Source organism: Streptomyces sp. NPDC002623 (genome assembly GCF_053592635.1).
In genome coordinates this window covers 57,672-113,545 of the sequence record NZ_JBSFWB010000006.1, presented here as the reverse complement: position 1 = coordinate 113,545, position 55,874 = coordinate 57,672, and the positions used below count along the sequence as shown (strand labels likewise).

The 55,874-nt window shown below is 71.7% G+C and carries 53 protein-coding genes (2 of these 53 cut by a window edge); 15 read left to right on the top strand and 38 right to left on the bottom strand.

The features are described from left to right. Positions 1-165: the 5' end (the start) of a DNA repair protein RecO gene (gene recO, locus ACWD4O_RS12875; RefSeq protein ID WP_351914985.1), read on the bottom strand. 585 nt of this gene lie to the left of the window's left edge; only the first 165 of its 750 coding nucleotides appear in the window; its start codon is at positions 163-165; its stop codon lies off the left edge, out of view. Between the two features lie 109 nt (positions 166-274). Between recO and ACWD4O_RS12870 the strand changes: the two genes are divergently transcribed. Together ACWD4O_RS12870 and bla are read left to right on the top strand one after the other, a co-directional pair. Further along, positions 275-1,630: an MFS transporter gene (locus ACWD4O_RS12870; RefSeq protein ID WP_451279729.1), complete on the top strand. Its 1,356-nt coding sequence runs from the start codon at positions 275-277 to the stop codon at positions 1,628-1,630. Then, the gene (gene bla / locus ACWD4O_RS12865) at positions 1,624-2,553 is read left to right on the top strand and encodes a class A beta-lactamase (RefSeq protein ID WP_451279969.1); all 930 of its coding nucleotides are present in this window, start codon (positions 1,624-1,626) and stop codon (positions 2,551-2,553) included. Before ACWD4O_RS12870 ends, bla begins: the two co-directional genes overlap by 7 nt. Here the strand turns inward: bla and ACWD4O_RS12860 are convergent. From ACWD4O_RS12860 to ACWD4O_RS12830, 7 genes are all read right to left on the bottom strand, one after another. Further along, on the bottom strand, positions 2,550-3,392 hold the full coding sequence (locus tag ACWD4O_RS12860; protein WP_451279728.1) for a DUF6879 family protein: 843 nt from the start codon (positions 3,390-3,392) through the stop codon (positions 2,550-2,552). The two genes, bla and ACWD4O_RS12860, sit on opposite strands and share 4 nt — an antisense overlap. Before the next feature lie 61 nt (positions 3,393-3,453). Then, complete coding sequence (locus tag ACWD4O_RS12855) at positions 3,454-4,440, bottom strand: hypothetical protein (protein ID WP_451279727.1); 987 nt, start codon at positions 4,438-4,440, stop codon at positions 3,454-3,456. A gap of 52 nt (positions 4,441-4,492) precedes the next feature. Next, positions 4,493-5,458 (bottom strand): SCO2521 family protein, encoded by a 966-nt coding sequence (locus ACWD4O_RS12850; protein ID WP_451279726.1) that lies wholly within the window; start codon positions 5,456-5,458, stop codon positions 4,493-4,495. A gap of 1 nt (position 5,459) precedes the next feature. Then, a complete protein-coding gene (locus tag ACWD4O_RS12845; protein ID WP_451279968.1) occupies positions 5,460-6,455 on the bottom strand; it encodes an SCO2522 family protein in 996 nt (331 codons plus the stop codon). After that, complete coding sequence (locus ACWD4O_RS12840; RefSeq protein WP_451279725.1) at positions 6,440-7,360, bottom strand: SCO2523 family variant P-loop protein; 921 nt, start codon at positions 7,358-7,360, stop codon at positions 6,440-6,442. Before ACWD4O_RS12840 ends, ACWD4O_RS12845 begins: the two co-directional genes overlap by 16 nt. A 1-nt stretch (position 7,361) precedes the next feature. Further along, entirely contained in the window at positions 7,362-9,224 is a 1,863-nt protein-coding gene (locus ACWD4O_RS12835) for an SCO2524 family protein (protein ID WP_451279724.1), read from the bottom strand. Between the two features lie 11 nt (positions 9,225-9,235). Continuing rightward, complete coding sequence (locus ACWD4O_RS12830) at positions 9,236-10,048, bottom strand: SCO2525 family SAM-dependent methyltransferase (RefSeq protein ID WP_398419133.1); 813 nt, start codon at positions 10,046-10,048, stop codon at positions 9,236-9,238. A 152-nt stretch (positions 10,049-10,200) separates the two neighbouring features. On the opposite strand from ACWD4O_RS12830, the gene ACWD4O_RS12825 reads away from it, so the two are divergent. Further along, positions 10,201-10,665, top strand: coding sequence for a GNAT family N-acetyltransferase (locus ACWD4O_RS12825; RefSeq protein WP_398418970.1), 465 nt, complete (start codon positions 10,201-10,203; stop codon positions 10,663-10,665). On the opposite strand, the gene ACWD4O_RS12820 is transcribed toward ACWD4O_RS12825, so the two are convergent. Continuing rightward, positions 10,646-11,056, bottom strand: coding sequence for a protein-tyrosine phosphatase family protein (locus ACWD4O_RS12820; RefSeq protein WP_451279967.1), 411 nt, complete (start codon positions 11,054-11,056; stop codon positions 10,646-10,648). The two genes, ACWD4O_RS12825 and ACWD4O_RS12820, sit on opposite strands and share 20 nt — an antisense overlap. A gap of 231 nt (positions 11,057-11,287) precedes the next feature. On the opposite strand from ACWD4O_RS12820, the gene ACWD4O_RS12815 reads away from it, so the two are divergent. Both ACWD4O_RS12815 and ACWD4O_RS12810 read left to right on the top strand, forming a co-directional pair. Next, the gene (locus tag ACWD4O_RS12815; protein WP_451279723.1) at positions 11,288-11,830 is read left to right on the top strand and encodes a SigE family RNA polymerase sigma factor; all 543 of its coding nucleotides are present in this window, start codon (positions 11,288-11,290) and stop codon (positions 11,828-11,830) included. Further along, positions 11,827-12,762: a hypothetical protein gene (locus ACWD4O_RS12810; protein WP_451279722.1), complete on the top strand. Its 936-nt coding sequence runs from the start codon at positions 11,827-11,829 to the stop codon at positions 12,760-12,762. Before ACWD4O_RS12815 ends, ACWD4O_RS12810 begins: the two co-directional genes overlap by 4 nt. A 31-nt stretch (positions 12,763-12,793) precedes the next feature. Here ACWD4O_RS12810 and ACWD4O_RS12805 read toward each other — a convergent pair whose 3' ends face one another. The 5 genes from ACWD4O_RS12805 to leuA all read right to left on the bottom strand — a co-directional run bounded on the left by ACWD4O_RS12805 (position 12,794) and on the right by leuA (position 19,609). Beyond that, positions 12,794-13,444 carry a response regulator gene (locus ACWD4O_RS12805; RefSeq protein WP_451279966.1) on the bottom strand — a complete coding sequence of 217 codons (651 nt, stop codon included), beginning with the start codon at positions 13,442-13,444 and terminating at the stop codon, positions 12,794-12,796. A 95-nt stretch (positions 13,445-13,539) separates the two neighbouring features. Next, on the bottom strand, positions 13,540-14,673 hold the full coding sequence (locus ACWD4O_RS12800) for a sensor histidine kinase (RefSeq protein WP_451279721.1): 1,134 nt from the start codon (positions 14,671-14,673) through the stop codon (positions 13,540-13,542). Positions 14,674-14,705: 32 nt separating this feature from the next. Next, positions 14,706-16,808 carry an MMPL family transporter gene (locus tag ACWD4O_RS12795; RefSeq protein WP_451279965.1) on the bottom strand — a complete coding sequence of 701 codons (2,103 nt, stop codon included), beginning with the start codon at positions 16,806-16,808 and terminating at the stop codon, positions 14,706-14,708. A gap of 197 nt (positions 16,809-17,005) precedes the next feature. Further along, positions 17,006-17,701, bottom strand: a complete 696-nt coding sequence (locus ACWD4O_RS12790) for a TerB family tellurite resistance protein (protein WP_451279720.1) — start codon at positions 17,699-17,701, stop codon at positions 17,006-17,008. Positions 17,702-17,887: 186 nt separating this feature from the next. Then, on the bottom strand, positions 17,888-19,609 hold the full coding sequence (leuA, locus tag ACWD4O_RS12785) for a 2-isopropylmalate synthase (RefSeq protein WP_351917734.1): 1,722 nt from the start codon (positions 19,607-19,609) through the stop codon (positions 17,888-17,890). A 333-nt stretch (positions 19,610-19,942) separates the two neighbouring features. Between leuA and ACWD4O_RS12780 the strand changes: the two genes are divergently transcribed. From ACWD4O_RS12780 to ACWD4O_RS12770, 3 genes are all read left to right on the top strand, one after another. Further along, positions 19,943-21,013 carry a M4 family metallopeptidase gene (locus ACWD4O_RS12780; RefSeq protein ID WP_451279719.1) on the top strand — a complete coding sequence of 357 codons (1,071 nt, stop codon included), beginning with the start codon at positions 19,943-19,945 and terminating at the stop codon, positions 21,011-21,013. A 21-nt stretch (positions 21,014-21,034) separates the two neighbouring features. Then, positions 21,035-21,301: a protealysin inhibitor emfourin gene (locus ACWD4O_RS12775; RefSeq protein ID WP_351917731.1), complete on the top strand. Its 267-nt coding sequence runs from the start codon at positions 21,035-21,037 to the stop codon at positions 21,299-21,301. Positions 21,302-21,383: 82 nt separating this feature from the next. Beyond that, a complete protein-coding gene (locus tag ACWD4O_RS12770) occupies positions 21,384-22,712 on the top strand; it encodes a GH1 family beta-glucosidase (protein WP_451279718.1) in 1,329 nt (442 codons plus the stop codon). A 16-nt stretch (positions 22,713-22,728) separates the two neighbouring features. Here ACWD4O_RS12770 and ACWD4O_RS12765 read toward each other — a convergent pair whose 3' ends face one another. Continuing rightward, positions 22,729-23,583: an NAD-dependent epimerase/dehydratase family protein gene (locus ACWD4O_RS12765; protein WP_451279717.1), complete on the bottom strand. Its 855-nt coding sequence runs from the start codon at positions 23,581-23,583 to the stop codon at positions 22,729-22,731. Between the two features lie 137 nt (positions 23,584-23,720). Here ACWD4O_RS12765 and ACWD4O_RS12760 point away from each other — a divergent pair, with 137 nt between their 5' ends. After that, positions 23,721-24,569: a helix-turn-helix transcriptional regulator gene (locus tag ACWD4O_RS12760; RefSeq protein WP_451279716.1), complete on the top strand. Its 849-nt coding sequence runs from the start codon at positions 23,721-23,723 to the stop codon at positions 24,567-24,569. A gap of 178 nt (positions 24,570-24,747) precedes the next feature. Here ACWD4O_RS12760 and era read toward each other — a convergent pair whose 3' ends face one another. Continuing rightward, the gene (gene era / locus ACWD4O_RS12755; protein ID WP_351917721.1) at positions 24,748-25,701 is read right to left on the bottom strand and encodes a GTPase Era; all 954 of its coding nucleotides are present in this window, start codon (positions 25,699-25,701) and stop codon (positions 24,748-24,750) included. Positions 25,702-25,875: 174 nt separating this feature from the next. Between era and ACWD4O_RS12750 the strand changes: the two genes are divergently transcribed. After that, the gene (locus ACWD4O_RS12750) at positions 25,876-27,186 is read left to right on the top strand and encodes an ammonium transporter (protein ID WP_451279715.1); all 1,311 of its coding nucleotides are present in this window, start codon (positions 25,876-25,878) and stop codon (positions 27,184-27,186) included. After that, a complete protein-coding gene (locus ACWD4O_RS12745; protein ID WP_351917717.1) occupies positions 27,183-27,521 on the top strand; it encodes a P-II family nitrogen regulator in 339 nt (112 codons plus the stop codon). The genes ACWD4O_RS12750 and ACWD4O_RS12745 overlap by 4 nt, the downstream gene beginning before the upstream one ends. On the opposite strand, the gene ACWD4O_RS12740 is transcribed toward ACWD4O_RS12745, so the two are convergent. The 4 genes from ACWD4O_RS12740 to ACWD4O_RS12725 form a co-directional block, all read right to left on the bottom strand. Further along, positions 27,415-28,443 (bottom strand): WxL protein peptidoglycan domain-containing protein, encoded by a 1,029-nt coding sequence (locus tag ACWD4O_RS12740; protein ID WP_451279714.1) that lies wholly within the window; start codon positions 28,441-28,443, stop codon positions 27,415-27,417. The genes ACWD4O_RS12745 and ACWD4O_RS12740 overlap by 107 nt on opposite strands. A 120-nt stretch (positions 28,444-28,563) precedes the next feature. Beyond that, positions 28,564-29,886, bottom strand: a complete 1,323-nt coding sequence (locus ACWD4O_RS12735) for a beta-xylosidase (protein ID WP_451279713.1) — start codon at positions 29,884-29,886, stop codon at positions 28,564-28,566. A gap of 173 nt (positions 29,887-30,059) precedes the next feature. Then, on the bottom strand, positions 30,060-30,536 hold the full coding sequence (locus ACWD4O_RS12730) for a hypothetical protein (protein WP_451279712.1): 477 nt from the start codon (positions 30,534-30,536) through the stop codon (positions 30,060-30,062). Between the two features lie 249 nt (positions 30,537-30,785). After that, on the bottom strand, positions 30,786-31,139 hold the full coding sequence (locus tag ACWD4O_RS12725; protein WP_450949521.1) for a cytidine deaminase: 354 nt from the start codon (positions 31,137-31,139) through the stop codon (positions 30,786-30,788). A 140-nt stretch (positions 31,140-31,279) separates the two neighbouring features. On the opposite strand from ACWD4O_RS12725, the gene ACWD4O_RS12720 reads away from it, so the two are divergent. Continuing rightward, positions 31,280-32,329, top strand: a complete 1,050-nt coding sequence (locus ACWD4O_RS12720; RefSeq protein WP_451279711.1) for a ferritin-like domain-containing protein — start codon at positions 31,280-31,282, stop codon at positions 32,327-32,329. A 7-nt stretch (positions 32,330-32,336) separates the two neighbouring features. On the opposite strand, the gene ACWD4O_RS12715 is transcribed toward ACWD4O_RS12720, so the two are convergent. The 7 genes from ACWD4O_RS12715 to ACWD4O_RS12685 all read right to left on the bottom strand — a co-directional run bounded on the left by ACWD4O_RS12715 (position 32,337) and on the right by ACWD4O_RS12685 (position 39,304). After that, positions 32,337-32,696, bottom strand: coding sequence for an MmcQ/YjbR family DNA-binding protein (locus ACWD4O_RS12715; protein WP_451279710.1), 360 nt, complete (start codon positions 32,694-32,696; stop codon positions 32,337-32,339). Beyond that, positions 32,693-33,994, bottom strand: coding sequence for a hemolysin family protein (locus ACWD4O_RS12710; RefSeq protein ID WP_451279709.1), 1,302 nt, complete (start codon positions 33,992-33,994; stop codon positions 32,693-32,695). Before ACWD4O_RS12710 ends, ACWD4O_RS12715 begins: the two co-directional genes overlap by 4 nt. Beyond that, a complete protein-coding gene (ybeY, locus tag ACWD4O_RS12705; RefSeq protein ID WP_450949517.1) occupies positions 33,991-34,488 on the bottom strand; it encodes an rRNA maturation RNase YbeY in 498 nt (165 codons plus the stop codon). Before ybeY ends, ACWD4O_RS12710 begins: the two co-directional genes overlap by 4 nt. Positions 34,489-34,501: 13 nt before the next feature. Beyond that, positions 34,502-35,560: a PhoH family protein gene (locus tag ACWD4O_RS12700; protein ID WP_450949516.1), complete on the bottom strand. Its 1,059-nt coding sequence runs from the start codon at positions 35,558-35,560 to the stop codon at positions 34,502-34,504. A 135-nt stretch (positions 35,561-35,695) separates the two neighbouring features. Beyond that, positions 35,696-36,802: a carbohydrate kinase family protein gene (locus ACWD4O_RS12695; RefSeq protein WP_451279964.1), complete on the bottom strand. Its 1,107-nt coding sequence runs from the start codon at positions 36,800-36,802 to the stop codon at positions 35,696-35,698. A gap of 241 nt (positions 36,803-37,043) precedes the next feature. Beyond that, positions 37,044-38,333: a glucarate dehydratase family protein gene (locus ACWD4O_RS12690; RefSeq protein WP_451279708.1), complete on the bottom strand. Its 1,290-nt coding sequence runs from the start codon at positions 38,331-38,333 to the stop codon at positions 37,044-37,046. Further along, a complete protein-coding gene (locus ACWD4O_RS12685; protein WP_451279707.1) occupies positions 38,330-39,304 on the bottom strand; it encodes a 5-dehydro-4-deoxyglucarate dehydratase in 975 nt (324 codons plus the stop codon). The genes ACWD4O_RS12690 and ACWD4O_RS12685 overlap by 4 nt, the downstream gene beginning before the upstream one ends. Positions 39,305-39,403: 99 nt before the next feature. On the opposite strand from ACWD4O_RS12685, the gene ACWD4O_RS12680 reads away from it, so the two are divergent. Both ACWD4O_RS12680 and ACWD4O_RS12675 read left to right on the top strand, forming a co-directional pair. Further along, complete coding sequence (locus ACWD4O_RS12680; RefSeq protein ID WP_451279706.1) at positions 39,404-40,195, top strand: IclR family transcriptional regulator; 792 nt, start codon at positions 39,404-39,406, stop codon at positions 40,193-40,195. A 193-nt stretch (positions 40,196-40,388) separates the two neighbouring features. After that, positions 40,389-41,648 carry an MFS transporter gene (locus ACWD4O_RS12675; RefSeq protein WP_451279705.1) on the top strand — a complete coding sequence of 420 codons (1,260 nt, stop codon included), beginning with the start codon at positions 40,389-40,391 and terminating at the stop codon, positions 41,646-41,648. A gap of 16 nt (positions 41,649-41,664) precedes the next feature. On the opposite strand, the gene ACWD4O_RS12670 is transcribed toward ACWD4O_RS12675, so the two are convergent. The 4 genes from ACWD4O_RS12670 to ACWD4O_RS12655 form a co-directional block, all read right to left on the bottom strand. Beyond that, a complete protein-coding gene (locus ACWD4O_RS12670) occupies positions 41,665-44,289 on the bottom strand; it encodes an immunoglobulin I-set domain protein (protein WP_451279704.1) in 2,625 nt (874 codons plus the stop codon). 105 nt (positions 44,290-44,394) lie between these two features. Continuing rightward, complete coding sequence (locus ACWD4O_RS12665) at positions 44,395-44,919, bottom strand: hypothetical protein (protein WP_451279703.1); 525 nt, start codon at positions 44,917-44,919, stop codon at positions 44,395-44,397. Between the two features lie 68 nt (positions 44,920-44,987). Next, complete coding sequence (locus tag ACWD4O_RS12660; protein WP_451279702.1) at positions 44,988-45,833, bottom strand: hypothetical protein; 846 nt, start codon at positions 45,831-45,833, stop codon at positions 44,988-44,990. A 32-nt stretch (positions 45,834-45,865) separates the two neighbouring features. After that, the gene (locus ACWD4O_RS12655) at positions 45,866-46,624 is read right to left on the bottom strand and encodes a hypothetical protein (protein ID WP_451279701.1); all 759 of its coding nucleotides are present in this window, start codon (positions 46,622-46,624) and stop codon (positions 45,866-45,868) included. 93 nt (positions 46,625-46,717) lie between these two features. On the opposite strand from ACWD4O_RS12655, the gene ACWD4O_RS12650 reads away from it, so the two are divergent. Beyond that, positions 46,718-47,764, top strand: a complete 1,047-nt coding sequence (locus ACWD4O_RS12650) for a heme/hemin ABC transporter substrate-binding protein (protein ID WP_451279700.1) — start codon at positions 46,718-46,720, stop codon at positions 47,762-47,764. Here ACWD4O_RS12650 and ACWD4O_RS12645 read toward each other — a convergent pair. The 7 genes from ACWD4O_RS12645 to ACWD4O_RS12615 form a co-directional block, all read right to left on the bottom strand. Then, entirely contained in the window at positions 47,761-48,750 is a 990-nt protein-coding gene (locus ACWD4O_RS12645) for an adenosine deaminase (protein WP_451279699.1), read from the bottom strand. The two genes, ACWD4O_RS12650 and ACWD4O_RS12645, sit on opposite strands and share 4 nt — an antisense overlap. Positions 48,751-48,770: 20 nt before the next feature. Further along, the gene (locus tag ACWD4O_RS12640; protein ID WP_351917680.1) at positions 48,771-49,703 is read right to left on the bottom strand and encodes a ribonuclease Z; all 933 of its coding nucleotides are present in this window, start codon (positions 49,701-49,703) and stop codon (positions 48,771-48,773) included. Positions 49,704-49,709: 6 nt separating this feature from the next. After that, positions 49,710-50,063: a histidine triad nucleotide-binding protein gene (locus ACWD4O_RS12635; RefSeq protein WP_351917678.1), complete on the bottom strand. Its 354-nt coding sequence runs from the start codon at positions 50,061-50,063 to the stop codon at positions 49,710-49,712. A gap of 139 nt (positions 50,064-50,202) precedes the next feature. Further along, complete coding sequence (locus tag ACWD4O_RS12630) at positions 50,203-53,406, bottom strand: S41 family peptidase (protein ID WP_451279698.1); 3,204 nt, start codon at positions 53,404-53,406, stop codon at positions 50,203-50,205. 45 nt (positions 53,407-53,451) lie between these two features. After that, entirely contained in the window at positions 53,452-53,943 is a 492-nt protein-coding gene (locus ACWD4O_RS12625) for a hypothetical protein (RefSeq protein ID WP_451279697.1), read from the bottom strand. A 93-nt stretch (positions 53,944-54,036) separates the two neighbouring features. Then, positions 54,037-54,783: a 16S rRNA (uracil(1498)-N(3))-methyltransferase gene (locus ACWD4O_RS12620; protein ID WP_451279696.1), complete on the bottom strand. Its 747-nt coding sequence runs from the start codon at positions 54,781-54,783 to the stop codon at positions 54,037-54,039. Then, a protein-coding gene (locus tag ACWD4O_RS12615; RefSeq protein WP_451279695.1) for a nitronate monooxygenase crosses the window boundary here: on the bottom strand, positions 54,780-55,874 show its 3' portion. 9 nt of this gene lie beyond the right edge of the window; 1,095 of the gene's 1,104 nt are visible here — the last part of the coding sequence; its start codon lies beyond the right edge, outside the window; it ends in the stop codon at positions 54,780-54,782. Before ACWD4O_RS12615 ends, ACWD4O_RS12620 begins: the two co-directional genes overlap by 4 nt.

Genomic DNA, 55,874 nt, shown 5'->3' with positions numbered 1-55,874 from the left:
TGAGAAGGGTTCGAGACGCGCCCCGAACTTGGACTTCGTCCGCCGCACCCCCCGCGCCACGGCCCGCACCCGCCCGTGCCCGCGCGTCAGCAGCGTGATGATGCGATCGGCTTCGCCGAGCTTCTGGGTCCGCAGGACGATGCCGTCGTCCCGAAAGAGACTCATCGCACACCGCCAGCGGACCGCCGGGGGCGGAACAGGCTCATGCCCCCATTCTCGCCTACGCGGGCAGAACCGTGTGCCCCGCCTCCAGTACAGGTCCTAGGATCCCCGGGTGGTGCGGCAGGCGCTGGGGCGCGACTTCGGGTGGTTGTGGGCGGCGTACGCCGTGAGTTCCTTCGGGACGTGGCTCGCGTTCAACGCGTTCCCGATGATCGCCGTGCTGAAGCTGCACGCCGGGCCGTCCGAGGTGGCGGCGCTGGCGGCGGTCGGCCCCGCGGTGGGCGCGCTGCTGGCGCTGCCGCTCGGACCGTGGGTGGAGTTCCGCCGCAAACGGCCCGTGATGATCACCGCGGACCTCGTGCGCTGCGCGGCCATGCTGAGCGTCCCCGCGGCCTATGCCCTCGGCGCACTCGGGCTGGGACAGCTCCTGCTGGTCTCGATGATCGTCGCGGCGGCCGACATCTCGTTCACGGCGGCGAGCGGCGCCCTCCTGAAGAGCCTGCTCCCCCGGGAAGACCTCCTGGTGGCGAACGGCCGCTTCGAGTCCACGACCTGGACGGCGACCATGCTGGGCCCAGCCCTCGGCGGAGCCTCGATCGCCCTGCTGGGCCCGGTGGCGATGATCGCGGCGGACGCGGCGAGCTACCTGCTGTCGGCACTGGGCCTACGGGCGATACGCGCGCAGGAACCGAACCCGAACCCGACTCCGAACCCGACTCCGGACCCGGACCCGGACCCGGATCCGGACCCGGCGAAGACGGTTGCGGGCGGCGGCCGGGTGCCGCGGCTCACCGCCGGGGATCTGGTGGTCGGCTGGCGGCATCTGCTGTCCCACCGTGCGCTCCGGCCGCTCTTCCTCAACACGGCTCTCGTGAACGGGCTGATCATGGCCGGGGCGCCCCTGCTGGCGGTGCTGATGCTCGGGCCGTTGCACCTCGCGCCCTGGCAGTTCACGCTCGCGTTCGCCGTGCCCTGCACCGGCGGGCTGATCGGCTCGCGGCTGGCCCCTCCCCTGGTCGCCCGGTACGGACGGCGCCGCGTGTTGCTGACGTCCGGGACGCTACGCGTCTGCTGGCCGCTCGGGCTGGCCTTCGTGGGGCCGGGCGCGGGCGGCATGGCCCTGGTGATGATCGTGGAGTTCGGCCTGATCACCTGCATCGGCGTCTACAACCCCGTCCTCGCCACGACCCGCCTGGAGCTGACGCCGACGGACCGGGTGGCCCGTACGCTGTCGGCGTGGTCGGTCGGCACCAAGGCGACCACCGCCGTACTGACGGCCCTGTGGGGCGTCCTGGCCTCCCTCACCGACCCGCGCACCGCCCTCGCCGTGGCCGGAGTGGCCCTCCTGGCGACACCGCTGCTGCTCGCAACCGGACGGCAGGACGAGACGTCCGTGACAGGTGAGACCCCGGTCACCGAAGTCACCGAAGTCGCCGAAGTCACCGACGGACGGAGAGAACGATCTTAGGCTCGCCCACCTCCCACACCTCCCCCACCTCCCCCACCACCCCCACCACCCGCCGCACGCTCCTCACGGCGGGCGCGGCCACCGCGGCCGCCCTGCTGACCACCGCCCCGGCCCGTGCGACGACCGCGGCCACCGACCCCGTCACCGCCCGGCTGCGCGACCTCGAAGCCGGTCACGGCGCCCGGCTGGGAGTGTTCGCGCACAACGTCCGCACCCGCCGCTCGGTCAGGTACCGCGCCGACGAACTCTTCCCGGTCTGCTCCCTCTTCAAGCCGCTCGCGGTGGCGGCCGTCCTGCGGGACCTGGACCGGGACGGCGAGGTCCTGGCCCGCCGGATCCACTACACCGCCGACGAGGTGGTGGCGAACTCCCCGGTCACCGAGACCCATGTGGCCGACGGCATGACGATCGCCGAGTTGTCCGCCGCCGCGATCCAGGTGAGCGACAACACGGCCGGCAACCTGCTCCTGCGCGAGCTGGGCGGCCCCACCGCGGTCACCCGCTTCGCCCGCTCCGTCGGCGACCGCGTCACCCGCCTCGACCGCTGGGAACCCGACCTCAACTCGGCCGAGCCGGACCGGATCACGGACACCACCAGCCCGTACGCGATCGGCCGCACCTACGCCCGGCTGATCCTCGGAGACGCCCTGACCGCCCCGGACCGCACCCGGCTGACCGACTGGATGCTCGGCACCGTCACCAGCGCCAACCGCTTCCGCAAGGGCCTGCCCCCGAACTGGACGCTCGCCGACAAGACCGGCGGCGGCTGGTACGGCGCCGACAACGACGCCGGCATCGCCTGGACCCCGGACGGCGCCCCGATCGTCCTGTCCGTCCAACTCACCAAGCCGGACCGGGACGCCGCCTACGACCACGACCTGATCGTGGAAACAGCGGCACTGCTGGCGGAGACGCTGGGCTAGAGCCGGGAATCGTCCTGGGCGGCGGCCTCCTCCCAGAGGATGCCGAATCGGCGGGCCGGCGGCTCGATCTCGTCGGCCCGGACGTTCACCGTGGTCGATGTATTCAGGCTCAGCGGGTCCGCGTGGATCTCGTACATCAGCACCCCGTCGAAGACGATGCAGTCGGTCGTCCTGCCCCGGCGCAGGTGCAGCGGGAGTTGTTCCAGGTCCAGCACCCGGACCTGGATCCCCGTCTCCCGCTGCTCCGCGCAGATCGGTTCGAGGGCGGCGGACTCCTCGGGCCCCCGCACGACGAACAGCCGACGGACCTGGACTCCCCGGTGACGGATCGCCTCGCACTGCGCGGTCAGATAGCGGCCGGCCGCCTCGGTGGCCCAGAACCCGTCGTCGACGACGGCGGTGCTGACGGCATCGATGCTCCCTCTCGCGCACCTGGTGAGAGTCAGCAGCCAGTCGTGGTTCTCGCCCGCGCACTCGGCGCGGCGGTTGGTGAGGTCCTCCATCAGTCCTGCGAGGCGATCGATCTCCACGCACGCGAACTCATGCAGGATGTCGGGCCCCGTGGAGAAGACCTCGGTGGCCCGTGCGGCGAGCCGGGGCACTCCGTCCCCGCGCAGTCTCTCCACCTCGCCGAAGAGCTTCGTCGCCTCGCCCATGTCCGCGAACCGCTGGTCCACCGTGTCCTTGAGGTCGTCCAGCCGCTGTGTCAAGGACACCAGGACCTGAAGGACCAGCAGGAGGCCGGCGCACAGGACGGCCGCCGGGAAGGAGCCCGCGAGCAAGTACGCCACGCCACCTGCCAGGGCGGCGACCATCAGCTGCTGGGCCGCTGCTCTCATCTCCTCGCTCCTCCCGGGCGGCGTGCGGCGTGCAGCGTCTCCGTCTCGGCCACGAGCATCCTCAACGGGGTCCGCGCAGTGGTGGCGTGGGATCCGGTCGGGGACTCGGCTCCGCCGCTGCATCCCAGAGCAGGCCGAAGCTCTCGGCCTCGTCCTGGACGCGGTCGGCGGATGCGTCGAGCCTCGTCTGGACGTGGCTGTCCTGTCGGTCCGTGGTGTACTCCAGATACAGCGCGCGGTCGAAGATCACGATGTCCCTCGTCGCCAGACTGGAGCGCCGCGGCTGGGCCAGGACCATGAAGCGCACCTGGATGCCCAGGTCACGCTGCCCCTGGCAGAGCTCCCTGAATCTCTCCATGAACTCCGAGTCGTCCTCCTCGGTGTCCTTGATCATGAAGAGGCGGCGGATGGTCACGGCGTGATCCCCCATCGCCTTGATCTGCGCCTTCAGATAGGGACCCGCCGGGTCGGTGTCCCAGAACGGCCGGTCGGCGGAGCTGCTCGTGGCGTCGATGGTGCTCCGGGCGCATTCGGTGAGCCTGAGCAGCCACTCGTTGTTGTCCCGCTGCCAGTGGACCGTCATGCCGGTGAGGTCCGTCACGACCGAGGCGAGGCTCTTTATCTCGGCACGGGCGAAGTCCTTCAGGATGTCCGGGCCACGCGATGCCGCCACCTGGGTCGCGCTTCTGATCAGACGCTTGACGTCATGGGTGCTCATGCCCGCCTGATCGAGCTCGCTCAGGAGCCCGGCGGCGTCGCTGAGCCGGGTGTAGTGGTCGTGCAGCTGCCGCGTCTGGGCGTCCTGGCCGGTCTCCACCTTCTCCAGCCGCCGCTCGAAGTCGACCATGTACTGGACGATCAGTGCGGAACCTCCGATGACGATGGACATCGCGAGCTTCCACAGTTCGTCCTGGGACTGGTCGATCAGGTTGGTGACGACGTACGCGACCGTGCCCACGACCACGGTGATCAGTGTCTTGAGCACGACGGGCGCGATGTGCCCTCCGCCCGCCGTGGTCGACCCCGGTGTGCCCGAGTCTCCGTCCATGCCCCCGCCTCTCCCGTCTCTCCCCGACAGGTGTTCGTAGGATGGTTCCCAGTCAGCCCGAGGGCCGCACCTCGTTCCTCGACGAAAGGACCTGGAGCGTGAGTTGGTCCCGGATGCGCTGCGCCAGGGCGTTCCACTGTCTGCTGTAGCCGGCCTGTTCCAGTACCTCCCAGGCGGTGTGCAGGGTGCGGTCGACGCGGGCCAGCGGCATCCACAGGTGCAGCAGATGGTCGACAAGCGGTCGCAGCACCTTCAGGACGGCCCGGTCGTCGTCGGAGCCGACGCGCAGTCCGTCGAGCTTGTCGGCGACGGTCGTCAGCAGCCAGTCGTGCCGCGCGAGGTCCTCGCAGAGCCCGGCCGCGGCGGCGGGTTCGGTGCCGCGCGGCAGCCGCAGTTCGACGATCTTCAGACCCGCGCCGAGGTCGGTGAAGAGAACGGTCGCCGACTCGCCGTCGTCGGCCGGCGCCGCGGTCCAGCGCAGGCTGGTGTCGGTCGTCGTGAGCGGGGTGTCGTGGTCCAGCAGGTCGTACCGCCGGGAGATCCGCGCCAGCAGGCTCTCGGCGATCGAGCCGACGTCCAGCTGTCCCTGCTGATGCCCGGTCAGGAAACCCTCGGTCACCGACTTCTCGGGCAGCCGGCCGACCGGGACCAGCCGGCCGGGCCGGACCAGGTAGTACCCCCAGGGCCGACGCCGGTCGGGGCCGTCGGCCGGGGCGCTGAAGTACGCCGTCGACTGCAGGACGCGGCCCTCGACGAGCCCCGCGTGAGCCGTGACGGTGCCGACCGCCCGGACCTTCGCCCCGGTGGCGGTGGGCAGCCGGCAGTCGACGCCGGTGAGGACGTCCGGGGAGAGGGCGTGCCGGTTGGGCCGCTGGGAGGTCCGCACGGGTTCGTCGGCGCGCAGCCGCAGCAGTTGCACGGCGGTCCGCTCGTCCACCGCCCTGCGGGTGGGCAGCAGACAGGTGCGCACCTCGCCGCAGGCGAGGACGGGACCCCTGGCCGTGCCCAGTCCGCTCATGTCACAGCCCCGGCGGGAACACGTAGGAGGTGCGGTCCACGACACTCGTGGGGACCGCGAAGCCCTCTGCGGCGGACCGCTCGGCGACCTGCACGAGCGTCTCTGTATCGACGTGGACCTGGTCGAGGACGACGCGTACGGCGTGCTCGACGGGCAGGAACCGGCTCGGCAGGACGCTGCACGTGCCGTAGGCGGTGAAGGGCGTCGCGGAGGGGTTGAGTTGGAGGACGGGAGGCAGCGCGTCCCACTCGGCCGGGAACTCCTCGCCCTGCCACCGGGCGGGGGTCAGCACGGCCGCGCCGTTGTCCCGCAGCAGCCCGAGCCGGACCAGTTGCCAGACGGAGGCGAGGAAGGCGCAGGACCAGATGCGCGCGTCCTCGGGCCCGTCCCACAGTTCGACGTCCAGGAACACGGAGTGGCCGCGCGCCTCGGTCTCGCTGGGCGGCTGCCAGGCATCGGCGGGCTCTAGAGCGGCGGAGATGCGCCGGGAGGGGGAGCGGCGGCCGTTGGCGAGCCAGCCGGTGCGGCCGACGGGCGGACGGAAGCCGTTGCTGCCGGGCGGCGGCGACTCCACCAGCCGGTCCAGGACGGCTTCGGCGAGCCCGCCCCGGTCGCGCCGGTCGGGGTCGGCGACGGCGCAGCCCGACTCGCGGGCCAGGTAGTCGATGGTCAGCCCGGCCTCGGCCGCCGCCTCCAGCAGGGGCGGGATCAGCTCGGCGGGGGTGGACGGCCGGGAGAAGTAGTCGTCAATGAGGAAGCAGGTGCTGATCCGGGGCCGGCGGCCCTTGGGCAGCGGGCCGAGGCCGGTCCGAGCCGCGTCCGCCCAGGGCCGTACGGCGGCGAAGTGCCGGCGTAGCCGGGCGGCTCCCTCGGCGAAGTCCTCCATGTACAAGTGACCTAATTCCAGGGAGAGATGGGAGAAGGGCACGGATTCGGTGCGTGGCTCGGCGCTGGACTCCCGGAAGGCGGTTCCCGGCCCGTTCACAACTGCCCCCAGAACCTGTCGTCGGTCAGTCGCTGCGCGAGTTCGCCCATCGCCTGCCAGGTCTCGTTGTTGGCGATGCGCCGGTCGTGCACGTCCTCGTCGGTGATGAGGCGTTCCTGCCACTGCAGTACGGGCTCCAGGGGAATGGACGCCACCACCCTGGTCCGGCCGATCCCGCGGCCGGCCGCGAGTTCCTCGAGATCTTGGTCGCACTGCCGCATCCACGCGTACTGCGCGGGCGACACCGGGGACCACAACGGCGACTCCAGATCGGGCACCGCGGCGCGGACGAACCTGATGGCGCCGGTGAGCTCGTCCGGCATATGGCCCATGGCCGTACCGGCCTGCACGATGCCCTGTTTCCCGAAGACGAGTTCGGCGGCCGCCATGACGTGCTGGCGGGTCCAGCGGTGATAGACCAGCCAGCGGCTCTTGAGACGTCCGAGGCCGCCGCGGGGGCTGGTGGCGGCAATTACGAGGTCCATCGCATAACTGCGTCCGGAGCTCAGGTCGATGACGACGACGTCGAATTCGCGCTGCAGCCGCAGGACGAGGTCCACGCAGCGGTGCAGGTTCTCTTCGTCGGTGACGAATTCGCCGCCCGTGCGGTCCCCCGGCAGCAGCACCAGCCGTCCGGCCCCGCCGGGCCTGCCGCGCAGCACGGGGTGTTCGGTGCGCGCCCAGACGTCGACCCGCAGCGGCTCGCCCGTCCTGCCCTTCAGGTACGAGTGCAGGCCCCGCCCCTCGGCCTCGGCGAGGACGTCGGGGAGGTCGAACACGGCGGCGGCGGTGGGCGAGCCGAAGTCGAAGTCCAGGTAGCAGACGTCGTCCCCGTCCAGTGCACGGTGGTAGGCCAGGTTGGCGCTGGTCACGGAGCGGCCGGTGCCGCCCTTGTCGGAGGCGGCGAAGACGAGCACGTCACACCCCCCTGGAGCCGGCGTCGCCCCGCGCGCGAGCCAGGCCGTGGAGCCGGGCCAGCACGCCGAGGGCGAGCGCATGGGCGGTGCCGGGCTTTCGGTCGACGAGTTGCCGGGCGCGGCGCAGGTCGGCCTCGATGGCCTTGATCTGTTCTCCCGGGGGGCTCTTGGGGCCGGGGGCGGGCTGCTCCATCAGCTCCTGGCCGAAGAGGTGCGCGGCCTCGCTGATCGCGGCCTGGGCGAGGACGGACAACTCGGCGCTGCGGATCGGAGCTTGGGAGTAGAGGGCGTGCGCGGCGACCATGCACTCGACGACCCGTTCGGTGACGTCCCAGGACAACGGGCCCTGTCTGAAGGGCGATTCGGGGTAGACGGCGTGCACATCGTCCCACAGGCCGACCCCCTCGCCGTCGCTGATCCGGCGGGCCCAGAGGTGGTCGAGGATGCCCTCGGCGAGCCGCAGCAGCCGGTCCTGCGAGGCGATGTTCCGTGACAGGGCGCAGAGTTGGACGGTCCGTTTGAGGAGCTGGGCGGAGAAGTCGCCCATCGTCCACTTCATGGCGGGGCCGAGCTGCTCGCTGCCGAGCAGCGGCAGGGCGACACCGGGGTTGTGCAGGCCGACCGCCGGGTCCTCGCGGGTGGGGCGGCTGGTGATGCGGCCGCGGTCGGCGAGGCGTTCCATGACGGCGACGGTGCGGGTGAGGTCGTCATCGGTGGCACGCCGACGGATCAGGTCGTGGACGAGGATGGCGGCGACGCAGAGGGAGAAGTACTCCGACTCCAGCTGCTGAAGGGTGGTGCGCCAGGGGATCTCCTCCAGCGGCCAGGTGGCGTCGTCGAAGCGGGCGATGGCGGACCAGTACTGCTGGGTGATCTCCCAGCGCAGCCGCAGCGCGTCGGCCAGCCGCTGCTGCTCCGGGGTGAGCAGGCCGAGGACGAGGGTGCGCTCGGAGTAGAGGTCGGGCATGCCGTCGAGGGCCACGACGGTGAAGTACAGGTAGGGCACGGCCCGGGCGAAGCCCTCGGGCTGTTTGCCGATGCTCTCGGCGGTGGCCGGCTCGACCTCGACCTCGGGGGCGCCCTGCACCAGGCTCCAGGCCCAGCCGCACTCGAACAGCCGGTTCTCGTTGCGGAGTTCGTCGGTGACGTCACCGTCGAGGCCGAGCACGACGCTCTCGGTGATCAGGGCGCGCAGCGACTTGAAGCGGTCCTGGAAGCGGTGCAGGACCTGCCGGTCGGAGAGCCGGCCGCGGCCGAGCAGCCGGGAGAGGGCCTGTCCCTGCTCGGAGTCGATGTCGACGACGTTGACGGTGAAGGAGCGCAGCAGGCTCACCATGGCCGCGGTCAGCCGGGCGCTGGTCTCGTCCCGGAGCTGGTCGATCCGGGCGAGGGTGGCGGCCCGCCGGGTCTTGCCCCGGTAGACCTTGAGGAAGCCGAGGGTGGCCAGGCACAGGGTGATCGACATGGAGTAGGAGTCGACGACGCCGATCTCCCGCTGCTCCTCGGACAGTTCCTGTGCGGGGTCCTCCGCCGCGAAGTAGTAGCCGCCGGCGAAGGTGGGGCCCTCCTCGCCGCGGTGCTTCGCCATGAATTCGCCGAGGATCTCCACGAGGTTTACGGGGATCTCGCTGGAGTCGCCCGCGTTCCTCAGGGCGCTTTCCACGTCGAGCTGGGTGGTGTCGGGGTCGTCGAGCCGGAACGGCTGGATCTCGGTGGCGGGGTACAGCAGACAGAGCAGCCGTTCGGCGTCGGCAACGCTGCTGCGGCCGCCCCATTCTCCCCAGTCCCATTCACCGTGGTCGAAGGAATGGCGGGCGACGGCCTGCCACACCTCGAGCAGATTCTGCCTCGGCTTGATCTGCATTCTGTGCCCCCTCACAGATCCCTTCGCGCGGCAGGCAAGGACGTTCCAGAGTTACCCGTTCCGCGGAAGCCACAAGCAAGGATCATGGACGTGTAGCCCGGACGCACTTCCCCCGGTTCGCCGACCCGGTAGATCCGCAGGCGCTCGGCGTATCCCTCGATGCTGTCACGGATGTCGGACTCGCTCACATCACATGCGGGAAAAGGGTTCTCGCCCACCCAGTAACCCTCGGAGTGCTCCATGAAAGCGGCCGCGAAGGGCGCGCCCGGAATCAGCGACCCCAGGAAGCACTCCACTCCCCTGCGGAACCTTCCGTAGGAAGTGGAAAGGGATTCGGCGACGAAGAACATGGTCCCGAGCTGCCACTGTTCGGGCCGGTCGACCAGATCGAAGAGGTCGCCCTGCTCCACCCGGGCGACCTCCGCGAACCTGTCCCAGGGGCCCCTGGACAGGGCCGCGTAGGCGTCGTCCGTGCGCAACTCCCGCCAGAAGGCGTCCCAGCCGCGGTCGTGCTTCTTGAGCTGACGTTCCAGATAGTGCAGGTTCGGCGTCGACCGGTCCAACAAGGTGATCTCGTCGCACCAGGGCAGCATCGTGAAGGCGGGATAGAGGTTGGCTCCGGCGCCCACATCGATGGCCCGGACCCTGAGCCCGGGAAATTCACGGAAATGATCACTGAAGTGGGCGCGGACGATGAACATGATCTCCGCGTCGACAGGGAGTACGGTGCGGTAATTGCTCTGGACGTAGGCCACGGGGTCGAAGGCCTCCCATTGTGCCTCCGCGTTCAACTGCCCCGGATTTCCCGGTGATCCCAAAGACATGCCCAACCGTATCAACGGCGCCGATCCCCGGACTCGCCTCACTCCGATCCCCTCTCGGGGGCGGAGGCACAGGGGGCGCACCGCAGCACCCGGCTCCCGACACCTGATCCAGGGACTTGAACGGTGCAGGATCACCGAGCAATTCTGGTTCGATGCAACAAACTCGCCCGTTCGTACGCGTACGCGCCGCCAGCGAGCACGACCTGTCCGAGCTTGCCCGCCTGGACCGTGAGGCCTTTCCCGCCAGCCCGTATCCCTACTTCGTCCTGCGCCAGTTCGTGGTCGCGTTCGCAGACCATCTGCTGGTGGCTGAGGAGGAAGGCCAGATGTGCGGATACGTGCTGGCCACGCCCCCGCGCGAGGCGCGGAGCTGGATCTTCAGTCTGGGCGTGGCGCCCGGCCGGCGCGGGCAGGGCCTCGGCCGCGCGCTGATGCGCGAATCGCTGGAGCGGCTGCGCCGCCTGGGCACCGGCACCGTCCACACCTGGGTCGACCCCGGCAATACCCCGGCCGTCCTGCTCTACAAGTCCCTGGGCTTCGTCCTCGATGCCACCGAACCCGAGAAGGACTACTTCGGCCCGGGCGAACACCGCCTGCTCATGACGCTGACCCTGTGAACCGCCGCACATACCTGCGCTGCCAAGGCGTCTCCACCGCCCGTCGGTCATAGTTCCGGCGGACGAACTCCACCGCCTCCGGTGGGGGGACGCCGTCCAGGACGGCCAGGCAGGCCAGGGCTGTTCCGGTGCGGCCGCGGCCGCCGTCGCAGGCGATCTCGACTCTCGCGTCGGCCGCCCTGCCCCATGCCTCGATCAGGGTCGCGCGGGCGGCCCGGTGGTCGGCGGGGAGGCGGAAGTCGGGCCAGTGGATCCAGCGGGACTCCCAGGGGGCCTGCTGGGGGCGCTTGCCGAGCAGGTACACGCCGTACGCGGGTGTCGGCGCCGTCGGGTCCAGCGGGCGGCGCAGCCCGCGACCGCGGATCAGCCGCCCGGACGGCAGGGCCAGCACTCCGGGCTGCCCCGGCCGCCAGGCCCACGCACCGGTCTCCGTCGTCTCGTCCGGCGCCGTGTCCGGCACCCCGTCCTTCGCCGCGTCCTTCGCCTCGTCCTTCGCCTCGTCCTTCGCCTCGTCCGTCGCCGCGTCCTTCGTCTCGTCCATCGCCTCATTCGAACGTGCTCGTGACTCTCGGGCAACCGATTCGGGCCGACCGGTGGTCTGGAGGGCGAGGAGGGGTGCTTGATGCAGGCCGAACAAGAGGAGCGGTTCCAGGAGTTCGTCAGAGCCCGGTGGTCCCGGCTCGTGCGAACCGCCTATCTGCTCACGGGAGACGTCCACCACGCGGAGGATCTGACGCAGACCGCGCTGGCCAAGGCGTACCGGTCGTGGCGGCGGATCTCGCGCAGCGACAACCCGGAGGCGTACGTCCGGCGGATGCTGGTCAGTTGCAACAGCGACCGGTTCCGCAAGCGGCGGGTCATGGAGGCGCTGACCGCGGCGCCGCCGGAGCGGGCGGGCCGTGACGAGGGCGCCGGGCAGGTGGAGGAGCGCGGCTCCCTGCTGGCCGGACTGGCCCAACTGCCGCCGAGGCAACGGGCGGTGGTGGTGCTCCGGTACTGGGAGGACCTGTCCGAGGCGGAGGTGGCCGAGGTGCTCGGCTGCTCGCCCGGCACGGTCAAGAGCCAGGCCTCCAAGGGGCTGGCGAAGTTGCGTTCGTATCCGGGGCTGACCGCCGGTCGCGCCGGTGCACAGGTTCAGAGTCAGGGGCAGGGAGGCCTTCGGTGAACGGGGCGGACGATCAAAGGGACTTCGGGTTCGAGGAGCGGATGCGGGAGTTGCTCGCCGAGGACGCGCACTCCGTGCAGCCCTCGCCGGCGCCGTATCCGGCCATCCGGCGGCGCGGGCTGGCCGAGCGGCGACGGCGCGTGGCGGTGACCGGTGCCGTGCTGGCGACGCTGACCGTGGTGCCGGTGGGGGCGTATGCCGTGGCCGGGGGGAACGGGGGGCGGGGCGCTGACACGGCGGCTCCCAAGCCGTCGGTCAGCGCCCCGCGCAGTCCGGCCGCGTCCCCGACGGCGTCGCTCGGGACGACGTCGTCCGGCGGGCCCGCGCGGCCCGCCACGGACGGGCAGCTGCTCGACGGGATCACGTTCGCGCAGGCCGCGGACGGGCTGGCGGAGTGTCTGACCGCCGAGGGCGGGTCGACCGGGTCGGCCGGGGATCTCGGCGAACCCGAGGACTACCGGATCATCCTGGCGATGAAGAAGACCGGCGACTCCAACGCGCCCGGCGACGGCATGCACGTCGTCGCCGTGAAGGAACGGCCCGCGGGCTTCCGGGTGGTCTGCTCCCTCACGGACGGCGTGTCCTCCGGCATCAGCACCAGTTCGAGCGACGCCGCCGGGCCGAACGTGGGCCCGGTCGTCCCCGACGTCAACGGCGGCGACCTGTACCAGCAGTCGATCATGAACAAGGGGAACTGGAAGCTGCCGTTCCGCTGGGGGGTCGTCGGCACCGTCGAGCCGTCGGTGGCCAAGGTGACCGTCTCCTACGGCGACGGCAGCGCGACGGCGACCCTGGACCACGGCTGGTTCGTCGCCACCGGCATCCTGAACCGGCAGGTCACGCTCGCCCCGCACATCAAGGGCTTCGACGCGGCCGGAAAGCTCGTCTACGACTCCGACACGGACGAGACGTACGAGCGGACGCTGCCGTAAGGCCTGCCGTAAGGCCTGCCGGGACGGCCCGTCACGTCCTTCTCGGGGCGACCAGCCCCGACTCGTAGGCCACGATGACCAGTTGGGCCCGGTCCCGGGCGCCCAGCTTGCCCATGATCCGGCTGACGTGGGTCTTCGCGGTGAGCGGGCTGAGGCCCAGCGTCTCGGCGATCTCGGTGTTGGTCAGGCCCCGAGCGACATGGGCGAGCACCTCGCGCTCCCGTTCGGAGAGCCCTTCCGGACCGCCCGCGGCGGGCGGCCCGGAGGGGCTGCGCAGGAAGCGGGCGATCAGCCGGGCCGTCGGTCCGGGCGACAGCAGCGCCTCACCGGCGGCGACCGTGCGGATGGCGTCCAGGAGGTCGGCGGGCCGGGTGTCCTTCACCAGAAAGCCGGAGGCGCCCGCGCGCAGCGCCTCGACGATGTTCTCGTCGGTGTCGTAGGTGGTCAGGACGAGGACCCGGACCCCGGCCAGCTCCTCGTCGGCGGCGATCAGCCGGGTCGCCTCGATGCCGTCGAGGTCGGGCATGCGGATGTCCATCACGATCAGGTCGGGGCGGGTGTCGCGGGCCAGGGCGACCGCCTCCCGGCCGGAGCCGGCCTGTCCGACCACCGCCGTGTCCGGCGCCGACTCGACGAGCATCGCGAACGCGGCCCGGACCAGCGTCTGGTCGTCGGCGAGCAGCACCCGGATCGGCCCCGGAGCGCCCGACGGGTCGTTCGACGGGTCGTTCGGTGCGTCGTTCGACGGGTCGTTCGACGGGTCGTTCGGTGGGACGCTCATCGGACGGCCTCCGTCGGCAGCACGGCACGCACCTCGTAGCCTTCCCTCTCGTCGTCCCTCGGCCCGGCCTCCAGTGTGCCGCCCACGCTGCGCGCCCGTTCGCGCATCCCGACGAGTCCGAACCCGGGCGGGCCCGCACCGGCCCCGGTCCCCGCCCCCGCCCCGTCGTCGGTCACCGTCACCCGCAGGGCGCCCTGCCCCTCGTGCACCCGCACGCCGACGGCGAGGTCCTTCCGTCCGCCGTGCCGCACCGCGTTGGTCAGCGCCTCCTGCACGATCCGGTAGGCGGCCGCGCCCACCGCGGGCGGCACCTCCCCGGCCCCCACCGAGAGCTCGACCTCGGCGCCCGCCGCGCGGGCCGTCTCGGCGAGGTCGGACAGTCCGTGCAGGCCGGGCAGCGGCCCGCGCGCGTCGGGGGCGTCGTTCTCGCGCAGCACCTCCAGCGTCGTACGGAGCTCGCCGCGCGCGTTGCGGCAGGTGTCGGCGATGTCGTCCAGCGCCCTGGCGACGGCCGCGCGGTCGAGCCGGTCGGGGTCCGCGGCCAGGACATGGGCGGCGACGGAGGTCTGCACGCCGATCAGGGTGATGGTGTGGGCGAGCAGATCGTGCAGGTCACGGGCGATGCGCAGGCGTTCCTCGGCGACCCGGCGGCGGGCTTCCTCCTCCCGGGTGCGTTCGGCGCGCTCGGCGCGTTCGCGGTGGATGCGGAGGTAGCTGCCGAAGAGCAGCACGGAGACGATCCAACCGGTGATGCGCAGGATTTCCGCGACCTGGTCCGGGTCGGTCAGGGCGTTGACCGTGAGGGTGAAGCCGACGACGCCGACCCCGACGACCAGGGTGCGGCGGGCGCTGCCGCTGACCGCGACGGTGAAGAGGGCGATCATGCTGACCGGTACCGGGGCGTTGTGCATGAAGTCGAGCGCGTGGTACGGCACGACGCACGCCAGCACCGCGAGCATGACGGCCATCGGGTGGCGGCGCCGTACCAGGAGGGGGATCTGGGCGCCGAGCAGCAGCGCCCAGCCCAGGGCGTCCGGGCGACGGCCGTCCTCGACGAAGGTCCCGAGGACGACGGCCGCGGCGGTGGAGCCGACGGCGATCCACACGTCCGTCTTCCGGAGCCACCCCATGCTCTCCCCCTCCCGCACGGTCCCATCTTCCGTCAGACGTACTGGCGTTCGTGCTCCGATCCCGATTCCGGATCCGATCCCGGTTCTGATCCCGGTGCCGATGCCGACTTCCGTGACAGCGATCCCGGCCACCACACCCGCCGGCCCAGCGCCACGCTCGCGCTGGTGACCAGGTAGGTCCGGACGAGGAACGTGTCCAGCAGCACGCCCACCGCGATCACGAAGCCCAGCTCGACGAGTTGCACGAGCCCCATGTTCGTCAGCACGGCGAAGGTCGCGGCGAGGACGAGGCCGGCCGAGGCGATGACCCCGCCGGTCGTGCGCAGCGCGCTCAGCGCGGCGGCCGCGGGTTCGGCGCCGCGCATCGACTCCTCCCGCATCCGGTGCATCAGGAAGATGCCGTAGTCGACGCCGAGGGCGACCAGGAACACGAAGGAGAGCAGTCCGAGCCCCGGATCCGTGCCCTCGAAGCCGAACACCGGCCCGAACAGCAGCCCGCCGAGGCCGAGCGCCGCGCCCCACACCGCGACCACGGCGGCGACGAGCATCAGCGGCGCGACCAGCGAGCGCAGCAGCACGATCAGGATCAGCAGGACGGAGACGAGGACGGTCGGCACGACGACGAGCCGGTCGCGGGCGTTGGCGTCGACCAGGTCGATCTGCTGGGCGCTGGGCCCTCCGACGTAGGAGTCGGTCAGCCGGTCCCGCAGGTTCTCGATGGTCGCCGTCTCGGCCGCCGACTGCGGAGGTGCGGCGGCGGTCACCGCGATCTCCGTCCAGCCTCCGCCGGTACGGCCCGCGCGGGCGTCGGCGACGCCGTCCGTGTCCCGGATCGCGGCGAGCGTGGCGTCGGCCCGGCCGGCCGGGGTCATGACCTCGATGGGCTGGGCGGACTGCTCCGGGAAGGCGTCGGCGAGGGTCTTCATCGCGGTGACCGACTCGGGGCGGTCGACGAAGGAGTCCTGCTGTTTGACCGCGCCGGGCAGGTTCAGCGAGCCCAGCGCGAGCGCCCCGAGCAGTACGGCGCCCGCCGCGAGGACGGTCCGCGGGCGCCGTCCGGCCGACGTGCCCATCGCCGAGAACAGGGACCGGCGCACCTTGGGCACGGAGCCGTGGGCGGGCACCAGCGGCCAGAACACCCGGCGGCCCAGCAGCACCAGGAGCGCGGGCAGCAGCGTCAGCATGGCGAGCAGGGCGCACAGCACGCCGACGGTGCCGAGCGGGCCCATCCCCCGGTTGGAGTTGAGGTCGGCGGCGAGCAGGCACAGCAGTCCGGCGGCGACGGTCCCGGAGGAGGCGAGCACGGCGGGCCCGCAGCCGCGCAGCGCGGCCGCCATCGCGTCGTACGGCCGCTCCACGCGCCGCAGCTCCTCCCGGTAGCGGGAGACGAGCAGCAGGGCGTAGTCCGTGCCGGCGCCGAAGACGAGGATGGTCATGATGCCCGAGCTCTGCCCGGAGACGGTCGTTCCGAAGGCCTGGTTGAGGCCGTAGGAGACGCCCATGGACAGGAAGTCGGCGATCGCGGCCACGACGAGCGGCACGAGCCACAGCACCGGGCTGCGGTAGATGACGATCAGCAGGAGCGCGACGACGCCGACGGTGGTGTAGAGCAGGGGCCCGCCGAGCGAGTCGTACACCTTGCTCGCGTCGGTGGCCAGTGCGCCGGTCCCGCCCACCTCGACCGTCAGCCCGCCCTCGCTGTGGACGACCCGGCGGACGTCGTCGACGAAGGCGTCCCGCTCGGCCTCGTCCGTGCCGGGCTCGTTGGTGGCGACCGGGTACATCAGCGTGGCGCCGTCGGCGGACGGGACGCCCTCGGGGGTCCCGGTCAGTGCGTGGTCCCCGGCGACCTGTGCGACCTGCTCCCGGGCCGTCGTGCGGTCGGCGGCGGTGAGGCCGCCGTCGCGGTGGTAGACGAGGACGAGCTCGGTGCTCTCGCCGCCGGGCAGCTGCTCCTGGAGCTTTGCGACCCGGGTCGAGTCGGCGCTCGCCGGCAGGTAGTCGGTGACCCGGTCGTGCTGTACGTCGGCGAGCTTGGCGGCGAACGGCGAGGCGAGCGCGAGCACGCCCACCCACAACGCGAGCATCAACCAGGGCACAGCCCTGCGGACGCTCTTCCGTTTCCCGGCCCCCATCTTCCCGGCCCTCATCACATCTGCGGCCCCCATGAGACGGGCCCTCCCTTCGACACGGCTGTCTGGATACGTTCTCCAGACTTCCGGCGGGAAGGGGCCGGTTCGTCGCGCCCGAGGGCGAGTTCGGGGGTACTGCCGGGGGTGGCCGGACGGCCGCGTTACTCCCCAGGGAGTATCCGGGGGGTGCCGGGGAGGCGTCAGGAGGGGGTGCGGGCCGCCACCAGGAGCCGGGTCACGTCGTCCGCGCAGATGGTCAGGGCGGCGCCCACCGTCGCGAGGACCTCGCGCTCGGACGGGGTGTACGGGCCGTCCGCCAGGGCGATGCGGGCGCCCTGCAGCAGGATCGATTCTCGTCCTACCGGAGCGAGGTGCGGGGCGAGCGGGTCGAGGGCCTCGTGGAGCTCTATGGCGAGGCCGGCGCCGTACGGCTCGCCGTAGCTGCGGCCGGTGTCGGCGGCGAGGGCCTCGACGAGGGCCGCGAGCTGTTCCTCCGTGCAGTCGGCGAAGCCGGCCGTGCGCACCGCGCCCGCCGCCGCCTCCAGGGCCGTCCGGGCGCAGGCGCCGCCCGCGGACAGCACCGCGAGGGCGACCGTGTGGACGGCGTCGCGGAGCATCGCCGAGAAGCGCACGGTGGTGGGGTGGTCGAGGACGTCGGTGCCGAAGTGGCGGCGGCAGGCCCCGCACTCGACGACCGGGCCGGTCTCGCCGCGCGGCACGACCGGCACGCCGAGGACGGTGAAGCGGCGCTGCCCGGTCAGCCGCTGGTAGTTGCGGTCACCGCCGCAGCCCGGGCAGAAGAACTCGCCGTCGCCCATGGGCGTCCATGCGGTGCGGGTGCCCAGGATGCGCGCACGCCTGGTGACACGGCCGTCTCGTCCCCGTCCTGGCAGCACGTCGCACCTCCGCGTAATGCCGCGGCAACATCGCCGCGTCTGCGTGATGTTAGCCACAGGTAAGACGTGCAGTCAGCACCCTGGACGAGACCTTTCCGTGACCTCCACGGAAGGGTGGCTGATAAACGACGGGGCCCTGACCGCCGTATACAGCGGTCAGGGCCCCTAAACCACCGGTCAGGGCGGTCAGCGGGTCGCGCGGTTGACGGCGGAGACGACCGCCTTCAGCGATGCACGCGTCGTGTTCGCGTCGATGCCGATGCCCCACAGGACCTTGTCGCCGATCGCGCACTCGATGTACGAGGCGGCCTGCGCGGAGGCGCCCTCGCTCATCGTGTGCTCCTGGTAGTCGAGCAGGCGTACGTCGATGCCGACGGACTCCAGCGCGTTGAAGAAGGCCGAGATCGGACCGTTGCCGGTGCCGGTCAGAACCGTGTCCTCGCCGTCGACCGTGGCCTCGACGGTCAGCGTGTCGACGCCGTCGGTGTCGGTCGTCGACTGGCCGGTGCGGACCTGGATGCGGCCCCAGGGGTTCTCCGGGTTCGGCAGGTACTCGTCCTGGAAGACGGCCCAGATGGCGCTGCCGGTGACCTCGCCGCCCTCGGCGTCGGTCTTGGCCTGGATCAGCTTCGAGAACTCGATCTGCATCCGGCGCGGCAGGTCCAGCTTGTGGTCGTTCTTCAGGACGTACGCGATCCCGCCCTTGCCGGACTGCGAGTTGACGCGGATCACGGCCTCGTAGGAGCGGCCGACGTCCTTCGGGTCGATCGGCAGGTAGGGGACCGCCCACTCGATGTCGTCGACCGTGACGCCCTTGGCGGCCGCGTCGGCTTCCATCGCGTCGAAGCCCTTCTTGATGGCGTCCTGGTGGGAGCCGGAGAAGGACGTGTAGACCAGGTCGCCCACGTACGGGTGGCGCGGGTGGACCTCCATCTGGTTGCAGTACTCCCACGTCCGACGGATCTCGTCGATGTCGGAGAAGTCGATCTGCGGGTCGACGCCCTGCGAGAACAGGTTCATGCCCAGGGTGACCAGGTCGACGTTGCCGGTGCGCTCGCCCTGGCCGAACAGACAGCCCTCGACGCGGTCGGCGCCGGCCATCAGCGCCAGCTCGGCCGCCGCGACGGCCGTGCCGCGGTCGTTGTGCGGGTGGACGGAGATCACGACGTGCTCACGGCGCGAGACGTTGCGGCTCATCCACTCGAAGCGGTCGGCGTGGGTGGAGGGCGTGGAGCGCTCGACGGTGGCCGGCAGGTTCAGGATGATCTCGCGGCCCGGACCGGGCTGGTAGACGTCCATCACCGCCTCGCAGACCTCCAGCGCGAAGTCCAGCTCGGTGTCGGTGAAGATCTCGGGGCTGTACTGGTAGCCGAACTCCGTCTCCGGGCCCAGCAGCTTCTCCGCGTACTCCATGACCAGCCGGGTGCCGTCGACGGCGATCTGCTTGATGTCGTCCTTCGAGCCGCGGAAGACGACACGGCGGAAGACCGGGGCGGTGGCGTTGTACAGGTGCACGGTGGCGCGCCTGGCGCCCTTGAGGGACTCCACGGTCCGCTCGATCAGGTCCTCACGGGCCTGGGTCAGCACGGAGATGGTGACGTCGTCCGGGATCGCGCCCTCTTCCTCGATGATCGAGCGCACGAAGTCGAAGTCGGTCTGGCCGGAGGCCGGGAAGCCGACCTCGATCTCCTTGTAGCCCATCTTGACCAGCTGGTCGAACATCCGGCGCTTGCGCTCGGGCGACATGGGGTCGATCAGGGCCTGGTTGCCGTCGCGCAGGTCGGTGGAGAGCCAGCGGGGGGCGACGGTGATCCGGTTGTTCGGCCACGTGCGGTCGGCGATGTCGACCTGCTCGTACTGTCCGTACTTGTGGATCGGCATGTGGCTGGGCTGCTGGCGGTTCGCCATGGTGCGGTGGCTCCTCAGGATGACCGGAAGATGTCCGGACGGAAGGACGGCCGACACGCAACACCAAGCTCCGCGGGGAGGGAGTCGGCCTCGACTACAGGCCCTCGCCGCGGCAGCTAAGGAGAAGCAGCCCGAAACACATAGTGCTCTGCACTGTAGCCGAGCCCCCTGTGCCGCGCGGGTCCGTATCAGTATGCGGGACCACCGGAACCAATGGTGCGAAACGTGCGCCATACCACTCAAAGCCATGGATCGGCCATGTTTGTCACCGTTTTTCACCGATCATGGTTGCCCATGGTGACACCGGGATCACACAGTGCAAGTGTGCCGGGCATGACGACTCACGGGGGCTTCGAGCCCGTCTTCTGCACCGTCGTACCGCCGCACATCCTCGACCGGCTGGCGCGCAGCGACAACCCCGCTCTCGCCGGCCCCGCCCAGCGCACTCTGCTGCGCGACGGCGAACTGCGCACGCTCCGCCAGGTGACCACGGAGTACCGCCTCGCGGCCGTCCCGACCGCGAAGGCGCCGTCGGACCAGCCGCTGCGCACGATCTACGACGCCGAGCACGGCACCTCGCTGCCCGGGACCAAGGTCCGCGGCGAGGGCCAGGACCCCGGCCAGGACGCCACCGTCAACCGCGCCTACTCCGGTCTGGGCGCCACCTTCGACCTGTTCCTGAAGGCCTACCAGCGCCACTCGATCGACGGCGACGGCCTGCCGCTCGACGCCACCGTGCACTACGACGAGGGCTACAACAACGCCTTCTGGAACGGCGAGCAGATGGTGTTCGGCGACGGCGACGGCGAGATCTTCGTCGACTTCACCAACTCCATCGACGTCATCGGGCACGAGCTCGCCCACGGCGTCACGCAGTACACGGCGAACCTGACCTACAACGGCCAGCCGGGCGCCCTCAACGAGTCGATGTCCGACGTCTTCGGCTCGCTCATCAAGCAGTACTCCCTCGGCCAGACCGCCGCCGAGGCCGACTGGCTGATCGGCGCGGAGCTGCTCGCCCCGGACGTCACCGGCAGCGCCCTGCGCTCCATGAAGGCCCCGGGCACCGCGTACGACGACGACGTCCTCGGGAAGGACCCGCAGCCCGCGACGATGGACGACTACGTCCGCACCGGCCGCGACAACGGCGGCGTCCACATCAACTCGGGCATCCCCAACCACGCGTTCTACCTGGCCGCCACCGCCCTCGGCGGCTACGCCTGGGAGAAGGCCGGACAGATCTGGTACGACGTCCTGACCGGCGGCGAGCTCGGCGAGCGGGCCTTCTTCACCGACTTCGCGGGACTCACGGTGAAGGCCGCGCGCGAGCGCTTCGGCGACGGCGGGGAGGAGCTCCAGGCCGTGCAGAAGGCGTGGGAGCAGGTGGGGGTGCGGATTCTCTGAGTCCGTAATAGACAGGGACCCATGCGTATTCAGGTAGCACGCACGGGCGGGTTCGCGGGCATCGAGCGCAGCGCCGGGGTGGACACCTCGGGGCGGCCCGATGCCCGTGAGTTCGAGTCGCTGGCGGAGCGGGTGCTCGCCGCCGGTCACCGCTCCCGTCCGGTCGGGGTCCCGGACGGGTTCTCGTACGAGATCACGATCGACGGGAAGACGGTGCACGCGGCCGACCCCGGACTCACCGAGGAGCAGCGCAGGCTGATCTCGCGGGTGCTGAAGGAAGGGGCCTGACCGGGTGCCGGGCCGGGCGGGCAACGGGCACTTCCCGCTGGGGCGTTGACTTCCTTACCCATCGGTAAGGATGATCCCGCCCATGGCGAACGATCCGCGCGACGCGGCGCACCCGATCCCCCAGTTCCCGGCCGGCTTCCTGTGGGGTGTGTCCACCTCCGCCCACCAGATCGAGGGCGCGGTCGACGAGCGCGAGCCGTCCGTCTGGGACACGTTCACGGCCGAGCCGGGGCATGTGAAGGACGGCTCGACGGCGGCGGTGGCCTGCGACCACTACCACCGCTACCCCGAGGACGTGGCCCTGCTCAAGGGGCTCGGCGTGGACGCCTACCGCTTCTCGATCTCCTGGCCCCGGGTGAACTCCCCCGGCGGCCTGGACTTCTACGACCGTCTCGTCGACGAACTGCTGGGCGCCGGCGTCCGCCCGGTCCCCACCCTCTTCCACTGGGACCTGCCGGCCCGACTCGACTGGCTGGAGCGGGACACCGCCGCCCGGTTCGCCGAGTACGTGTCGGTGGTCGTCGGCCGCCTCGGCGACCGGGTGAAGAAGTGGATCACGATCAACGAGCCCGCCGAACACACCCTGCTGGGCCACGCCCTCGGCACCCACGCCCCCGGCCGGCAGCTCCTGTTCGACGCGCTCCCGGCCGCCCACCACCAGTTGCTGGGCCACGGCCTCGCCGTCCAGGCCCTGCGCGCGGCCGGCGCCACCGACATCGGCATCGCCAACTCGCACGGCCCGACCTGGCCGGCCTCGCAGGAACCCGCCGACCTGGAGGCGGCCGCGTTCTACGACCTCCTGCTGAACCGGCTGTTCGCGGAGCCCGTCCTGCTCGGCGAATACCCCGACGGGCTCGGCGAGTTGATGCCGGGGGACGTGGCCGCCGACCTGAAGACGATCTCCGAGCCGCTCGACTGGTACGGCGTCAACTACTACGCCCCGACGAAGGTGGGCGCGCCGCAGGGCGCCGAGATCGAGTTCGGCGGGATCACCATCCCGGCCGAACTCCCCTTCTCCGTCCAGCAGATCGAGGGCGTCCCGGTGACGGACTTCGGCTGGCCGGTGGTCCCCGAGGGCCTGACCGAGCTGCTGACGACCTTCAAGGACCGCTACGGCGACCGCCTCCCGCCGGTCGTCATCACGGAGAACGGCTGCTCCTACGAGGGCGTCGACGACCAGCAGCGCATCGCCTATCTGGACGGCCACCTCCGCGCCCTGCACCGGGCGGTCGAGGCGGGCGTCGACGTGCGCGGCTACTTCGTGTGGTCGCTGCTGGACAACTTCGAGTGGGCGGAGGGGTACGCGCGCCGCTTCGGCCTGGTCCACGTCGACTACGAGACGCTCCAGCGCACCCCGAAGGCGTCGTACGCCTGGCTGCGGGACGCCCTCCACGCCCAGGCCCGGCGCTGACGACGGCGGACCCGGGCTACAGCGCCCCCGCGTCCCGGGCCGCCCAGACCGACGGGTAGATCGGCCGGAAGCCCAGGTCGCGGCGGATGCGCTCGGTGGACATGACCCCGAACCACGGGTCGGGGTCGGTCCGGGTGTGCAGGTCGGCGGGCGCCTCGACGCCGTTGAGCAGGTGCAGTTCGAGCGCCGTGACGGGGGCGTCGTCGGCGATGTTGTAGAGCGGGCCGCTCACCGCCGGCGCGTACAGGAGGCGCAGCAGCCCCTGGGCGACGTCGGCGTGGTGGGCCATCTGCAAGCGCTGGACCGACGCCCAGTTCGCCGCCCAGAGCAGGGACTGCGCGAGGTGCGGGTCGCCTTCCCCGTAGACGAAGGGCAGGCGGCCGATCCGTACCTCGATCCCGTCCAGCGCGAGCAGTTCCCGCTCGGCCGTCGCCTTGGACTCGGTGTAGGCGCTCCACATCTCGCCGCCGGGCCGGCTCTCGTCGTCCTCGGTCAGCGGGCGGCCCCTTCCAAGGCCGTACACCAGTCCCGTGCTGACCTGCACGAACCGCTTCACTCCGGAGGCCTGCGCGGCCCGCCCCAGAGCCACCGCCGCATCCCGGTTGACGGCCCACGCCTCCTCGTCCGGCACGCCCCGGAAGGACGCAGCGACGTTCACCACCGCGTCCGCGCCGGCCACCGCCTTGCCGAGCGCCTCCTCGTCCCGCAGATCCCCCACCACGACCTCGGCGCCCAGCTCCGCGAGCCGCTCCCCGCGCTCCGCGTCGCGCACCAGCACCCGCACCGTCTCCCCGGGCGCCGTCTGCGCCAGCAGCCTCGGCGCGAACCGCCTGCCGACCTGTCCTGTCGTACCCGTCACCAGTGTCAACATGATCTTCTCCTCGCGATCCTCGAACCCGATCCGGCGTCTGCAACCCTGGGCGGGATCCGGGGCGACCGGGAGAGACCTGTCGATCGGGGGACCGGCAGACCCTGGATAAGCCGGGCGGACTCCCGCACGCTGGAGGCGTGAACCGACCCGAACTCGCCGACTTCCTGCGCCGCAGCCGCGCCCGGCTGACCCCGCCGGACGTGGGTCTGACGGCCGGCCCCCGGCGCCGTACGCCCGGGTTGCGCCGCGAGGAGGTGGCGCAGCTGGCGGGTCTGTCGGTGGACTACTACACCCGGCTGGAACAGCGCCGGGGCCCGTGCCCGTCCCGTCAGACGCTGACCGCGCTGGCCCGCGCCCTGCGGCTCACCGCCGACGAGCGCGACCATCTGTTCCACCTGGCCGGCGAGGAGCCCCCGCGCCGGGAGACGGCGTCGGCGCATGTCCCGCCCGGTCTGATGCTGATCCTGGACCGGCTGCACGACACCCCGGCGCAGGTGGTGACCGACTGCGCGGAGGTGCTGGCCCAGAACGCGATGGCGCGGGCCCTGACCCTCGACGTGATGTCCCGCCCCCGGCGCGAGCGCAATCTCGCCCGCCGCTACTTCCTCGACCCGGGCGCGCGCGAGCTGTTCCCCGAGGAGGACCGGGCGGAGCACGCCCGCGCGGTCGTCGCCAACCTCCGCGCGGTGACCGCGGCCCGCCCCGACGACCCGGAACCGGCCGCCCTGGTCGCCGAACTACGCGCCGGGAGCCAGGAGTTCGCCCGGCTGTGGGAGGAGCACGAGGTCGCCCTGCGCCACCGGGCGACGAAACGCTTCCTGCACCCCCTGGTGGGCCTGCTGGACCTGGACTGCGAGGTCCTGCTCAGCCATGAACACCACCAGCTCCTGGTCATCCACACGGCCCGCCCGGGCACGGAGGCGCATGAGCGGCTGCAGCTGCTGAGGGTGGTGGGCCTGCAGGACATGTCCCCGCAGGGCGTCTAGGAGGGGGCGGTGGGCTAGAAGCCCAGCTTGCGGAGCTGCTTCGGGTCGCGCTGCCAGTCCTTCGCGACCTTCACATACAGGTCCAGGCTGCACCAACGTGCGGCTACCGCCGCGCGGCAGGCGAGCCGAGCAGCGCCCCGATCCACTTGCAGAACTCGCTGCCGACGCCCCCCGAACCCTAGAAGCCCAGCTTGCGGAGCTGCTTCGGGTCGCGCTGCCAGTCCTTCGCGACCTTCACATGCAGGTCCAGGAAGACAGGCGTGCCGAGGAGCGCCTCGATCTGCTTGCGGGACTTGATGCCGACGTCCTTGAGGCGCTTGCCCTTCGGGCCGATGATGATGCCCTTCTGGCTGGTGCGCTCGATGTAGATGTTCGCGTGGATGTCGAGCAGCGGCCGGTCCGCCGGACGGTCCTCGCGCGGCAGCATCTCCTCGACGACCACCGCGATGGAGTGCGGGAGCTCGTCCCGTACGCCCTCCAGCGCCGCCTCGCGGATCAGCTCGGCGACCATGACCTGCTCGGGCTCGTCCGTCAGATCGCCCTCGGGGTAGAGCGGCGGGCTCTCCGGCAGCATCGGGATCAGCAGGTCGGCCAGCAGTTCGACCTGCTGGTCGCCGACCGCCGAGACCGGCACGATCTCCGCCCACTCGAACCCCAGCTCCTTGCCGAGCTGGTCGAGCGCGATGAGCTGCTCGGCGAGCGTCTTGGAGTCCACCAGGTCGGTCTTGGTGACGACCGCGACCTTCGGGGTCCGCTTGATCCCGGCCAGCTCCTTGGCGATGAACCGGTCGCCGGGGCCCAGCTTCTCGTTGGCCGGCAGGCAGAAGCCGATGACGTCGACCTCGGCCCAGGTGGCGCGCACGACGTCGTTCAGCCGCTCGCCGAGCAGGGTGCGCGGCTTGTGCAGACCCGGGGTGTCGACCAGGATCAGCTGCGCCTCCGGGCGGTGCACGATGCCCCGCACGGTGTGCCGCGTGGTCTGCGGACGGTTCGAGGTGATCGCCACCTTCTTCCCGACCAGAGCGTTCGTGAGGGTGGACTTGCCCGCGTTGGGGCGGCCCACGAAGCAGGCGAAGCCGGCGCGGTGAGGGGCCTCGGCCGGCTGCTCGGATGACTGGTTACGAACGCTCATGCCGCCCATTCTCCCTGATCCACCAAGCCCCGCCGCACACACGAGCGGCAACACCCCCCGCGGTGAGCTCCCGGAAACCTCCACGCAACGAAACGTCACGGAAACACACCTGTACGCGACCGGAAACCAGGACCGGTGACCCTCTGACGAGCCCCCCGCATCGTTGGAGACCCCGTGACTCTGGCCGCCGCCCAAGCGAACACCGGCGACACCGCCTGGCTGCTCGCCGCCACCGCCCTCGTCCTGCTGATGACCCCGGGCCTGGCCCTCTTCTACGGCGGCATGGTCCGCACGAAGAGCGTCCTCAACATGCTCATGATGAGCTTTGTGTCGATCGCGCTGGTCACGGTCGTGTGGCTGACCGCCGGCTACTCCCTCGCCTTCGGCGACGACGCCTTCGGCGGTCTCATCGGCGGCCTGCGGCACGCGGGCATGGCGGACATCGGCCCGGACAGCGTCCAGGGCACGGTCCCCACCCTCCTCTTCGCCACCTTCCAGCTCACCTTCGCGATCATCACGGCCGCGCTGATCAGCGGCGCGATCGCGGACCGGGCGAAATTCGGGGCGTGGCTGGTCTTCGTACCCGTCTGGGCGCTGCTCGTATACGTTCCCGTCGCCCACTGGGTCTGGGGCCCGGGCGGCTGGATCCTGGACGGCCTGGGCGCGCTGGACTTCGCGGGCGGACTGCCGGTCGAGATCACCTCCGGCGCCTCCGGGCTGGCGTTGTGCCTGGTCCTGGGCCCGCGGCTGGGCTTCAAGAAGGATGCGATGCGGCCGCACAACCTGCCCATGGTGATGCTGGGCGCGGGTCTGCTCTGGTTCGGCTGGTTCGGCTTCAACGCGGGCTCGGCCCTCGGCGCGAACGGCCTCGCGGCCGCCGCCTTCCTCAACACCCTCGCCGCCGGCTGCACCGGCCTGCTGGGCTGGCTCTTCGTCGAGCAGCGGCGCGACGGCCACCCGACGACGCTGGGCGCGGCCTCCGGCGCGGTCGCGGGCCTGGTGGCCATCACCCCGTCCTGCGGTTCGGTCTCGCTGCTCGGCGCGCTGGTCGTCGGCCTCGCCGCCGGAGTCGTCTGCTCCTATGCCGTGAGCTGGAAGTTCAAGCTGAACTACGACGACTCCCTGGACGTCGTCGGCGTCCACCTGGTCGGCGGCGTCATCGGCACGCTCCTCATCGGCGTCTTCGCGGTGGACACCATGACGGGCGGCGCGCAGGGCCTCCTCTACGGCGGCGGACTCGCCCAGCTCGGCAAGCAGCTCGTCGCGGTGATCGTCGTCGCCGCGTACGCCTTCCTCGTCACGTACGGCATCGGCAAGCTGCTCGACAGGGCGATCGGCTTCCGGGCGGACGAGGACCACGAGCACACCGGCCTGGACCTTACGGTGCACGCCGAGACGGCATACGATCACGGCGTCCTGGGCCACGGCGCCCCGGTCAGCGCGTCCGTCCTCCCCTCCGCTCAGAAGGTCAAGCCCCAGGCATGAAGCTCATCACCGCGATCGTCAAGCCCTACCGCCTCGACGAGGTCAAGACGGCCCTGCAGGAGCTCGGCGTGCATGGCATGACCGTGACCGAGGCCAGCGGCTACGGCCGCCAGCGCGGCCACACCGAGGTGTACCGGGGCGCGGAGTACCAGGTCGACCTGGTGCCCAAGGTCCGCATCGAGGTCGTCGTGGACGACGCGGACTCCGAGGCGGTCATCGACGCGATCGTCAAGGCCGCACAGACGGGGAAGATCGGCGACGGAAAGGTGTGGGCACTGCCTGTCGAGACGGTCGTCCGGGTCCGGACGGGCGAGCGCGGCCCCGACGCACTCTGACCAGCAGCACCCCCGCCGACCCGCCCGCCACGAACACCACCGTCACCACCAGCCACGGCACCGCCACGAACGACGCCGTCGCCGACTCCTTCGTGTCGGTGGCGGTGGCCGTCAGCTTCACGTCCGCCCAGTCGAGTTGGGGGGCGCCCTGCCAGCGTTCGGTGAGGTGGACCCGTTGGCCCGGAAGCAGCTGGGACGGGATCTTGGTGAGGTCCCGGGTCAGCAGGGTGCGGCCGAAGAGCCCCTGCGCCTTCAGTTCCACCTTCGGTTCGAGGGTGACGTTGCCGGTGTTGTGCAGGGTGTAGGAGATCGTCGCCGTGCTGTCGCCCAGGCCGGGGACCAGCGGCTGGTGGTGGCTGACGCGGACGTCCTCGACGGCGAGCGCGGGGAGCGTGGGACCGCCGACCGAGAGATAGACCCGGGCGGCGACCGCCCGCTGCACCCCGAGTGCGACGCTGCCGCCGCCGTCGGCGACGCGTTCGTCGAGGGCGACGATCGCCCCCGGATGGTCGCCGGGCTCGGCGCCCTCGGGCACCCGGACGGTGAACGGCACGGTGCGCGTCTTGCCGGCGGGCACGGTGACCCGTTCCTCGGGCAGCTCGGCCCACGCGCCCACGCCGAGCATCCGCTCCCCCAGCGACTTCACGGCGAACCCGCCGTCGCGCTCGGTGTTGTAGGCGTCGGCCGCGTACAGCCGGAAGGTGAGGGGCTCGGCCGTCTTGTTGGCGACGACGACCTTGTCCTCGATCGTCTGCCCCGGATCGGCGGAGACATAGAAGTAGGGCCGCGCGGCGACGGCCGAGGAGACCGGGTAGACGGACCAGTTGCCGTTGTCGGCGGCGCGGGCGGAGGGCGCGGCGAACATCAGACACACGAGGAACAGCAGCAGGAGCGGCTGAAGGAGGACGTACGGCTTGCGCATGGGTGCGGACCCCCCGCGTACGGGCTGCGACGGCTTCGGTGGACGGGCGGGTGCGGACCTGTGGGGCGGGCGCCCGGCCACCGGTGGACGTGGTGCTTGCGCTCGGCTGGGTGTGAGGGGTCAGCTGAGCGTGAGGGTGAGAATGCCGGAGTACGTGCCCGCGGGCGTGAACGCCGGTACGTCGAGGGAGAGTCCGGCGTTCGCGGTGAACTCACCGCCGGCGACCGTCGCGTCCGAGGTGGACGCCAGGGTCGCCCCCGAGCCGCCCACGACTCCGGGCGACCCGGCCTGACAGGTGCTCGGGCTGCCCGCCTTGGTGGTGCAGGCAGGCGTCCAGCTCAGCTTGTCGGCGGTGATCTTGGCGCCGGGTCCGCTGAAGTCGGTGACCTTGCCGGTCAGGGACCAGCCCGCGGGTCCGCCACGGAAGTCCTTGACCGTCACCGCGTTGAGCGCACCGGTCGAGGGCTGACCCGAGCCGACGTCCACGGTGGACATCGTCACCGCGTCCCCGGCCTGGGTCATCGACAGGATGCCCGAGCGCACCGCGGTGGTCAGCTTCTGACTGCCCTCGGGTATGGGCTGGTCGTTGATGACCACATAGGCGACCGGACCGGCGCCGACGGCCGAGTCCCAGGCACTGCCCTCGTACGCCACCACACCGGTCGTGGTGAGGTCGCTGACGACGAGCGCGCCCGAGATGTTCCCCTGCGCGTTCGCGACCACGCTCGCCGTGTCCGCGGTCTGGGTCGCCCCGGAACGCCCGGCCAACGTGACCGTCGCACCCGGCGTGAAGCCGCTGCCGGTGACGGCGACGGCCGCGCCCGGCGCCCCGGAGGCCGAACCCAGTGAGATGGCACGGGTGTTGGCCGGCGGGTTGGCGGCCGCGGTGACCGTCTCCGACACCGGGGCGGGCGGGTTGGTCACGGTGCAGGGGGTGTCCAGCTCGAGGATGTAGCTGGTGTGGATGTTGTAGTCGCCGGGCGAGAGGGTGATCGCGCCGGGCGAGGTGACCGTGAACGTGCCGGTCATGGAGAACGACGGGAACGCGCCCAGGCCGGGCACCGGGGGATTGCTCCTCGGTCCCGCGACGGTGACGTTGCCGGTCTGCGCGCCACCGAGGCTGACCATGCCCGTCGGCGTCATGATGTCGGCCGGCAGGTCGAGCGCGGTGGGATTGCTCGCCGCGGGCGTGACCACCGTGTAGGTCACGGCGACGGTGTCGCCGACCTCGGGACTGGTGTTGTCCACCGTGATCCTCGCGGTGGTGGTGCCGTCGATCGGCGGGAGGCCCGCGAGCGGCGGCGGGACACAGTGCGTGGGGAATTCCACGTTGACAGCGGCGCCGGCCGGACCCGCCAGCGCCCCGCCCGCGGTGACCGCGAGCGCGGTGGCCCCGAGCAGCGATGCCCAGCGCCGTCTTCGGGACCTTCGGGGTGAACCCATGTTTTGCCCCCTCCTCCAGGGTGCGGGCGCAGCGGCTCTTCTGCGCCGACAGGGGGCATTGAGATGCGGATCGCGTGAGAAGTCAATGGAGACGGCGGGACGAACTGATGGACCGTCAGCTTCCTGGTCCCGTACGGAAACCGACGGTCCGCGTGCTCAGTTCCCGACCGCTATCAGTCGAACACGAACGGTCCCGGCAACTGCGTCGAGCTCGTCGTACAGGTGACGGTGATCCCGAAGACGACCATCTTCAGGGAGCCCCCGAGGAAGTTCAGCGAGTCACCGGAGGCCACGGTCCCGTTGAGCGGACCGACGGTGATCGGCGAACCGATCGGCATGAGCGGGTTCACGGTACCGGTGAAGACCCTCGCCGATCCGGTGGAGTTCGCCATCGTGAGCGTCGAGGCGATGCTGTTCGCGTTGATCTGGATCGGCGCGGTGACCGCGGTCGAGGTGAAGGTGATCGTGGCCGAGGTTCCGCTCTGGGTGGCCGTGAGGGTGGCGGCTCCGCCGCCGAACAGACCGCAGCTCGCGGTGACGGTCGCCGTCGTCGGTGCGACGGCGGCGGCAGACGGCGCGAACGCCAGCCCGGTGACCGCGAGGGCCCCGGCCAGCATTGCCGCACCTGATCCGATTCGTTTGCCTCTCATGGAGTTTCCGGCTCCTTCTTTGCTGTGGGGAGACGGACGGCCTGGACGGAACGGTGGGTGCGGTCACCGGTGCCGGTGGGGGGTGAATCTGACGGTCCGTCGGAATTTACGGTCCCATTGATGCGTGCGGGACGGGAGGAAGGCAAGGTTGAAAACCGGCCGAAGTAGGTTCGGTGCCGATGTCACCGACCGAGACGGGTGGGAGGGTGGGCGACGGGGGGTCCAGGGGGGCGGAGCCCCCCTGGGACGTCAGCCGGCGGACACGGTGAGCCGCACAGTCCCGTCCAGCGAAGCGACGTGCACCGGGGTCCGCGGGCCGCCGAGATCCCGTACGACGCTCAGATCGGCGTCGCGAACCGCCTCCGCCGAGGTGACCACGGCCGCCGCCTCGAGCGACTCCGCCCCCGAGGCCACCGCCATCGCCACCGCCGTCTGCAACGCGCTCAGGTGCAGCGACGGCAGATCCACCGTCACGGCGACATAGGTACGCCCCGTCTCGTCCCGTACGGCAGCGCCCTCGGGCACACCGTTACGGGCCCGCGCGGAACGGGCCAGGGTGACGATCTTGCGGTCCTCGGGATCGAGCGCATTGCTGTCGGTCATTCCCCGAGCATACGAAAAAAGGAACAGGGGAATATGCCAGAGAATTTTTCACCCATACGTCCTCTTTTGCTCGACCATGTCCCCAAGGAAGATCACACAGGTCCCGCCCGCCCCTTCCCCCGAAACGAACGGGAGCCGCCGTGGCCACCATCGCCGCCAAGCCGATGCCGATCGCCCAGCTGATGGAGACCCCACCCCCCAAGCGCGACCTGGCCTGGATCGAGGCCGCTCTGCAATCCGCCATCGCCTTGGAACTGGCGACGCTGCCGCCCTACCTGTGCGGCATGTGGTCCATCAAGACCCAGGACTCCGAGGCCGAGAGGCTGATCACGAACATCGTCCACGACGAGATGTTCCACATGGGCATGGTGTGCAACATGATGTCCGCGATCGGCGGAACTCCGTACATCATCGCCGCGGCCCCCAAGTACCCGGGCAACCTGCCGGGCAACGTCCGGCCCCAGATCGACGTGTACCTCCAGGGGCTCACCCAGCAGTACGTCCGTGACGTGTTCATGGAAATCGAGATGCCCGAGAACCCGCTCGCGCCCCTCTACGAGGAATGGGTCACGATCGGCAAGTTCTACGACGCGCTGCGGGAGGCGTTCACGACGGTCAACCCGGCCATCGTGGCGGGCCACCAGCTGGCAAGGCAGATCGGCGACAACATGCTGCCGGTGTTCTCGAACGTCGCCGAGATCGTGAAGGCGATCGACGTGATCAAGGAGCAGGGCGAGGGCACCGGCCACGGGCCCGAGGACCCCACCCTCCCCAATGACGGGCAAGGCCTGGGCCCGCTGGCCCACTACTACAGCTTCGGGGAGATCTGGAAGGGGCGGCGGCTGGCCCCCTCGCCCACCGGGCCCATGCCGTTCGACTGGATCGGCGAGCCGGTTCCCTTCCCCGAGACGCACCCCATGGGCAGGCTCGAGGCCGAGCGCTGGCCCAACCCTTCGGCGAACGTGCAGCAGCTCCTCAACGCGTTCAACGAGAAGTACACCGAGATGCTCGGCCACCTGGAACAGGCATGGCACAACGGAGACGACGCCGCGCTCGGCCGTTCCGTCGGTGCGATGTTCGGCCTGAAGTCGCGCGCCCTCGCGTTGATGAACGAGCCCCTGCCCATCGACGACGGCCATCGCTACGGCCCCGAGTTCCTCATCCGCTTCCCCGGCACCGACCAGGGCTGAGCCGGAGTCAGGGCCGGTCGAGTCGCAGTCGCTCGGCCCTCGGCAGGCCGGCGACGACCAGGTCGTACGAGTCCTCGACGAGCTCCCTGACCAGGCGGGCGGGGAGCTCGCCCTCGACGGTCACCGTGTTCCAGTGCCGTTTGTTCATGTGATAGCCCGGGGCGATCAGCCCCGGGTGCTCGCCGCGCAACCGCACCGCGTCGTCCGGGTCGCACTTGAGGTTGACCTTCAAGGGGCGCTGGTCGATCCAGCTCAGCGCGAACATCTTGCCCAGCACCTTGAAGACGGAGATCTCCGGCCGGAAGGGAAAGTCCTCCTCGGCGGCCTCGAAGGACAGGCACAGCGCCCGCAGCTCGTCCGGACTCACTCCGGCTTCTCCCCCGACTGCTCCGCCGGCGTCACCGGCTCCACCAGCACCGTCACGATCTTGTTCCGGCGGCCGGCCGCGGCCTCCGCCGTCAGCCGCAGCCTGCGCCCGTCGGGCAGCTCGACCTCGGACGACGCCCCGGCGATCGGCACCCGGCCCAAGGCCTTGGCGAGCAGCCCGCCGACCGTCTCCACGTCCTCGTCGTCGTACTCCTCCAGGCCGTACAGCTCGCCGAGGTCCGTGATGTCGAGGCGGGCGGTGACCCGGTACCGGTCGTCGCCGAGCTCCTCCACGGGCGGGAGCTCACGGTCGTACTCGTCGGTGATCTCGCCGACGATCTCCTCGAGGATGTCCTCGATGGTGACGATGCCGGCCGTGCCGCCGTACTCGTCGATCACCACCGCGACATGGTTGCGCTCCTGCTGCATCTCCCGCAGCAGATCGCCGGCGTTCTTGGTGTCCGGGACGAAGGCGGCGGGCCGCATCGCCGTCGACACCAGCTCGCTCTCCGCGTCACGGCTGATGTGCGTCTTGCGGACCAGGTCCTTCAGATACACGATCCCCACGATGTCGTCCTCGCTCTCCCCGCTCACGGGTATGCGGGAGAAACCGGAGCGCAGGGCGAGGGTCAGGGCCTGGCGGATGGTCTTGTAGCGCTCGATGACGACGAGGTCGGTCCGCGGGACCATGACCTCCCGGACGAGGGTGTCGCCCAGCTCGAAGACCGAGTGCACCATGCGGCGCTCGTCGTCCTCGATCAGCGACTCCTTCTCGGCGAGGTCGACCAGCGCGCGCAGCTCGGCCTCGGAGGCGAAGGGGCCCCGACGGAAACCCTTGCCGGGCGTGAGCGCGTTGCCGATGAGGATCAGCAGCGAAGGGATCGGGCCCATGATCCGGGCCAGCGGCAGCAGCACGTACGCGGCCGCCGTCGCCGTGTTCAGCGGGTGCTGGCGGCCGATGGTGCGCGGGGAGACGCCCACGGCGACGTACGACACCAGGACCATCACGCCGATCGCGGTGAGCAGCGCCGGGGTCGTGCCGTGGATCTCGTTCAGGCAGGCGTAGGTGACCAGCGCGGCGGCCGCCATCTCGCAGGCGACGCGGACCAGCAGCGCCACGTTGAGATAGCGGGTCGGGTCGGCGGCGATCTGCGCGAGCTTGGCGCTGCCGCGTCGGCCGGACCGCACGGCCTCCTCGGCCCGGAAGCTGGAGACACGCGCGAGGCCCGCCTCCGCGCAGGCGGCGAGCCAGGCGACGACGACCAGGGCGATCGCGCCGGAGACGAGACCGAGGCTCATGACACGGTCGGCGCCGGCGACGCCCCGGTCATGCCCTTCTCACCCCGCCATCCGTCCACGATGGCCGCCTGAAGGCCGAACATCTCGGCCTTCTCGTCGGGCTCCTCGTGGTCGTACCCGAGCAGGTGCAGCACCCCGTGGACGGTGAGCAGTTGGAGCTCCTCGTCCATGGAGTGCTGCGTGGGCGCTTCCTTGCCCTGCCGCTCGGCGACCTCCGGGCACAGCACGATGTCGCCGAGCAGCCCCTGCGGCGGCTCGTCGTCGTCCTTCGACGGCGGACGCAGCTCGTCCATCGGGAAGGACATGACGTCCGTCGGACCGGGCAGGTCCATCCACTGGATGTGGAGCTGCTCCATGGCGTCGGCGTCCACGACGATCACCGAGAGTTCGGAGAGCGGGTGGATGCGCATCCGCGCGAGCGCGTAGCGGGCGATGTCGAGGATCGCCTGCTCGTCGACCTCGGTTCCGGACTCGTTGTTGACGTCGATCGACATGGTGCTGGCTTGTCTACTTCCGCTTGTTCCGGCCGCCCTTGTGGGTGCCGTTCTCCGTACCGTTCTCGCTGTCGTACTTCTCGTACGCGTCGACGATACGGCCGACCAGCTTGTGCCGGACGACATCCTGGGACGACAACCGCGAGAAGTGGACGTCGTCCAGCCCCTCCAGGATCTCCTGCACCTGACGGAGCCCCGACTTGGTGCCGTTCGGCAGGTCCACCTGCGTCACGTCACCCGTGATCACGATCTTCGACTCGAACCCGAGCCGCGTCAGGAACATCTTCATCTGCTCGGGACTCGTGTTCTGAGCCTCATCGAGAATGATGAAGGCGTCGTTCAGAGTCCTACCCCTCATGTACGCCAGCGGCGCGACCTCGATCGTTCCCGCTGCCATCAGCTTCGGGATCGAGTCCGGGTCGAGCATGTCGTGGAGGGCGTCGTAGAGGGGGCGCAGGTACGGGTCGATCTTTTCGTAGAGGGTGCCGGGGAGGAAGCCGAGGCGTTCGCCGGCCTCCACCGCGGGGCGGGTCAGGATGATGCGGGTGACCTGCTTGGCCTGGAGGGCCTGGACCGCCTTGGCCATGGCCAGATAGGTCTTGCCGGTGCCCGCGGGACCGATGCCGAAGACGATCGTGTGCTTGTCGATCGCGTCGACGTACCGCTTCTGGTTGAGGGTCTTGGGGCGGATCGTGCGGCCTCGCGAGGACAGGATGTTCTGTGTGAGCACTTCGGCCGGGGTCTCCTGGCCGTCGCTCGTCCCGTTCTCGCTCGCTCGCAGCATGGCGATCGAGCGTTCCACTGCGTCCTCCGTCATCGGCTGCCCGGTGCGGAGCACCAGCATCATCTCGTCGAACAGGCGCTGGATGAGGGCGACTTCCCGTGGTTCGCCGACTGCGCTTATCTCATTTCCCCGGACGTGGATGTCAGCCGCCGGGAAGGCCGTCTCTATCACGCGCAGGAGGGAGTCTCCGGATCCCAGCACGGTCACCATCGGGTGCTGGGCGGGAACGGTGAACTGTGCTCTCGCCTTGCCCTGCGCGGGCGTGTGAGCTGTCGGTGTCTGAGTCATAGGCCGGCCCGAGGGCCTCTACGTCCTCCCGGATGCGTCTCGCCTGCCACGAGGGCGGCCTGGCGAGTTCTAGCGTACGCCAGGGCACTGACAACGCCGTAGGACTTTTCGCCCGTGCCATGCCCGCCCGCAGGGCTATGCCGAGCGGCCGAAACCGATCGTCGGGACCGCTCTGCGCAGGGGCCACGGGGTGACCTCCTCCGCCGCCGGGACCAGATCCGCCAGGAACGCGTACCGGCGCAGCGCCTCGGGGTCCTGGCCCTCGACCGACTGGACCCTGCGCCACCAGGCCGCGAGCTCGCACCAGCCGGGGGCGGAGAGCGAGCCGCCGAACTCCTGGACGGAGAGGGCCGCCGTGAGGCCGGCGAAGGCGAGCCGGTCGGCGAGCGGCCAGCCGGCCAGGGTGCCGGTGACGAAGCCGGCCACGAAGACGTCCCCGGCGCCGGTGGGGTCGAGGGCCTCGACGGCGATGGCCGGAACCTCGGCGCTCTCGCCCGTCGCACGGTCCACCGCGTACGCGCCCTCCGCACCGAGCGTCACGACCGCGAGCGGTACGTGCTCGGTGAGGGCGTGGGCGGCGGCCCGGGGGCAGGTGGCGCCGGTGTAGTTCATGGCCTCCTCCGCGTTCGGCAGGAAGGCCTCGCAGTGCTCCAGGTCGGCGAGGCCGGCCAGGTCCCAGGCCCCGGTGTCGTCCCAGCCGACGTCGGCGAAGATGCGGGTGCCGCGGCGGGCGGCCTGCTCGATCCAGGGGGCGCGCTTGCCGGGGGTGAGGGAGGCGACGGCGGCGCGGGCGGGCGGGGGGCACTCGGGGGCTTCGTCCGGGACGAGCGCGGCCTCGGGGGGCGGTTCGTGGCCGTGGGAGACCATCGTCCGCTCGCCCTCGTAGGCCATGGAGACGGTGACCGGGGAGTGCCAGCCCGGGACCGAGCGGGAGGTGCTGAGGTCGATGCCCTCGCCCTGTTCGAGGGCGTCCCAGCAGTACTCGCCGTAGTGGTCGTCGCCGAAGGCCGCCGCGAGGGAGGTGCGCAGGCCCAGCCGGGCGAGGGCGGTGGCCATGTTGGCGACGCCGCCGGGGCTCGACCCCATGCCGCGCGCCCAGGACTCGGTCCCGCGTACCGGGGCGGAGTCGAGCCCGGTGAAGATGATGTCGAGGAAGACGGTGCCGGTGAGGTAGACGTCCCACGGCGGATCGTCGGGGGTGCGCAGGGCGGCCAGGGGGTCGACCCGGGCGGCCTGCCGGATCCGGCCCGCCTGGGCACTCTGGCCGCTCCTCGCGGGCTGGCCGGTTCTCACGGGCTGGCCGGTCCTCGCGGGCTGGCGGTGGCGTCCCTCTCCGGTGGACGCGTTGGACGCGGTCACGGTGCGCTCCCTGACGTGGTGCCGATCTGGCCAGTGTGCACCACGCCGCCGACAGCCCGCCGTGCGTCACACGCGCACCGGGGCGCTCAGCCGCCGCGACCTCCCCCTGGAGAGTGAAGCGCGGTCACCAGCGCGGCACCGCCGGGGTGACCCAGTCGGGGTCGACGACGCGCATCGCCGCCGCGTCGTCGCGTTCGCGCAGGGCGCCGTCGTCGTCGAGCCAGCGTCGGTGCAGGAGCGCGAGTCTGTCGTGATCGAGTTCGACGCCGAGGCCCGGCGCGTCCGACACGGTGACCTTGCCGTCCTCGAAGGTCAGCCGCTCGGTGAGGACGTCCTCCGACTGCCAGGGGTAGTGGGAGTCGCAGGCGTGGCGGAGGTCCGGGACGGTGGACGCCACATGGGTCATGGCGGCCAGCGAGATGCCCAGGTGGGTGTTGGAGTGCATGGAGACCGCGACGCCGAACGTCCGGCAGATCGCGGCGAGTTGCTGTGTGTTGCGCAGCCCGCCCCAGTAGTGGTGGTCGGAGAGGACGACCTGGACGGCGTCCCGTGTGAACGCCTCCTTGATCTCGGCGAACGTGGTCACGCACATGTTGGTGGCGAGCGGCACGTCGGTCTTCGCGGCGACCTCGGCCATGGCCGGGGTGCCGAGGGCCGGGTCCTCCAGGTATTCGAGGATGCCGCCGATCTCCTCGGCCACCTTCAGCGAGGTCGCCACGGACCAGGCGCCGTTGGGGTCGAGCCGCAGCGGGTGTCCGGGGAACGCCTCGGCGAGTGCGCGGACGGCGGCGATCTCCTCGTCCGGCGGGAAGACGCCGCCCTTGAGCTTGAAGGAGGTGAAGCCGTAGCGCTCCTTGAAGCGCCGGGCCTGCTCGACGACTCCGGCCGGGTCGACGGCCGCGCCCCAGTCGTCCTGTTCGGCGGCCACGCCCTCGGGATGGTCGGCCCACTTGTAGAAGAGGTAGGCGCTGTACTCGACGGCGTCGCGGACCTTGCCGCCGAGCAGCGCGTGCACGGGCAGGCCGAGCGTCTTGCCGAGGGCGTCGAGGCAGGCGACCTCGAAGGCGGAGACGACGGACAGCCGCAGCTTGTCGGCGGTCTGAACGCCGCGCAGCCCGCCGACGTCCACCTGGCCGGAGATCCGGGAGCTGTCGACGGTCACCTCGTCGGCGATCGTGAACAGCCCGTTCAGGTCGCTGACCTGACGGCCGGTCAGCCTGTCGGCGAAGGGGCGGGCCAGTTCGAGGTACTTGGTGTCGCCGTAGGTCTCGCCGACGCCCGTGACGCCGTCGGCGGTCACCACCTCGACGATCAGTCGGGGGGTGTACGGCTGGTGCACGCCCTGGGTGTTGAGCAGGGGCGGGTCGGCGACCAGGATCGGGGTCAGCCGGACTTCGGCGATCGTGAGGTTCACAGGGCGGCTCCTACGAGGTCGAGACCGGCGGTCAGGAGGGTCTTGAGATCGGCGAGGTCGTCGTCCGACGGGTCGGTGAGCGGGGCGCGCACGGGCCCCACCGGGCGGCCGCGCAGCCGGGCCGCGGCCTTGACCAGCGACACGGCGTATCCGGGGACGCGGTCGCGGAGTTCGACGAGCGGGACGTAGAAATCGCGCAGCAGCTTCTCGACCGTGCCGTCGCCGTCACCATCACCGTCGCCGCCGCCGTCGCCGCCGGTCTTCAGCGCCGTGAAGAAGGCGTTCGCGATCTCGGGGGCGAAGGCGTGGACGGCGGAGGAGTAGGCGGGGACGCCGACGGCGGCGTAGGAGCGGGCCTGGATCTCGGCGGTGGCGGCGCCGTTGAAGAAGAGGAAGCCCTCGGGGGCGGCGAGCGTGAGGCGCTGGAGGCGGTCGAGGTCGCTGTGGCCGTCCTTGAGGCCGATGACGGTCGGGATGGCGGCGATGCGCCTCAACGAGGCTGCGGTGAAGGCGACCTGGCCGCGCTGGTAGGCGATGAGCGGTAGCCGGGTGCGGGCCGCGATGTGCTCCAGCTGGGCGACCAGGCCGTCCTGCGGGGCGGCGACCAGGTAGTGCGGGAGGACGAGGAGGGCGTCGGCGCCGGCCTCTTCCGCGATGCGGGCGAAGCGGGCGGCCTGCGCCCAGCCGTAGCCGATCCCGGCGACGACCGGGAGCCGGCCGGCCGCCTCCTCGACGGCGATCGTGACCACCTGGCGGTACTCGTCCTCGTCGAGGGAGAAGAACTCGCCGGTCCCGCAGGCGGGGAAGATCGCGCCGGGGGCGGTCGCGATCTGGGCCGCCGCGTGCGCCCGGAAGCCGTCGGGGTCGAGGGAGCCGTCGGCGTGGAAGCTCGTGAGCGGGAAGGAGAGCACGCCGTGTGCCATGCCCTCCCGCAGTCGGCGGACCGTGTCCCTGTCGAGACTCACCCTCATTCATCTCCCCATGTAGATGTCATCCACGTATGAAGATGGAGGTTAGATATACGAACGCCGATCGTCAACGGCCCGGTCCGCCCCGATTACGATCGGCCCATGTCGGATACAGGCGGCGTCCGCGAGGTGAAGTCCGCGGCGCGCACGGTCGAGCTGCTGGAACTTCTCGCGGCGCGCGGCGACCGTCCGGCCCGGCTGCAGGAACTGGCGGACGAGCTGGGCGTGCCGCGCAGCTCGATGTACGCGCTGCTGCAGACCCTGATCGACCGGGGCTGGGTCCGCACGGACGTCACCGGCTCCCTCTACGGCATCGGCATCCACGCCCTGCTGACCGGCACCGGCTACCTCGACTCCGACCCGCGCGTCCGACTGGTGCGGCCCTGTCTCGACGAGGCCTCCGAGGCGCTGGGCGAGACCATCCACCTCGGACGGCTGGACGGCCGGGGCGTGGCGTATCTGGCGACGCGCGAGTCGCACGAATACCTGCGCACGATCAGCCGGGTCGGGCGGCGGCTGCCCGCGCACGTCGGCGCGCTCGGCAAGGCGCTGCTGGCGGAGCGGCCCGACGAGGAGCTGCCCGAGGGCCCGTACGAGGCGTTGACCCCCAGGTCGCACACCAGCCGGGCGGCGCTGCTCGCCGACCTCGTCGAGGTGCGGGCGCGCGGGTACTCGGTGGACCGTGAGGAGGGCGTGACCGGCATCGCCGGCTTCGGCTTCGCCCTGCGCTACGACACTCCGGCGCAGGACGCGATCAGCTGCTCGGTGCCGGTGGCGCGGCTGACGCCGGAGCACGAGGAGCGGATCGTGGCGGTGATGCGGGAGATCAGGGCGAAGATCGAGGCGCTTGCGCCCGGCGCCGGCGGGTCCGGCGGCACCGTGAACTGGCGTTAGAAGGCGCTAGAAGGCGTTGGAGGCGCGGCGTTTACCCGGCATCTCCCGCTGTAAACAATAGGTGACCCAGATCACACACCCCGCGCTTTTGCGCGCACCACGTGCTTGATACAAATTGCCCGCGCGTTCCTGTCCGTCGACGGCCTGCGCCCCACCCTCCCGAGCCGCTCATCCCGCATGCCTTGGAACGCCCGTGTTCGCCCGTCGCACCCCCCTGCCCCGGCCCCTCCTCGCCCTGTTCACGGCCGGGTATCTCGCTCCGTATCTGCTGCCGACGGTGGTCGGCCGGCTGGAGTCCGGACTTCCGCTGACCGCCACCGAGGCGGGCGCCGTCGGCAGCGCGCTGCTGCTGAGTTCGGCGTCGGCCGGCTTCCTGCTGGCCTCCCGGGTGGAGCGGATCGGCGCCCGGACGCTGGCCCGGACCGGGCTCGCGCTCGCCGCGCTCGGCTACGGCGGGGCCGCCCTCGCCGGTGACGTACCGGCCGTCGTAGCCGGCGCGATCCTGGGCGGCTTCGGCTCCGGTACGGCCACCACGGTCGCCGCGACCCGCATCGCCGCCGAGCCCGACCCGCACCGCACCTCCACGCTGGGCCTGCTCTGGGTGTCCGCGGTCGCCGGCGTCGTCTATCTGACGGTTCCGCACCTGGGCGCGGGCCATGGACAGCCGCTGGCCGCCATAGCGCTGGCCTCGCTCGCCGTCTGGCCGCTGACGGCGCGGCTGCCCGGCCGTACGGCATCCGCCGCCCGGCGCCGGGAACGCGCCGCGCTGCCCAACCTGCGGGCGGGGCTCGTGCTCGCCGCCGCCATGCCCTGCTGGTCCCTCGTGCAGAACTCCCTCTGGGGAGTGAGCGGGCGGATCGGGCTGACGCAGGCGGGGCTCAGCGAGGCCGCCGTCGGCGCGGTGTTCGCGGTGGCGCTGGGGGCCGGGCTCATGGGCGTGCTGGGCGCGAGGGCGCTCGGGGCGCGGCTGGGGCGGGCGGTGCCGATCGGCGCCGGGACCGTCCTGATCGCCGGATGTGTGGTGGCCAGCGCCTCGGCCACCGGGCCGGTGAGCTTCACGACCGGTGAGATCGCCTGGAACGTGCTCTACCCGGTCGTCCTGTCGTATCTGATCGGGCTGGCCGCCTCGCTGGACCCGCGCGGGCGCTGGGCGGTGCTCGTCGGGGCGGCGGGCTCGCTGGGCACGGCGGCCGGACCGCTGACCGGGAGCGTGCTGTCGGCCTGGGCCGGGTTCCCGGTGATGGGCCTGGTGCTGGGAGCGGCGCTGCTCGTGGTCGCCGTGCCGATGACCGGGGTCGCGCTGCACGCGAGCGGCCGCCTGGTACTGGCCGGGGCCGTGCGGCAGCCCGCCGTCGAGGTGATCGAGGTGGACGTCCGGGCGGTGTCCGCACCGGACGCCTACGACACGGCAGGACCCCGGCAGGCGGGCGCCTCGCCGGGGTCCGGTGACTAGGACGGCTCCCAGGGGTCTAGCGGGTGGCCTGGGCCGTCTTCGCCCGTCGGTGGACGTACCAGCCCGCCGCCGTGAGCAGCAGGGCCAGGCCCGCCGCCGTGCCGACGGTCGCGCCGGTGGAGGCGAGGCTGCCGGCGGAGGAGCCGGCAGTCGTGCCGCCGGTGCCGCCGGAGGCGGTCGTGGAGCCGGAGGTCGAGCCCGAGGTCGAGCCGCCCGTCGTGCCCGAGGTCGAGCCGCCGTCCGTGCCGCCGGTGTCGCCCCCGTCGTCGTCCGTGTCCACCGGGTCCTGGCCGACGAAGGCGACCGGGACCTTCACGTCCTGGGAGCGGTCGCCGGAGAGGGTGTGGTCGGCGCGGGTGGCCAGCACACAGGTCGCCTTGAAGCAGTCGGTGAACTCGTCCTTGGCGTCCACGGTCAGCTCCACCGAGAAGGTGCCGCCGGCGCCGTACGGGGTCGCCAACTCCTCGCCGTAGTCGGGCGGGTTGGAGGAGATCCACGCCGAGCTGTGCGAGCCGCCGGTCATGTCGACGCCGCCGACACAGGGGGTGGGCAGTTCGCCGGCGCCGTTGTCGACGCACAGGGCGACGTAGATGCCCTTGTCGACGTCGTAGCCGGTACCGGTGACCTTGAGGACCTGGTCCTCGGTGGCCAGGTCGTTCACCGGGGTGACGGTGAGCTTCTGGCCCTCCGTGCCGGTGACGGTCCTCGTTCCGGAGGGTGTCTGGTCGCCGTCGCCGTCACCGCCGTCGTCGTCGGCCGCCTCGACCGTCAGCGTGAACTCCGAGGTGCGGGTCGTGCCGGAGGTGTTGGTGAAGGCCACCCGGTAGCGGTAGCCGTCGTGCGCGGCGCGCGCGGTGAACGTGTAGGTGTTGCTCTGCGGGGCGCTGGTGACGGCGCTCCAGGTCTGGCCGTCGTCGGGGCTGACCTCCCATTTCGGGGTGGGCGCCGGGATGCCCTCGGCCGCCGCGACGAAGGTGACCGTGTCGCCGACGGCGACGGTCCGGTCGGTGGGGGTCTGGGTGACCTTCGGGGAGACCCGGCGGTCGTACTTGAGGATCTTGCCCTCGGCGCCGTCCGTCAGGTAGACCGAGCCGCCGCCCGGGGTGACCGCGATGCCCGCGTAGGCGTTGGTGCGGTTGCCCGGCAGGGGCGACGGCGTGGCCGCCTGCGCGAAGGTGGCGCTGTCGTAGACCTCCAGGAGGCCCTTCTGGTCGGCGCCGTCCTCCTCGTTGCCGTAGTCCTCGCGCAGGACGTACGCCTCGTGGGTGGTGGCGTCGAAGGCGATGGCCGTGGGCATGTCCGTGCCCTTGAGCTCGGCCAGGGACTTGCCGTCCTTGTCGAACACGTGCACCGAGTAGCCGGAGCCCACCCAGACGTTGCCGGTCGCCGGGTCCACGGCGGTGACGAAGGCCGTGCCCTTGGGCAGGTCGTAGGTGCCGGTGAGTGCCAGGGTCGTGGAGCCGGCGGTGCTCACCCGGAACAGCTTGCCGTTGACGGCGTCGGAGACCCAGGCGAGGTCCCGGGCGGTGTCCACGCCGAGGTGGCCGCCGCTGCTGGGCAGCGTGGTCGTCCGGATGAGCGCTCCGGTGGCGTACGCGACCTCGGAGACGACCGCGCCCTGGGCGATCAGGACGGTCTGGTCGGTGGTGCCGGGGCCGGTGCCGGTGATGGGGTTGCCGCCCGGCCACGCGCCCTTCGCGGAGGTGTCGCCGGCCTTGGCGGTGCCGATGCCGCGCACGGGGTAGTGGAAGACGACGCCGTCGCCCGGCAGCGGCTCGACGATGCGCTGGACGACGCGCTGCGCCAGGGTGGTGCCGTTGGAGCCGGGCGCCTGCGGGATGTAGCCGACGAGCTTGCCGTCCTCGGGTTCGAGGACGTACAGACCGGACTCGTTGACGCTCCCGGTGTCGACGATGTTGCCCGAGCCGACGTACAGCTTCTTGGAGTCGGGGTGCAGCAGCAGGGCGAGCGGCATGCCGGCGTTGGTGAACTCGGCCGAGCGCACATGGCTGACGGTGCCCGGCGGCACGGTCTCGCCCTCGCCGCCGTCGTCCCCGCCGCTGTCCTGGCCCTTGAAGAACACGGGGATGCGGATGTCCTGGGAGCGGTCGCCGGTGCCGTTGTGGTCGACGCGGGTGACGACCGAGCAGGCGACCTCGGCGCAGTCCAGGCCGTTGTCCTTCATCCTGACGCCGAGTTCGACGTCGAAGGTGCCGCCCGCGCCCCACTCCTCGGCGACCCCGGCGGGCGCCTCCGTGGACCCCGCAGGGACGATCCACTTCGAGGCTCCGCTGCCGCCGGTCTGGTCGGCGCCGCCGAGACACGGGGTCGGGATGCGGTTGTCGCCGTTGTCCTTGCAGAGGGCGACGTAGACGCCCTTGGTGACGTCGTAGCCCGCGCCGGTGACGCGGATGGTGTCGCCGGCCGGGTCGAGGTCGGCGGAGGCGGACACGGTGAGGGTCTGGCCCTGCGCGCCGAGGCCGGTCCTCGGTGTGTCGGCGGCCTGCGCGGCCGGCCCCACCGTGACGGCCGTGGCCGCGGCGGCCACCAGGGTGACGGCGCCCAGCAGCGCCGGAGTCCGTCTCGGCCGGAGCCGGGCCCTCCGTCCCGGCCGCCGCCGGGCCGTCGTGTCGTCTGTCATGAGGTCTTCCTCGTCTGTCGGGTGCGCACCGGACACCCCACCGGGGCGGCCGGAACGGGCCGGCCGCGAAGGCCGGCCCGTGGTACCGCTCGGAGCGACGGGCGTCTACTGGAAGGTGATCGGGACGTGGACGTCGTACTTGCGGTCGTTGGTGTCGAAGTGGTCGGCCCGCGTGACGATCGCGCAGGTCACGTCCTCGCCGCAGACGCTGCCGTCCTCGAGGGTGGCCTGGACGTAGATCTGCACGCTGAAGGTGCCGCCGGTGCCGAACTTGGAGCTGTTGGCGAACAGGCCGCCGAAGACGTTGTTGATCCAGTGCGAGGCGCCGGTGGCGCCGGTCTCGTCCTGGCCGCCGAGGCAGGGGGTGGGCTTGTTGGCGCCCGCGGCGCCGTCGACGACGCACAGGCCGACGTAGATGCCCTGGCTCGTGTTGTACCCGGAGCCGGTGACGGTGATGACCTGGCCGGCCGCGGCGGCGGTGTCGGGGGCCGTCAGCGACAGGTTGTACGTGGTGCTGCCGTCGACGATCGTGCGGGTCGAGGTGGCGGCGGAGGCGGAGGTGGCCAGGCCCAGCGTCAGGGCGGCGGAGGCGGCGACGGCGAGACCGGCGCGAGCGACGGAGACTCTCACGGTGGTTCCTCTCAGAAAGGGAGATGAACTTAGGTAAGGCTTACCTAACTATGATCTTCCGAGGTTTGTCAATGGACGGTAAAGTCGACAGCGACAACCTGCTGTTCGCCGCCCACTTGGGTCAGCTCGACGGTGTGCGCGCCCTCGACCGCCGTGGCGTACACGGGGAACGAGCGGGCGAGACGGCCCTGCGCGTCGGCCACGTCCTGGTAGCGCGTGTCTCCGTCGATCGCGACGAGCACGACCGCGCCGGGGGCGAACCCCGTTGCGCTCACGGTCTGTTCGGTGCCGGGTGCGAGGGCGGAGCGGGCCACGGCAGCCGCTGCCGCCTCCCGCGCGTCGGCGGTCGGCCCGGCGGCCTGCCCGGCAGACCCGTCGACAGGCGTCGGGGACGCCTGAGGGGACTCGACGGCCGCCTCCGGCAGCGTCACGTCGAACTCGCCCAGCGCCGCGCCCGCCACGAACTCCGTGCCGCTCCAGGACGACAGCAGCGCCGCGCCCTCCTCGGTGAGCGAGGCGCGCGACCCGGCCACCTCGGCCAGGGCCAGCTCGCGGGCCCGGCCGTCGACGACCGTACGGGCATACAGCTCACCCTCGTCACCGGTCAGCCGCAGCCGCAGTCCGGCGAGCACGAGCGGCTGCCGCGCCGCGGTGTCGAGGCGGGCCGCGCCGCCCAACTCCAGCTCGGTGACGCCGGTTCCGGAGTCCGTGCCGCCGTCGAGGGCGGGGAACGAGGCGCTGCCGTCGGCGGTGCGCACGGCCGGTGCGGTGACGCCGAGCGAGACGCCCGGGGCGGTCAGGGTCCACTCCGCGCGCGCCCCTTCGGGCAGTTCCCGGACGGCAGCCGAGGCCGGGGCGCCGAGCGCGAACAGGGCGCCGGCCACCAGGGCGACGGCACCGGTTCTCTTCGCCATATTCTGTTCTCCCATGCGGATATGAGGGGGTGTCAGGTTCGGCGGCGCCGTGCCCAGAACCAGGCGCCGGACCCGGCCGCGACCAGCGCGGCGGCGGTCAGGCCGACCGGCAGCGCCGGCTCTGATCCGGTGCTCGCCATGGAGCCGTCGGCCGCCTTGTCGCCGGCCGACTTCGCCGACGCGCTCGCACTCGGCGTCGAGGTCGACGCCCCCGTGGAGCCCGCCGTGGAGCCCGCCGTCGAGGACGACGCCGCGCCGAACGTCACCGGGATGCGCACCGTCTGGGTCTGGTCCCCGCCCCGGGTGTGGTCGTTGCGGGTGATGACGGCGCAGGTCACACCGGCGGCGGTGCAGTCGGTGTTGGCGTCCTTGGCACGCACCTTGAGCGTCACGCTGAAGGTGCCCTTGTGCGCGCTGCCGCCGTACGGCTTGGCCAGGCCCTCGCCGTAGGAGGGCGGGTTCGAGGAGATCCACACCGACGCGCCCGACTCGCCGGACATGTCGACGCCGCCGACGCACGGCGTGGGCGTTTTCCCGGCGCCGTTGTCGACGCAGAAGGCGACGTAGATGCCCTTCTCGGTGTTGTAGCCGGAGCCGGTCACCGTGACCGTCTCGCCCGCCGCGGCGAGGCCGGACGACTTCGAGACGGTGAGTTTCTGCCCCTCCGGGCCGGTCGCCGATCCGCCCGCCGCTTCAGCGGCCGTGGCCGCCGGGATCAGCAGGGCGGACGCCGAGGCGACCGCGAGAAGAGCGCGAACTCCGTTGGCACGCAGGCCACTTGGCCTCGCCATGGATACACCCCCACCAGGTGAAACTAAGGGAAGGCTAACCTAAACTACTCTTCAGCTTTGCACCAGCCGACAGGACGACAGGAAAGGAAAACAATGCGCCCATCGGGGAGACGTCTCACCGTCCTCGCTCTGGCCCTTGCCCTGCTGACGGGGGCCTGCGGAGGAAACGGCACGGGCAACGGCGCAGGAAGCGCAGGAGGCTCGGACGCCACACCGGCGTCCGCGAGCGCACGGGCCGCGGCCGCCCAGAAACAGCTCGCCAAAAACACCCTCGTCCCCCTCGAAGGACCGGCGCCCACCCCGAAACTGCCCGTGACCGTCGACTCCTCCGACGGACGCCAGGTCACCGTGACGGACGCCGCGCGCATCCTGCCCCTCAACGGCGGCGTCGCGGAGATCGTGTTCACGCTCGGGCTCGGCAGCCGGGTCGTCGGCCGGGACATCACGGCCACGTTCGCGGAGGCGAAGAAGCTCCCCCAGGTCACCAAGGCGCACGACGTCAGCGCGGAGAGCGTGCTGTCACTGCGGCCGACGGTGGTGCTGGCCGACACGGACACCGGCCCCAAGGAGGCGATCGAGCAGATCCGCGACGCCGGCGTCCCGATCGTCGTCCTCGACCCGGCGACGAAACTCGCCGACGTCACTGCCCGCACCACCCGCATCGCCGAGGCCCTCGGCGTCCCGGCGGCCGGCCAGGCGCTCAACGCGCGGATGAGCACCGACCTCGCCGCCGCACGCGCGGGCGTGCCCGAGGGCAGCAAGCCCAAGGTCGCGTTCCTCTACATGCGCGGCAGCGCGGCCGTCTATCTGATCGGCGGCACGGGCTCCGGCGCGGACTCCCTGCTGGCGGCGGCGGGCGCGGTGGACGCGGGCACGGAAGCCGGATTGGACAAGCCCTTCACCCCCATCACCACCGAGGCCCTCGCCCAGGCCCAGCCGGACGTCATCCTGATGATGACCAAGGGCCTGGACTCGGTCGGCGGCCTCGACGGCCTCCTCCAGATCCCCGGCATCGCCCAGACCCCGGCGGGCATGAACCGCAGGGTCGTCGACATGGAGGACGGCGTGCTGCTGAGCTTCGGCCCACGCACGCCGCTCGTCATCGACATCCTGGTGGACCGGATCCACCAGAGCGCCTAGAACCGATAGTCGTCCACCTCGGCGAGATACCGCGCCCGCCGCTCCTCGTCGTCCTCCAGGAAGGAGGCGACGAAGGAGTTGCGGGCCAGTTCGCGCAGCCGCTCCTCGCCCAGGCCGAGGGCGGTGCGCACGGCGTCGAAGTTGTCGCCCGCGTAGCCGCCGAAGTAGGCGGGGTCGTCGGAGTTGACCGTGCACAGCAGCCCGGCGTCCAGCATCGCGGGCAGCGGGTGGTCGGCGAGGACGTCGACGGTCCGCAGCCGTACGTTGGACAGCGGGCACAGCGTCAGCGGGATCCGCTCCCGCACCAGCCGCTCGACCAGCGCCGGGTCCTCCATGCAGCGCAGCCCGTGGTCGACGCGCTCCACGCCGAGGACGTCGAGGGCCTGCGTGATGTACTCCGGCGGCCCCTCCTCACCGGCGTGCGCGACCCGGCGCAGCCCGAGGGCGGCCGCGGCCTCGTACACCTCGCGGAACTTCACCGGCGGATGCCCGACCTCGGCGGAGTCCAGTCCGACGCCGGTGATCCGGTCGAGGTAGGGCTTCGCGGCCTCCAGCGTCTCGAGCGCCGACTCGGCGGACTCGTCGCGCAGGAAGCAGAGGATGAGGCGGGTGGAGACCCCGTGGTCGGCCTCGCTCCTGCCCAGCGCCCGCCACAGCCCCTCGACCACCGTGCCCATCGACACGCCCCGGGCGAGGTGGGCCTGCGGGTCGAAGAAGATCTCCGCGTGCCGTACGCCCTGCGCGGCGGCGCGGGCGAGGTAGGCGTTCGCGAGGTCCTCGAAGTCCCGCTCGGTGCGCAGGACCGCCATCAGCTCGTAGTACAGGTTCAGGAAGGACTGCAGGTCGTCGAAGGCGTAGGCCTTGCGGAGCGCTTCCGTGTCGGCGTAGGGCAGCGCCACCCCGTTGCGGGCGGCCAGTTCGAAGGCCAGCTCCGGCTCCAGGGTGCCTTCGATGTGCAGGTGCAGTTCAGCTTTGGGGAGGGACATCAAAGCATCGTACGGCCGCTTTACCGGCGTTTCGGAACCGGCACTCGCAGCAGGTCGTGCGCCACGGTCAGCTCACCGTCGAACCCGGCCGCCCGCGCCTGCCGCTCGAACTCTCCCCCAGACTCCGTCCGGGAGGTGCCCCCAGGCTCGGAGTAACGCTGGCTGAAGTGGGTGAGGACGAGATGCCGCACGCCGCCGTCCCGCGCGACCCGAGCAGCCTGACCGGCCGTCAGATGCCCGTGGTCGACGGCGAGTTGTTCGTCCTCGTCGAGGAAGGTCGACTCGATGACGAGCATGTCGGCGCCGTCGGCCAGCGCGTGCACCCCCTCGCACAGCCGGGTGTCCATGACGAACGCGAACCGCTGCCCGCGGCGCACCTCGCTGACGTCGTCGAGGGAGACGCCGTCGAGGGACCCCTCCCGCTGGATCCGGCCGACGTCCGGCCCCTTGACGCCGTGCTCGGCGAGCCGCTCGGGCAGCATGCGGCGGCCGTCGGGCTCGACGATCCGGTAGCCGTAGGACTCGACCGGGTGCGAGAGCCTGGCGGCTTCCAGCCGGTAGGACGGGCCGGTGGCGAGCAGTCCGTCCGCGTCGACCGGGGCCTCGGTGACGCCGACGGTCTCGCGGTAGGCGGTGGAGTAGCGCAGCCGCTCGAAGAACCGCTGCCCGGAGCGCGGGTAGTGCGCGGTGACCGGGTGCGGGACCTGGTCCAGGTTGATGCGCTGGATGACGCCGGCGAGGCCGAGGGAGTGGTCGCCGTGGAAGTGGGTGACGCAGATCCGGTTGAGGTCGTGCGCGGCCACCCCGGCACGCAGCATCTGGCGCTGGGTGCCCTCGCCGGGATCGAAGAGGATGCCTTCGCCGTCCCAGCGCAGCAGGTAGCCGTTGTGGTTGCGGTGCCGGGTCGGGACCTGGCTGGCGGTGCCGAGGACCACGAGTTCGCGTACGGACACGACGGCCTATCCGGGGGGCCAGTGCAGACCGCGGCCGCCGAGGACGTGCGCGTGGGCGTGGAACACGGTCTGGCCCGCGCCGGCGCCGGTGTTGAAGACGATGCGGTAGCTCTCCAGCTTGTCCTCGTCGGCGACGGTCTGGGCCTCGCGCAGCACGTCCGCGGCGATGACGGGTTCGGCGACGGCGAGGGCGGCGGCGGTCGGGTAGTGCACCTTCGGGATCACCAGGACGTGCGTGGGCGCCTGGGGGTTGATGTCCCGGAACGCGACGGTCGTCTCCGTCTCGCGGACGATCGTCGCGGGGATGTGCCCCTCGGCGATCTTGCAGAACAGACAGTCGTCCTGCGGTTCCCCTGCCATGCGGTCCCCTCGGTAGTGCGGGTGAGTGTGCGCATCGTAGCGTCGTCGGGTGCGGGTTCGGTGGGGGCTGGTCGCGCCCCGCGGCGGAGCCGCATATCGATACAGCCCCGCGCCCCTTGGTCGGACCCGGTGCCCCTTGTCACATCGGCAGCGTCGGCGGGATCTTCGCAGGTGCCGTCTCCAGCGCCTCCAGCGCGATCCGTACCGCCTCGTCCAGTTGCACGTCACGGCCCGCCGCGTAGTCCTGCGGAGCGCAGACCACCTCCACGTCCGGGTCGACGCCGTGGTTCTCGACGCCCCAGCCGTAACCCTCCAGCCAGATCGCGTACTTGGGCTGGGTGACGAGCGTCCCGTCGATCAACCGGTACCGGCTGTCGATCCCGATCGTCCCGCCCCAGGTGCGCGTGCCCACCACCGGGCCGATCCCGAGCGCCTTGATCGCCGCGTTGACGATGTCCCCGTCCGACCCGGAGAACTCGTTGGCGACGGCGACGACCGGCCCGCGGGGCGCGTCCTCCGGATAGCTGGACGCCCGCATGCCGCGCGGCACGTCCCAGCCGACGATCCGCCGCGCGAGCTTCTCGACGACGAGCTGGGAGGTGTGCCCGCCGCGGTTCTCCCGGACGTCCACGATCAGCCCCTCCCGGGCCACCTCGACCCGCAGGTCACGGTGGATCTGGGCCCAGCCCGGCGCCTGCATGTCGGGCACGTGCAGATAGCCCAGCCGCCCGCCCGACGCCTCGTGCACATACGCCCGCCGGTCCGCGACCCACGCGTGGTAGCGCAGCGCCTCCTCGTCCGCGACCGGGACGACGACCGCATGCCGCGGCTCGCCCCCGCCGGACGGCGAGATCGTCAGCTCGACGACCTTGCCCGCCGTCCCGACGAGCAGCGGTCCGGGCCCGGTGACCGGGTCCACCGGCTGTCCGCCGACGGCGACCACCGCGTCACCGGCCCGCACCGCCACGCCGGGCGCGGCGAGCGGGGAACGGGCGTCGGGGTCGGAGGTCTCCGAGGGCAGGACGCGGTCGATGCGCCAACTGCCGTCCTCGTGCCGGGAGACGTCCGCGCCGAGCAGCCCCTGCCGGGCGCCGCCGCCCCCGCCGCCGCGCGGCATGACATAGGCGTGCGAGGTGCCGAGTTCGCCGTGCACCTCCCACAGCAGGTCGACGAGGTCGTCGTGGGTCGCGACCCGGTCGAGCACGGGCCGGTAGCGGTCGAGGACGCCGTCCCAGTCGACGCCGCCCAGATCGGGCCGCCAGAAGTTGTCCCGCATGATCCGGCCGGTCTCGTCGTACATCTGCCGCCACTCCGCGGCCGGGTCGACGATGCGGCGGATCCGGCTGAGGTCGACGGTGATGTTGCTGTCGCTGTCCTCGTCGCCGGAGGCCCGCCGGTCGCTGGGGACGACCTTGAGCTTGCCGTCGGTCCACAGCAGCAGCCGCTTGCCGTCGCCGCTGACCTCGAAGCCGTCGGCGTCGGCGCAGAGGTGTTCGAGGCGCTGTTGGGCGAGGTCGTAACGTTCCAGCTCGGTGTCGGGATCGGGGTCGTCCGGAGTGGCGCGGGACGCGCCGAGGACACCGCGCACGGGGTGCCGCAGCCACAGCACGCCGTCCTTCGCCGCGGCCAGCCCCGAGTAGCGGCCGGCCTCGACGGGGAAGGGCACTATCCGGTCGGCGAGGCCCTCCAGGTCGATCCGGGTGGTCGGGGTGCCCTCGCTGTCGGGCGTCTCCTCCTTCTCCGACGCCTCGAACGGCTTGCCGTGCCGCTGCGGTCCGAAGGGGGACGGCGTCGTCGCCGCGAGGGTGATGAGGTGCGGGCGGGCGCCGGCCACGAAGGAGAGGTCGAAGACGTGCTGGTCGTAGACCGGGTCGAAGGCGCGGGTGGAGAGGAACGCGAGGTGTTTGCCGTCGAGGGTGAACGTGGGCGCGTAGTCGCGGAAGCGCAGCGGGGTCGCCTCGGTGACCGACAGGTCGGTGACGTTGGCGAGCTTGAGCTGGCTGAGCGGGCGCGGCCCGGGGTGCGACCAGGCCAGCCATGCCGAGTCCGGTGAGAAGACCAGGTCGGACACCTCGCCGTCGGGGCTGCTGTCGACCTCGCGGACCTCGCCGGTCTCCCGCTCGACGAGCAGCAGCCGTCCGTCGTGCGCGGCGACGGCGGCCCGGCTGCCGTCGGGCGCCATGGCGAGCTCCAGGACCCGCCCGAGCCGTCCGGCGGCGAGCCGGCGCGGGGTGGCGCCGGGGGCCGGTCCGGTGGCCGGGGCGAACTCCAGGGCGTCCTCGCCCTCGGCGTCCGTCACCCACACCGCCCACTCCTCGCCCTCCGTGCGGAAGGTGCGCGGCAGCCTCGCCCGGACGCCGGGTTCGGCGGCGAGCGCGCGGGCGGGTCCGGCGCGGTGGGTGACCCAGTGGACGGCGCCGCGCACCTCCACGGCGCTGCCGCGCGCGGTGTGGTCGGGCGCGGCCCCGCCCAGCCAGCGGGCGGCGGTCACCGGGTAGGGGCGGCGGTCGGTGCGCTGGCCGCCGAGGCGGATGTCGAGGCGGCGGGGTTCGGCGCCGTCCAGGTCGTCCAGCAGCCACAGCTCGCCCGCGGACATGTACACGACCCGAGTGCCGTCACCGGCGGCCTGCCGGGCGTAGAAACCGTCCAAGGGCGTGTGGCGGCGCAGGTCGGAGCCGTCGGCGAGCGACGAGTACAGGGCGCCCGTGCCCTCGTGGTCGGACAGGAACGCGAGCCGGTCCCCCGCCCACACCGGGTACTCGATGTTGCCGTCCAGCTCCTGGTGCAGCCGGACGAACTCGCCGTCGCCCTCCCGGTCGATCCACAGCTTGCCCGCGGTGCCGCCCCGGTAGCGCTTCCAGTGGGCGGCCTCGCGGCCCATCGGCGCGGACAGCAGCACGGTGTGCGGGCCGTAGGCGACCGTGCCGACGGGCCCGTACGGCAGGGTCGTCGGCGGTCCGCCGTCCACCGGGACGGCACGGGCCCAACTGCGGCGCAGGCTCGCCTGGTCGTGGCTGCCGACGGCGAGGACCCGGCCCTCCGGGGTCCAGCCGCGCACCCGGGTCTGCGAACTCCCCCAGTACGTCAGCCGGGTCGACGGGCCTCCGTCGACGGGGGCGATGTGCACCTCGGGGGCGCCGTCCCGGGTGGAGGTCCAGGCGACGGTGGTGCCGTCGGGCGAGATGCGCGGGAGGGAGACCGGCATGTTGTCGGCGCTGACCCGCCAGGCGCGGCCGCCGTCGAGGGGCGCGAGCCACACGTCGTCCTCGGCGGCGAAGGCCACCAACTCGCCGTGCAGGTGCGGGAATCTGAGATACGCAGCAGGCGTCGCGGGCTGTGTCACCGGATCACTGTATGCAACGGCGAGGCCGCTGGTCAGGGGTTTCGCTCACTTGCCTGCACCATTGCCGCCGCCGCGGACCGTCTCGGTGACCGTCACCGTCACGGTGACCGTCGGCCGGCCGCCGGGCTGTGTGGAGCCGGACGGTTTGACGGGCGACGGCGTCGCGGACTTGCAGTCGCCGAGCCCGGTCACCCGGAACAGCTGCTTCTTCCCGACGACGGCGGTCAGGTCACCGCGCACACACGCCCCGTCGACCGCCCGGGAGACCGACCCGGTGACGGTGATGTCCTGTCCGTCGCCGGTCTCCCCCTGGCAGTCGACGGAGGCGACGGTCCCCGCCTTCTCCGGGTCCTTGTACTGAGCCGTGCAGGTCAGCCAGCGCACGTCCACGTCCCGCCGCCCGAGCTCGGCGGTCGCCGCCTCGTCGGTGGTGTACGCCACGGACATGCTGCTCAGCCCGCCCGGATCACAGGCCGTCACGCCGCCCGCCAGCACGGCCGCGCCCACCAGAAGCCAAATCCGCCTCAATGCCCCCATGGAGGGCAGCGTGCCACTCGGCCGGGCGGTGCGGAAGCCCGTATGCGGCCACGATCGGGACCGCGCTCACGGTCGGGAGGGTCAGTGCCTGTGTCAGGACCAGCGGCCGGTTCTGCCCAGGAGCAGGGCGGCGGCGGCCGTGCCGGCGGTCGAGGTGCGCAGGACGCTCCGCCCGAGCCGGTACGCCTTCGCGCCCGCCTCCTCGAAGAGCGCCAACTCGTCCGGGGACACGCCCCCTTCGGGTCCCACGACGAGCACGATCTCGCCCTCGGCAGGGAGTTGGGCGACGGCGAGCGGCTCGCTCGGGTAGTCGCGGTCCTCGTGCAGGACGGCGGCGAAGTCGGCCCGCGCCAGAAGTGCCGCCACCTGCTTGCTCGTCGACGCCTCGGCGACCTCGGGGAAGCGGACCCGGCGGGACTGCTTGCCGGCCTCGCGGGCGGTGGCCCGCCACTTGGCGAGCGCCTTCGCTCCGCGCTCGCCCCTCCACTGGGTGACGCAGCGCGAGGCCGCCCACGGCACGATCGCGTCGACGCCGGTCTCGGTCATCGTCTCGACGGCCAGCTCGCCCCGGTCGCCCTTGGGCAGCGCCTGGACGACGGTGATCCGGGGCGTTTCGACGGGCTCCTCGGTCACCTCCGCGAGGCGCACGACCAGCCGGTCCTTGCCCTCGGCGGCGACGACCTCGCCCTGCGCCCAGCGTCCGGCGCCGTCGGTGAGGACGACCTCCTCGCCGGCGCGCAGCCGCTTCACGGAGACGGCGTGCCGGCCCTCGGGGCCGTCCAGCACGAACTCGGCGCGGCCGGCGGGCAGTTCGTCGACGACGAAGACGGGCGCGGTCATCGGTCGCCGCCGTCCTCGTCCGCCGGAGCGTCCAGGGCGAGCTCCGACAACGCTGTCCGGGCCTCGACGAGTTCGGCCAGCAGGACCTCCACCAGCTGCCCGGCGGGCAGTTCGCGGGCCAGCCGGTGGCCCTGGCCCGCCCACAGGGCCATGCCCTGCGCGTCGCCCGCCTTGGCGGCCGCCTTGCGCAGCGGCGAGGTGAGGTGGTGGACCTCCGGATAGGCGGCGGGCGCGTACGGGCCGTGCTCGCGCAGGAAGCGGTTGACCAGGCCGCGGGCCGGGCGTCCGGAGAAGGCGCGGGTCAGCTCGGTGCGCACGAACAGGGGGTTGGTCAGCGCCTGCTTGTGCACGGCGTGCGCGCCGGACTCGGGCGTGGCGAGGAACGCGGTGCCCAGCTGGGCCGCGCTCGCGCCGGCCGCGAGGACCGCGGCGATCTGGCTGCCGCGCATCAGGCCGCCCGCGGCGACGATCGGCAGGCCGACGGTCGCGCGGACCTGGGCGAGCAGGGAGAGCAGGCCGATGCCGGCGCGGTCGTTCTCCGGGTTGTCCCGGTGGGTGCCCTGGTGGCCGCCGGCCTCCACGCCCTGCACGATCACCGCGTCGGCCCCGGCCCGCTCCACCGCGAGGGCCTCGTCGACGGTGGTCGCCGTGACCAGGGTGAACGTTCCCGCGCTGCGCAGGGAGTCCAGTGCCTCGCGGCTCGGGACGCCGAAGTGGAACGACACGACCGGCACCGGGTTGTCGAGCAGGACGGCGAGCTTGGCGTCGTAGCCGTCGTCGCGGCCGCTGTCGGGGTCGCCGAGCTCGGTCTCGTACCAGGCGGCCTCCCCGGCCAGCTGGTGGGCGTAGACCTCGACGGCCCCCGTCTCCGCATATTCGGGCTGCGGCATGAAGAGGTTCACGCCGAAGGGGCGGCCGGTGAGACTCCGCAGCTGCTTGATCTCCTGGTACATGCCGTCGGCCGTCTTGTACCCGGCGGCGAGGAACCCGAGCCCGCCCGCCTCGGCCACGGCCGCGACGAGCTGCGGGACGGAGACACCGCCCGCCATCGGGGCCTGCACGATCGGATGAGGGAAGAGATCGGTCAGTGC

What these genes read in the sequence shown, in the direction of transcription:
- ybeY (WP_450949517.1), bottom strand. Translation starts at nt 34,488, where the DNA reads ATGTCGATCGACGTCAACAACGAGTCCGGAACCGAGGTCGACGAGCAG.
- ACWD4O_RS12735 (WP_451279713.1), bottom strand. Translation starts at nt 29,886, where the DNA reads ATGGGTTCACCCCGAAGGTCCCGAAGACGGCGCTGGGCATCGCTGCTC.
- ACWD4O_RS12850 (WP_451279726.1), bottom strand. Translation starts at nt 5,458, where the DNA reads ATGAGCGGACTGGGCACGGCCAGGGGTCCCGTCCTCGCCTGCGGCGAG.
- ACWD4O_RS12830 (WP_398419133.1), bottom strand. Translation starts at nt 10,048, where the DNA reads ATGTCTTTGGGATCACCGGGAAATCCGGGGCAGTTGAACGCGGAGGCA.
- ACWD4O_RS12710 (WP_451279709.1), bottom strand. Translation starts at nt 33,994, where the DNA reads ATGAGCCTCGGTCTCGTCTCCGGCGCGATCGCCCTGGTCGTCGTCGCC.
- leuA (WP_351917734.1), bottom strand. Translation starts at nt 19,609, where the DNA reads ATGGCGAACCGCCAGCAGCCCAGCCACATGCCGATCCACAAGTACGGA.
- ACWD4O_RS12650 (WP_451279700.1), top strand. Translation starts at nt 46,718, where the DNA reads ATGCGCCCATCGGGGAGACGTCTCACCGTCCTCGCTCTGGCCCTTGCC.
- ACWD4O_RS12775 (WP_351917731.1), top strand. Translation starts at nt 21,035, where the DNA reads ATGCGTATTCAGGTAGCACGCACGGGCGGGTTCGCGGGCATCGAGCGC.
- ACWD4O_RS12835 (WP_451279724.1), bottom strand. Translation starts at nt 9,224, where the DNA reads ATGCAGATCAAGCCGAGGCAGAATCTGCTCGAGGTGTGGCAGGCCGTC.
- ACWD4O_RS12745 (WP_351917717.1), top strand. Translation starts at nt 27,183, where the DNA reads ATGAAGCTCATCACCGCGATCGTCAAGCCCTACCGCCTCGACGAGGTC.
- ACWD4O_RS12740 (WP_451279714.1), bottom strand. Translation starts at nt 28,443, where the DNA reads ATGCGCAAGCCGTACGTCCTCCTTCAGCCGCTCCTGCTGCTGTTCCTC.
- ACWD4O_RS12825 (WP_398418970.1), top strand. Translation starts at nt 10,201, where the DNA reads ATGCAACAAACTCGCCCGTTCGTACGCGTACGCGCCGCCAGCGAGCAC.
- ACWD4O_RS12670 (WP_451279704.1), bottom strand. Translation starts at nt 44,289, where the DNA reads ATGACAGACGACACGACGGCCCGGCGGCGGCCGGGACGGAGGGCCCGG.
- ACWD4O_RS12660 (WP_451279702.1), bottom strand. Translation starts at nt 45,833, where the DNA reads ATGGCGAAGAGAACCGGTGCCGTCGCCCTGGTGGCCGGCGCCCTGTTC.
- ACWD4O_RS12780 (WP_451279719.1), top strand. Translation starts at nt 19,943, where the DNA reads ATGACGACTCACGGGGGCTTCGAGCCCGTCTTCTGCACCGTCGTACCG.
- ACWD4O_RS12680 (WP_451279706.1), top strand. Translation starts at nt 39,404, where the DNA reads ATGTCGGATACAGGCGGCGTCCGCGAGGTGAAGTCCGCGGCGCGCACG.
- ACWD4O_RS12765 (WP_451279717.1), bottom strand. Translation starts at nt 23,583, where the DNA reads ATGTTGACACTGGTGACGGGTACGACAGGACAGGTCGGCAGGCGGTTC.
- ACWD4O_RS12725 (WP_450949521.1), bottom strand. Translation starts at nt 31,139, where the DNA reads ATGACCGACAGCAATGCGCTCGATCCCGAGGACCGCAAGATCGTCACC.
- ACWD4O_RS12815 (WP_451279723.1), top strand. Translation starts at nt 11,288, where the DNA reads ATGCAGGCCGAACAAGAGGAGCGGTTCCAGGAGTTCGTCAGAGCCCGG.
- ACWD4O_RS12730 (WP_451279712.1), bottom strand. Translation starts at nt 30,536, where the DNA reads ATGAGAGGCAAACGAATCGGATCAGGTGCGGCAATGCTGGCCGGGGCC.
- ACWD4O_RS12655 (WP_451279701.1), bottom strand. Translation starts at nt 46,624, where the DNA reads ATGGCGAGGCCAAGTGGCCTGCGTGCCAACGGAGTTCGCGCTCTTCTC.
- ACWD4O_RS12700 (WP_450949516.1), bottom strand. Translation starts at nt 35,560, where the DNA reads ATGACTCAGACACCGACAGCTCACACGCCCGCGCAGGGCAAGGCGAGA.
- ACWD4O_RS12860 (WP_451279728.1), bottom strand. Translation starts at nt 3,392, where the DNA reads ATGAGAGCAGCGGCCCAGCAGCTGATGGTCGCCGCCCTGGCAGGTGGC.
- ACWD4O_RS12770 (WP_451279718.1), top strand. Translation starts at nt 21,384, where the DNA reads ATGGCGAACGATCCGCGCGACGCGGCGCACCCGATCCCCCAGTTCCCG.
- ACWD4O_RS12625 (WP_451279697.1), bottom strand. Translation starts at nt 53,943, where the DNA reads ATGGGGGCATTGAGGCGGATTTGGCTTCTGGTGGGCGCGGCCGTGCTG.
- ACWD4O_RS12855 (WP_451279727.1), bottom strand. Translation starts at nt 4,440, where the DNA reads ATGGACGGAGACTCGGGCACACCGGGGTCGACCACGGCGGGCGGAGGG.
- ACWD4O_RS12800 (WP_451279721.1), bottom strand. Translation starts at nt 14,673, where the DNA reads ATGGGGTGGCTCCGGAAGACGGACGTGTGGATCGCCGTCGGCTCCACC.
- ACWD4O_RS12635 (WP_351917678.1), bottom strand. Translation starts at nt 50,063, where the DNA reads ATGGCAGGGGAACCGCAGGACGACTGTCTGTTCTGCAAGATCGCCGAG.
- ACWD4O_RS12795 (WP_451279965.1), bottom strand. Translation starts at nt 16,808, where the DNA reads ATGGGGGCCGGGAAACGGAAGAGCGTCCGCAGGGCTGTGCCCTGGTTG.
- ACWD4O_RS12645 (WP_451279699.1), bottom strand. Translation starts at nt 48,750, where the DNA reads ATGTCCCTCCCCAAAGCTGAACTGCACCTGCACATCGAAGGCACCCTG.
- era (WP_351917721.1), bottom strand. Translation starts at nt 25,701, where the DNA reads ATGAGCGTTCGTAACCAGTCATCCGAGCAGCCGGCCGAGGCCCCTCAC.
- ACWD4O_RS12620 (WP_451279696.1), bottom strand. Translation starts at nt 54,783, where the DNA reads ATGACCGCGCCCGTCTTCGTCGTCGACGAACTGCCCGCCGGCCGCGCC.
- ACWD4O_RS12685 (WP_451279707.1), bottom strand. Translation starts at nt 39,304, where the DNA reads ATGAGGGTGAGTCTCGACAGGGACACGGTCCGCCGACTGCGGGAGGGC.